The sequence below is a fragment of the Pseudomonas sp. Pseusp49 genome (assembly GCF_059491875.1).
Genome location: NZ_CP168514.1, coordinates 3,912,869 through 3,970,539, shown reverse-complemented (window position 1 = coordinate 3,970,539; position 57,671 = coordinate 3,912,869). Strand labels below are relative to the sequence as shown.

Sequence of the window (57,671 nt, the reverse complement as noted above, 5' to 3'; positions counted from 1 at the left end):
GGAAACGGCGCACCAACACCTGATCGATGCCATCGAAAGCATTTCCGATGCCTTCGTGCTGTTCGACGCCGACCAGCGCATCGTGCTGTTCAACAGTCGCTTCAAGGCGTTCTGGAGCAACAGCCGGGTGCGGATCAACGCCGGCATGCGCCTGACCGAGGTCAAGCGGCTGATGATGAACAACGCCCTGTTCACCGAAGAGCCGCGCGGGCATGCCGACGAAAACCTGCTTTACCGCCTGCAGAACGGGCGCTGGCTGCAAGTCAGCGAGCGGCCGACCCAGGAAGGGGGGCGGGTGATCCTGTTCACCGACATTACCGACGTCAAACTCAGCGAAACCGTACGCCGTGAGCAGGCGGTGGCGCAGAAGTCGCATCTGTTGCAACGGGCGGTCGACAACCTGTCCCAAGGGGTGGCGATGGTCAGCGCCGAGGGCATCCTGGAGTTGTGGAACCGGCGTTTCCTGGAATTGAGCGGCCTGGCGCCGGTGGCGGCCCATCGCCCGTTTGCCGAAGTGATCGCCGACAGCGAACTGAACCTGCTGACCCCGGCCAGTCGCGATGGCAACGGACGACCGGTGCGCGAATGCGAGCAGCGCCTGTACGATGGCCGGGTCCTGGAAATCCGCACCCATCCGTTGCCCACCGGCGGTTTCGTCAACACCTTCACCGACATTACCGAGCGCTACCAGCACGCCGAGGCACTGAGTGAAAGCGAACACTGGATTCGCCTGATCACCGATCACGTCCCGGCATTGATTGCCTACCTCAATGCCGACCTGGTCTACGAGTTCACCAACAAGGTCTACGAAGAGTGGTACTGCTGGCCTCGCGGCGTGATGCTCGGCCAGAGCCTGCGCGAAGTGCACAGCGAACAGCATTACCAGCGGCTGGAGCCCTACGTGGCCAGGGCACTGGCCGGCGAGAGCGTGACGTTCGAGTTCGCCGAAACCAACGTCAACAACCAGGAGCGCTACATGCTGCGCTCCTATGTGCCCAACCGTCTGGCCAGTGGCGAGGTGGTGGGGATTTTCGTGTTGATCCGCGACATCACCGAACGCCGCCGCACCGCCGAGGCGCTGCATCAGGCGTATCAGAACCTGGAACTGCGGGTACGCGAGCGTACGGCGGAATTGACCACCCTCAACGACCAGCTGCTGCGCGAGATCGATGAGCGACGCCTGGTCGAGTCACGCTTGCGCGAGGCCAAGCAGGAAGCCGAGCAGGCCAACCTGTCGAAGACCAAGTTCCTCGCCGCCGTCAGCCATGACCTGCTGCAACCGTTGAACGCCGCGCGCCTGTTTACCAGTGCCTTGCTGGAACGGCGCGAGCCGATGTCCAGCGAGACGCTGGTGCGCAATGTGAGCAATTCCCTGGAAGACGTGGAGAACCTGCTCGGCACCCTGGTGGATATTTCCAAGCTCGATGCGGGGGTGATCAAGGCCGACATTGCGCCGTTCGCCCTCAGTGAACTGCTGGACAACCTGGCCGCCGAATACAACCAGGTGGCGCGCAGTGAAGGCCTGCAATTGCACTTCATCGGCTGTTCGGCGCTGGTGCGCAGTGACATCCAGCTGCTGGCGCGGATCCTGCGCAACCTGTTGAGCAATGCGATTCGCTATACCTATAGTGGTCGCGTGGTGCTCGGTTGCCGGCGGCATCATCAGTGCCTGACGATCGAAGTCTGGGACAGCGGCATGGGCATTGCCGAGCATCGCCTGGAGGAGATTTTCCAGGAGTTCAAGCGCGGCGATGTGCAGCGTCCCGATCAGGATCGCGGCCTGGGGCTGGGCCTGGCGATCGTAGAGAAGATTGCCGGCATCCTCGGGCACCCCATTCATGTGCGTTCATGGCCGGGTCGGGGTTCGATGTTCTCGGTCGAAGTGCCGTTGAGCGCCACCGCGCCAAAGCCGCAGCCCGCGTTGCAGATGAGCGAGCCGATGCTCGAGCGCCTGCGGGGCGCGCGGATATGGGTGCTGGACAACGACGCGACCATTTGCGCCGGCATGCGCACCTTGCTGGAGGGGTGGGGGTGTCGGGTGGTGACGGCGCTGTCGGAGGAGGACCTGGCGCGGCAAGTGGACAATTTCCACGCCGAGGCCGACCTGCTGATTGCCGATTATCACCTGGACAACGATCGCAACGGTGTCGACGCCGTGGCGCGCATCAATGCCCGGCGCGCGTCACCGGTGCCGGCGATGATGATCACGGCCAACTACAGCAATGAACTCAAACAGCAGATCCGCGAACTGGGCCACACCCTGATGCACAAGCCGGTGCGGCCGATGAAGCTGAAGACGGCGATGAGTCATTTGCTTGCAAGGCCATGAGCCTGTCGGTGTTTGTGAGGGCCTCATCGCTGGCAAGCCAGCTCCCACAGTGGATGTGTGCTGTTCACAAAACCCTGTGGGAGCTGGCTTGCCAGCGATGGAAGCGACACGGTCTTGCTGACTCAACGCCGCAGATAAGACCCGAAATCAATATCCCCGGCACTCAGGATCGCCTGCACCCGGTTGTGCACGTTGAGCTTGCGCAGGATCGCCGAGACGTGGGCCTTGACCGTGGTCTCGGCGATTTCCAGGGTGTAGGCGATCTGCTTGTTCGATTCGCCCTTGGTCATGCGTTCCAGCACCTGAAGTTGCTTGCGGGTCAGGGCCTGGAGCAGTTCGGGCGGGAAGCTCGGGGTGTCGTTCATGCGCCGGTGGGTGCTGCTTTTGGCAGTGCGGATGATGTCCGGGGGCAGGTAGACATTGCCATTGAGAATCTGCTGGATGGCATCGGTCATCTGGGCGCGGGGCGAAGACTTGGTGATGAAACCCACCGCGCCGTAGGTGATGGCTTGCAGCACGATCTGTTTGTCCTGTTCGGCGGAGACAATCACCACCGGAATGGTCGGCGCTTCGTTACGCAGGTTGATCAGGCCATTGAGGCCGTGCATGCCGGGCATGTTCAGGTCGAGCAGGATCAGGTCCAGGTCATCGTGTTCCTGGGTCAGGGCCAGGGCGCTGTCCAGGTCGGCGGTTTCCATCACTTCGCTGCCGGCAAATCCGTCGCTGATGACGTTGTGGATGGCTTCGCGAAACAGCGGGTGATCGTCGGCAATCAGGATTTTGTACATGGCCTTTCACCTCATTATTTTGATTATGGTGTGGCAACAACACGCACGCGTAAAGCTCAGGGAAAGGGTTCGGGCCTGGCTGGCGAAACCGGAAGATTGGCCGCTTGCCAGGCGTCCAGGCCATCGCGATACCAATACAGGGTCTTATAGCCCATGGTGGCTGCGCGCTTGACCGCATTCCAGCTCAACCAGCAGTCGGAGCGGCAATAGAAGACCAGCGGTTGCGTCGGGTCGCCGGCGGTCAGCTTTTTCAGGTTGGCGGCGAAATAGTCCTGCCATTGCGGCGTCAGCTCACCGTCACCGGTATTGGCCAGCCAATGGCTGCCGGGCAGGTTTTCATGGGGCTGGTCTTCGATGAACTGCCCTTGCAGCCACTGGCGGCGGTAGACATCGATCAGCAGCGGGCGCGGGGTTTGGCCGAGCAGGGCTTGCAGGGCGGGGGTATCGACGATGGTTGCGCCTTGCAACTGGTCGGGCGTCGGGCTGCGGTACAGGCCGATGCGATAGCCGTCGCTGGAGAACAGTGCGGTGTCGGCCTGCGCGGTGCTCAGCAGCAAGCCCAGCGACAGGGCGGCGAGAGTAGGGCGCAACAGACAACGTCGGGCACGCGGCATGGGTTCAGTCCTTATAGTTATGGACCTATTACATGCCAGTCGGGGGGCGTTGGGAATGCGACGATAGACAGGGAAACCAGTACTAAAGTAGTAATTTCACCCTGCTTAATGAAGAACCCCTGTGGGAGATTCTATGGTTGAGGGAAAGCCCTCAACTGGCTTTTTGGTTGATATTCGCTTTGCCCTTTCAGCAAGGCGAATACCACCCGAGCAAGCTTGCGAGCCAGCATCACCAACGCCTGAGTGGTGCTGAACCCCCGAGTTCTTTGTTCTTCGTAATACCCTTTCCAGGCTTTCGTACGGCTAGCCGACATCGCTGCATTGTGCAGAAGTCGGCGGGCCTCGGGGTCACCGCGCTTGGTCAAACTGCGGCGAGCGTCTTTCTGTCCTGATTTCGCCACCCGTAAATCCATGCCCAGGAAGGCGATAAATGCATCCGCGTTTCTAAAATCCCCTCGCTGAAATGCGGTTATCAAGCGGGCCCCAGTCAAAAAACCAATACCCTCAACTTTCAGGCAGCGCTTCAATTGACCGAGCAAACCGGCTTCTTTGAGCTGATCGTTGATCGTCTTTTCGATCAGCGTCTCAAGCTGCTGCATGGACTTCACTTGCTCGGCAAAAGCCGCCTTGAGCAGCGGCTCATTCGACCAGCTCTGCACCAGGCCGACCCTGGCCTGGACCAAGGCTGCGCGACGGCGGAAAAGGCTCAGGAGCTGGCGGTACAGCGGTGAGGGCGGGGTCCAAGGACGCAACTCCTCGGCTTCGTTCTTCAGGTAACGAGCCAGTAGCTTGGCATCCAGCGCGTCGGTTTTGGCGCGGATTTTCACGCCTTCGCGATAATGTTTGAGTTCATAGCCTCCCACCATGTAAATCGTGCAACCGGCCTCATAGGCCAGATCAGCGAAGTCCAGGTGGTAGATGTTGGTCGCCTCAATGGCAATAGCCACCGTCCCCGACAACGCCTTCAGCCACTGCTTGATGGATGTTTTGGTGTTGGCAATCTCTTCAAGAAAATCACCATCAGACTGATAAATCACCAGTTCATTCTTGGCGACATCCACACCCACGATCGGTTTTGATAGAGAGACCGGCATTGCCACAGGATTTCCTCCGGGATAAGGTTTGAGCACTTGAAGGGCTCACCCAGAGGCGCAGGCTTGTTCCTATCGTCGGTCTAGCCAGATGCATTCTTTATCGGCGCTTGGGTGAAAGGAGGAGGGGCGATATCTCCCACGGTCTGTACTGCGTCAACAGTCAGAATCGAGCCTTGTCCCTCCTCCTCCCTTCAAGTCCTACCATACAAGCGAGCTTGCTCGCGATAGCGTTATGTCAGTCAATTCATTTGTTGAATGTGCCGCCGCTATCGCGAGCAAGCTCGCTCCCACAGGGGATGTATTTACCCGGCTTTACGCAAGGCCGCATGCTGCGGGTTGAAGGTCAGTACGGCGAGCAACGCGAACAGCAGCGTCAGCCCCGTGCACACTGCCAGCGCCAGCGGATTGAAGCGTTCATACAGGGCAAAACGCACCAGCTCCACCGCATGGGTGAACGGATTCACCGCGCACAGCCAGTACAACCATTCGCTGGCCTCGCGCATCTTCCACAGCGGATACAGCGCCGATGACAGGAAAAACAGCGGGAAGATCACGAAATTCATCACCCCGGCAAAGTTCTCCAGCTGGCGGATCGCGTTCGACAGCAACAGGCCCAGTGCGCTGAGCATCAACGCCACCAGCAGCAGCGCCGGCAACGCCAGCAACAGGCCCATGGCCGGTGGTCGCACGCCGTAGAGCCAGGCAATCGCCAGGAACGCATACACCTGCAGCAGCGAAATCAGTGACGTGGCCAGCAGCTTGCTGCACAGCAGGAAGGTACGCGGCAGGGGGCTGGTCAGCAGCACGCGCATGCTACCCATCTCGCGGTCGTAGACCATCGACAGAGACCCCTGCATGCCATTGAACAGCAGGATCATGCAGGCCAGGCCGGGAATGATGTAGACCTCGTACGGAATGTAGGTGTCGTAGGGCTCGATGATCGCGATCCCCAGCGCCGCGCGAAAACCGGCTGCGAACACCAGCAGCCACAGCAGCGGCCGCACCAGGGCGCTGAGAAAACGCGTGCGTTGCAGCACAAAGCGCAGCCACTCGCGCAGCACGATACCGCTGAAACATTGCCAGTAAGCGTTCATTGGGCCACCCCTGATGTCGTAAGGCGAGCGAAGACCGAACCGAGGTCTGCGCCGTGTTCCAGACTCAGGGCATCGGCCTGCCCGCTGGCCACCAGCCGGCCTTGATGCAGGATCAGCAAGTCATCGCTGGGCTGCACTTCGTCGAGCAGGTGGGTGGTCCAGAGTACGCTGATGTGCTCCTCGCGACACAGGCTGCGGATGTGCTGGTTGAGCGCCAGGCGACTCGCCGGGTCGAGGCCGACACTGGCTTCGTCGAGCAGCAAAAGGCGCGGCTCATGCAACAGGGCGCGGGCAATTTCCACCCGGCGACGATGGCCGCCATTGAGTTCGCGCACCCGTTCGCGGCGGCGCTCGGTCAGGGCCTGGCGGGTCAGTTCGGCGTCGACCCGAAGGTCGGTCTGGCGCCGGGACAGGCCATGCAATGCCGCGTGATAACGCAGGTTCTGCTCGACGCTGAGGTCCAGGTCCAGGGTGCTTTGCTGGAACACCACGCCCAATTGCCTGAGTGCCGGGCGTGCCGCGCTGCGCAATGAACAGCCACCAACGAGGATCTCGCCGTGCTGCAGATCATAGAGCCGGGTCAGCAGGGCAATCAGGGTCGACTTGCCGGCGCCGTTGGGGCCCAGCAGCGCGGCGAAACGTCCGGGTTCCAGGCTGAAACTTACCTTGCGCAAGGCCTCACGGGCGCCGTAGGCAAAGCTCAGGTCACTGACTTCGAGGGCGTTCATGGTGTCACCACCACGCCCCAGGGATAGCGCCCGACCTTCACCGATTTGCTGACCTTGAGGCTGTCGACATCGATCACCGAGACATCGCCGCTGACGCCGTTGGTGGCCAGCAACTGCTTCTGATCCGGGGTGAACGCCATCTGCCAGACTCGTCGACCCACCAGCAGGTAATCGAGTATCTCGTAAGTCCTGGCATCGATCACCGCCACATGATTGGCCGGGCCGAGGGCGACAAAACCGTACTTGCCATCGGCGCTGAGCTTGATGCCAACCGGCTGGACCTTGTCCGGGTGCACGCCCTTGATCTGGAAGTTCAGGGTCTTGAGCACGGTGCGGCTGGCTACATCGAGAATGGTCACGGTGCCGCCGATTTCCGCCGAGGCCCAGAGTTTCGTGCCATCGGGGGAGAACTCGACGAAGCGCGGACGCTGGTCCACCAGGGTGCTGTCGGCCAGGGTCTGGGTGCTGGTGTCGATCCAGTGCAACATGTTGGTGGTTTCGCTGGTGTTGACCGCCCACTGTCCGTCAGGGCTGACGGCCATGCCCTCGGGCTCGACGCCGACATCGATCTGGCCGAGCACCTTGGAGGTATCGGTGTCGATCACCGTGACCAGCGCATCGTCTTCGTTGGAGACGTACAACCAGCGATTGTTCGGGTGCAAGGCGAATTGCTCGGGGTCTTTGCCCGAGGGCAGTTCCTTGATGATCTTGCGGGTGGCCACGTCCATCACCTGGACCCGGTCCGAGTCGCTGGCGCAGATGTACAACAGCTTGTTGTCATGGGACAGCAGCAGGCCGCGAGGGCGCTGGCCGACGGGCAGGGTGTCGGTGACTTGCAGGGTCTGCATGTCGATCAGGCTCAGGCTGTTGTCCTTTTCGTTGGAGACCCAGGCAGTGCTGGCAACGGCATGGCCGGCGGCGAGCAGCAAGGTGCACGAGAGCAGGGTGCGGCGCATGGCGGATTCCTTGTTGTTGTGATGTTCGGATCAGGGAAAGCGGCAGCTGACTTCGGGTTTGTCGTAGCCCAGGCTGTCCATCTCGTTGAACGGGTGCAGAAAGCCCTCCTGGGGTGAGGTGCTGACCAGCGCCCGGGGCTGGACGATGGGAATCGGTTGGCGCAACTGGCCGTTCCATGGCCGGTAGCTGAGCTTGCGACCCTTGAAACCGTCGAGGGGCAACTGGTCGCTGATTTCCAGCGTGCGGATCGCCATCGGCTCGGCCTGGCGCAATTTGCTCACGGCGCTGGCGATGCTGCGCACGGCCATCCAGGCGGCGAAATCGCGGTCATTCATCCAGCGCCCGGTCAGGGCTTCAAAGCGTTTTTGCAACTGTGCGGCGCCGTAGGTTTCCACGGTCTTGTGCCAGCCCACCGGGGTCAGGCCTTGGGTGCCGGCGACCGGGCGCGGGTACCAGGTCTGGTAGGGCACGTATTCACCGAAGTCGCCGCGCTCATCGGCCACCAGTACCACGTCGTACTCGGCGGTCTGGGTGAACAGCGGCATATCCGCCTGGGCGCTGCGGCGTTGGTCGTTATCGAAGCTCCAGGGTTTTTCCGCCACCAGTTGCAAGCCAAAGCGCTTGGCCCCGCGGCGCAGGGCGGCGGCATAGGCTTGATCGTCCGGCGTCGGGCCGACAATCAGCAGCGCCCGTTGCCATTTGCGCAACACCAGAAACTGCGCCAGCGCATCGGCGAGCATCGCCCGGCTCGGCAAGGTGTGCAGCACGTTCGGCAGACAAGCGGTGGTGCGCAGGCTGTCATCGGCACTGCCGGCGTTGAACAGCAAACTGTCGGGCAGTGCCGCACTCAATTGGCGCAGGCTGGTCGCGGGGGCATTCACCACAAACAGGCGCAGGCCTTGTTCGTGCTGAGCCTTCGCCGCTTCGAGCAAGGCTTCGGGGCTGTCGACGCTGGCGCTGACCAGGCTGTAGCCGTGGTTGAGAAAGCGCCCGGTGCTGTTGCTGTCGGTGATCGCCAGTTCGGCGCCGCGCAGCCCGGCATCGGTGGATTCGGGGATGACGTTGGACAGCAACGGGCCGGGGTCGGGGCGATAGCCCAGGTAGCCGATCCGCACCTGCAAGGGTGCATCGGCGGCCTGGCTTTGGGTGGCCAGGCCGGCGGCGCAGGCAATCGCCAGCAGGTAGATCAGGGCGTAAGGGGCAAGCTGGCGCATAAGGCTCTCCATGACCGTTAGCGCCAGCATAGGAAGCCTTTGGTGCAGTGAAAATATGCAGAAAGTACCGAAGGGCCAGTACCAAGGTAGTAGCCCGCCACACACGGCGCGGTTCTAGCATGGGTAACCACGGCCAATGATCTGGAAGGGATTGACCATGCGTATCGTCAAAGCACTGCTCCTGCCGTTTCTGCTGATCCTGACCCTGATCGGCGTCGACCGGCTCCAGGGCCCGCGTCCCGCGTCCAACGATCGCCTTACGACCAAGGGAGTAGGTGGCGACCACCAAAGCAGCATGGGGTCTGGGCGCAGGGCTTTCTAAGATGGCTGCCATAGCCTCTGCCAAGAGGTTTTGCGTGCAATCCAGAGGGCATGACAATGACAACAAAATGCAACGCCTTGCTCGTCACCGGGCTATTGGCCAGTTTGATCAGCGCAGGTTCTGTCTGGGCCCACGGCAACGTGGTCCCACAGGCCGTGGCCACCCCGGGGCTGACCCCGATCAAGGAAGCCGGTGTGCAACTCGATGCCGATGGCTGGGCCGCGGTGAACCCGTATCGCACCGCCCCGGAACACGACAAGGCAGTGGAAATCGGTGCCTCGGCCTACACCCAGAACTGCGCGGCCTGCCATGGCCTGGAGGCCAAGTCCGGCGGTATCGCCCCTGATTTGCGCATGCTCGATGTCGGCGAGGCGGGCGATGAATGGTTCGCCGAACGGGTGCGCCATGGTGCGGTGCGCGACGGTCGCGTGTACATGCCGAAGATGGCCGACTACCTGAGCCAGGAAGCCCTGTGGGCGGTGCGCACTTACCTGGACACTGTGCACGTCGAGGAGTGACCCATGCGCCTGTTCGCGGTGTTGATCAGCACTCTGTGGCTGTGCTGCCAGGCGGCGCAGGCGCAGGTTCGCAACTACGACGAAATGATCGCCGCCGGGGAGCTGAAGGTGGCGGTCTACAAGGACTTCGCCCCCTACAGTTTTGAGCGCGCCGGCAAGCCCCGGGGTGTCGATGTCGAGCTGGCCGAAGCCCTGGCCAAGGCGCTCGGCGTGCGCCTGACGCTGATCTGGGCGCCGGCCGGGGAAAAGCTCGACGACGACCTGCGCGATTACATCTGGCGTGCCAGTGCCTTGCACAACCAGCAACTGGCCGACCTGATGATGCGCGTGCCCTACGACCATGACTACGCGCAGAAGCGCAACGAGCTCGGTGAGCTGGTCAACGGCCATGTGGTGATGTTCGGTCCCTACCAGAACGAACAATGGCAGGTGGCCTATGACCGCCGAAGGCTGGACAAGGTCGCCAGCGTCGCGGTGTTCGAGCAGCACCCGATTGGTGTCGAAGTCGACAGCGTGCCGTCGTTCTACCTGACCTCGGTGTTCAACGGCATGCTGGCCGGCAAGACCCATCACTATCCGGGCGTGCCCCAGGCGTTTGCCGCTATGAAGGCCGGTGAGGTCGACGCGGTGATGGCCATGCGCGGCGAAATCGACTGGCAAGTGCACGAAGCGGCCGACCCGCAGCTGGCGCTGGCAGAAAACGCCTACCCGAACATGGGCAAGCAGCTCTGGGAAATCGGCATGGCGGTGCACGAAAGCAACCGGCAACTGGCCTATGCCGTGGAAGAGGCGCTCGAAGGCCTGATCCGCGAGGGCGCGGTGAAGACCATCTACGGCCATTACGGCCTGCAGTACGACGTGCCCGAGATGTATCAATAAGGAGCAGGCGATGAAATGGCGAGGGAGTTGTCTGTTGGCCTGCTGGTTGAGCCTGGCGGCACAGGCTGGCGCGATCGATCCCGGCAAAGACCCGGTGCCATCGGTGATGTGGGCTTTCTATCACCAGCAGTTTCTGGGCAATGCGCCGTTCGTTTTCGATGAGCGGGTCAAGCTGCTGGCGCCGCCGTTTGCCGAAGACGCCCGGCAGGTGCCGCTGGAAATCGACGCCCGGGCGTTCAAGGGCGAAGTGGTAAGTATCCTCGCCTGGGCAGAACTGAATCCGTTGCCGAAAATCGTCGACTTCCAGCCGCTGGATTCGGTTTTGCCCTGGCTGTCGTTGCGCATTCGCATCGAACAGGCCACACCCCTGCGTGCGGCGGTGTTGACCCGCGACGGGCTGTGGCATGTCGGCTCGACCCTGATTGACGCCGCAGGTGGCGGTTGCACCGCGCCGAGTGTGGTGCGCACCCAGCCGGGCTGGGAGGAACACATCGGCGAAGTGCTCGGCGGGCGCTATCCCCGGGACGGGTTCAGCCGTGTGCGTATGCAAGTGGCCCATCCCATGGACAACGGCATGGTCAGCGGCATTCCGGAATTCTTCATCAACCATGCCGAACTGCGCGACCACAACGAGCACGTGCTGGCCCGGCTGGAGCTGTTTCCGGCGGTCAGCGAAAACCCCAACCTGGCCTTTGACATCGAGGGGGCAGGGCAAACGCGTCTGTTTCTACGGGACAACAGCGGCAATGAGTTCGATGCGTCGATCCCCTGACCCCAAGGAGCGTGGCATGCGCTGGATCCTGTTGATGGTGTTAAGCGTCAGTCTGCCGGCCCTGGCCGATCTCGACTACTCACTCCAGCCCCGGCAGATCGCCCGGGACACCTGGCTGCTGGAAGGCAGCACCGATAATTTCGCCAAGGCCAATGGCGGCAACATCGTCAACACCGCGTTTATCGTCACTGAACGCGGTGTGGTGGTGATCGACACCGGGCCGTCCCGGCGTTACGGCGAAGCGATGCGCAAGGCCATTGCCGCCACCACCGACAAGCCGGTGATCGAGGTCTTGCTGACCCATCACCACCCGGACCATGTGCTGGGCAATCAGGCCTTCACCGACGTGCCGATCGGCGCCCTGGCCGGCACCACCGAACTGTTGCACCGGCAAGGCGATGCCATGGCCGAGAATATGTACCGGATGGTCGGCGACTGGATGCGTGGCACCGAAGTGGTGTTGCCGACGCAGACGCTGACACCCGGCGTGAAAAGTTTTGGGAATCACGATCTGCGTCTGCTGAGCCTGGGTGGGCATACGGGCGCGGATCTGGCTATTCTCGACCAGCAAACCGGCGTGCTGTATGCCGGGGACCTGGTGTTTTATCAGCGGGCGCTGACCACGCCCAACAGTCCGGGGCTGCCAGTGTGGCTGGCGGACATCGCGACCCTGCAAGGCTTGCCCTGGACGCAGGTCGTGCCGGGCCATGGGCCGGTGGCCAGCGATCGGCAACCCTTCGAACAGATGCGCGATTACCTGACCTGGCTCGATCAGCTCATGCGCGACGGCGCGGCCAGTGGCAGTGATATGGCCGAGATGATCCGCAGCCCCATCCCCGAACGCTTCGCCGGGATCAACCTGAGCCGTTATGAACTGATCCGCAGCGTCAGTCATCTGTACCCGCGCTATGAGCGCGAGCGGATGATGCGGGTGGATTCTGCCAGCAAATAGGCGACCACAAATCCTCTGTAGGAGCGAGCCTGCTCGCGATGGACGTTAACGATAACGCTGGCAGCCTGACACCCAGCGGTGTCCTTGAGTCCATCGCGAGCAGGCTCGCTCCTACAAAGAGGCCGGTGCCGTTCACAAAGTTTCGTGTCCATCTCCACCCACCCTGTACCAAGGAACTAGCAATCTCCTCATTGCGGGCAATTGTTGCCAGGGCGGCGGCGCCCAAGAATCTGCACCAGACCGGGAAAATTTCCGGACATAACAACAATCCGCAGAGGAAGCCGTCATGACTCAACCCGCACGTCGCCAGCCCTTCGTCCTGAGCCTGCTGCTCAGTGCCATGCTGTTGTCCGGCCAGGCATTGGCCGGGGTTTCCGACCAGGACATTCTCCAGGACCCGAAGAATCCGGAACAGGTCGTGACCAACGGCCTCGGCGTTCAAGGGCAGCGCTACAGCCCGCTGGATATTCTCAACGTCGACAACGTCAAGGAACTGCGCCCGGCCTGGGCGTTTTCCTTCGGCGGTGAAAAACAGCGGGGCCAGCAGGCGCAGCCGATGGTCAAGGACGGCGTGATGTACATGACCGGTTCCTACTCCCGGGTGTTTGCCGTGGATGCGCGCACCGGCAAGAAACTCTGGCAATACGATGCGCGCCTGCCCGATGACATCCGCCCTTGCTGCGACGTGATCAACCGTGGCGTCGCGCTGTATGGCGACCTGGTGATTTTCGGCACCCTCGACGCCAAGCTCGTGGCGCTGAACAAGGACACCGGCAAGGTGGTGTGGAGCAAGAAAGTCGCCGACCACAAGGAAGGCTACTCGATCAGTGCCGCGCCGCTGGTGATCAATGGCAAGCTGATTACCGGCGTGGCCGGTGGCGAGTTCGGGGTGGTGGGCAAGATCGAGGCCTACGACCCGAAAAACGGTGATCTGCTGTGGACCCGTCCGACGGTCGAAGGCCATATGGGCTATGTCTACAAGGACGGCAAAGCCGTGGAGAACGGCATCTCCGGCGGCGAGGCGGGCAAGACCTGGCCGGGCGATCTGTGGAAAACCGGCGGTGCAGCCCCCTGGCTTGGCGGTTATTACGACCCGGAAACCAACCTGCTGCTGTTCGGTACCGGCAACCCGGCGCCGTGGAACTCGCACCTGCGCCCTGGCGACAACCTTTACTCCTCGTCGCGCCTGGCGCTCAACCCGGATGACGGCACCATCAAATGGCACTTCCAGAGCACGCCCCACGACGGTTGGGACTACGACGGGGTGAACGAGCTGGTGTCGTTCAACTACAACGAAGGCGGCAAGGAGATCAAGGCGGCGGCCACGGCTGACCGTAACGGTTTCTTCTACGTGCTGGATCGTACCAACGGCAAATTCATCCGTGGCTTCCCGTTCGTGGACAAGATCACCTGGGCCACCGGCCTGGATAAGGACGGCCGGCCGATCTACAACGAAGCCAGCCGTCCCGGCGCCCCGGGTTCGGAAGTCAAGGGCAGCTCGGTGTTCGTGGCGCCGGCGTTCCTCGGTGCGAAAAACTGGATGCCGATGGCCTATAACCGGGACACCGGGTTGTTCTATGTGCCGTCCAACGAATGGGGTATGGACATCTGGAACGAAGGCATCGCCTACAAGAAAGGCGCGGCGTTCCTCGGCGCCGGCTTCACCATCAAGCCGTTGAACGAAGACTACATCGGCGTGCTGCGGGCCATCGATCCGAAAACCGGCAAGGAAGTCTGGCGTCACAAGAACTACGCGCCGCTGTGGGGCGGTGTGCTGACCACCAAGGGCAACCTGGTGTTCACCGGCACGCCTGAAGGCTTCCTGCAGGCGTTCAACGCCAAGACCGGCGAAAAGGTCTGGGAATTCCAGACCGGCTCCGGCGTGCTCGGCTCGCCCGTGACCTGGGAAATGGACGGCGAACAGTACGTCTCGGTGCTCTCCGGCTGGGGCGGCGCGGTACCGCTGTGGGGCGGCGAAGTGGCCAAGCGGGTGAAGGACTTCAATCAGGGCGGCATGCTCTGGACCTTCAAGCTGCCCAAGGATCTTGTAGCCAAGCATTAAACCTGTAGGAGCGAGCCTGCTCGCGATGGTCGTCAACGATAACGCTGGAAACCTGATACCTCGCGGCGTTCTCGGGCTCATCGCGAGCAGGCTCGCTCCTACAGTGATCCGTGTGAAACCTACGACCAAATAACGAGAGCCCCTCCTGCCAACGACGCATTCGTCTGGCACGCGGGGCTCTCTAGTATCGGCTCATCGCCTGTCAATACGACAGGCATCGACCCAGACAGAGGCCCACCATGATCTACGCACAACCCGGAACCCCCGGCGCCGTCATTACCTTCAAGCCGCGCTACGGCAACTTCATCGGTGGCGAGTTCGTTGCCCCGATCAATGGCGAGTACTTCACCAACACCTCGCCGGTCAACGGTGAAGTGATCGCCGAGTTCCCGCGCTCCAGCGCCGCCGACATCGACAAGGCCCTCGACGCCGCCCATGCCGCTGCCGACGCCTGGGGCAAGACCTCGGCCCAGGACCGCTCCCTGGTGCTGCTGAAAATCGCCGACCGCATCGAGCAGAACCTTGAGGTCCTGGCCGTCACCGAAACCTGGGACAACGGCAAGGCCGTGCGCGAAACCCTGAACGCCGACGTACCGCTGGCGGCCGACCACTTCCGTTACTTCGCCGGCTGCATCCGTGCCCAGGAAGGCGGGGCTGCCGAGATCAACGAGCTGACCACGGCCTATCACTTCCATGAGCCCCTGGGCGTGGTCGGGCAGATCATTCCGTGGAACTTCCCGCTGCTGATGGCCGCCTGGAAACTCGCCCCGGCGCTCGCCGCCGGCAACTGCATCGTGCTCAAGCCTGCCGAGCAAACGCCGCTGTCGATCATGGTGTTCGCCGAGCTGATCGCCGACCTGCTGCCCGCGGGCGTGCTGAACATCGTCCAGGGCTTCGGTCGCGAAGCCGGCGAGGCCCTGGCCACCAGCAAGCGCATCGCCAAGATCGCCTTCACCGGTTCGACCCCGGTGGGCGCGCACATCATGCATTGCGCCGCCGAGAACATCATCCCGAGCACCGTCGAACTGGGCGGCAAGTCGCCGAACATCTTCTTCGAAGACATCATGAACGCGGAACCGGCGTTCATCGAAAAAGCCGCCGAAGGCCTGGTGCTGGCGTTCTTCAACCAGGGCGAAGTCTGCACCTGTCCGTCCCGGGCGCTGGTGCAGGAGTCGATCTACGAGCCGTTCATGGCCGAGGTGATGAAGAAGATCGCCAGGATCAAGCGCGGCAACCCGCTGGACACCGACACCATGGTCGGCGCCCAGGCGTCCGAGCAGCAATACGACAAGATCCTCTCGTACCTGACCATTGCCCAGGAGGAGGGCGCCGAGCTGCTCACCGGCGGCGCGGCCGAACGCCTGGAGGGCGACCTGTCCAGCGGTTACTACATCCAGCCGACCCTGCTCAAGGGCCACAACAAGATGCGCGTGTTCCAGGAAGAAATCTTCGGTCCGGTGGTGGGTGTCACCACCTTCAAGGACGAAGCCGAAGCCCTGGCGATTGCCAACGACAGCGAGTTCGGCCTCGGCGCCGGCCTGTGGACCCGCGACATCAACCGCGCCTATCGCATGGGCCGGGCGATCAAGGCCGGACGGGTGTGGACCAACTGCTACCACCTGTACCCGGCGCATGCGGCGTTCGGCGGGTACAAGAAGTCCGGCGTCGGCCGGGAAAACCACAAGATGATGCTCGATCACTATCAGCAGACGAAAAACCTGCTGGTGAGCTACGACATCAATCCGCTGGGGTTCTTCTAACCCACTGAATGCACACAATCCCTGTAGGAGCTGCCGAAGGCTGCGATCTTTTGATCTTGGAATTCACAATCAAAAGATCGCAGCCTTCGGCAGCTCCTACAGGGGTTTGTGTGTGTTTCATGTATACGGTTACCCCCCCCTACCAAATCACCCCCGAACCTCCTTCGAAAGTAGCATTCGGCCCCCCGACCCACCGTGTATTAATGGTTCTACCGGAATCACCCGGCACAAGAAGAGGAATGACCCATGTGGACTAAACCCGCGTTTACCGATCTGCGCATTGGCTTCGAAGTGACGATGTATTTCGCCAACCGTTGAATGATCACCCGGCCAGCCGATGGGTTGGCCGGACCTGCCTCCTGGAGCATCCGCCATGCACATCCGCGTTCTCGGTTCCGCCGCTGGCGGTGGTTTTCCTCAGTGGAACTGCAACTGCCGCCAGTGCGCCGGTGTGCGCAATGGCAGCCTGCGGGCCCAGCGCCGTACGCAGTCGTCGATTGCCTTGAGTGACGACGGTGTGGAGTGGGTGCTGTGCAACGCGTCACCGGACATTCGCGCGCAACTCGAAAGTTTTGCACCACTGCAACCGGCGCGGCGCCTGCGTGACAGCGCCATCGCCGGTATCGTGCTGCTGGACAGCCAGATCGACCATTGCACCGGTTTGCTCAGCTTGCGCGAAGGCTGCCCCCATGACGTCTGGTGCACCGAGCGTGTGCATCAGGACCTGAGCAGCGGTTTCCCGCTGTTCACCATGCTCGGACACTGGAACGGCGGACTGCACTGGCAACCGGTCGGCCTCGATCGCCAGCCGTTCGGCATCCCGGCCTGCGGGCATTTGCAATTTCGCGCGATTCCCCTGGTGAGCAACGCGCCGCCGTATTCGCCCAATCGCGGCAACCCGCAACCGGGCGACACCATTGGCCTGTTCGTTGAAGACCTGCGCAGCGGCGCGTCGCTGTTCTATGCGCCGGGCCTTGGCCGAATCGACGATGAAGTGCTGGGCTGGATGCAGCGTGCCGATTGCCTGCTGCTGGACGGCACCCTGTGGCGCGACGACGAGATGCGTCGGTGCGAAGTCGGCCAGAGCCTGGGCAGCGAAATGGGGCACCTCCCACAAAGCGGCCCCGGCGGGATGCTGGACGTGCTGGAGGGTTTCAACCGCCAGCGCAAGGTGCTGATCCACATCAACAACACCAATCCCATTCTCGATGAAGACTCGGCCGAGCGGGCTTTGCTGGAGCGGCGGGGGATCGAAGTGGCATACGACGGCATGAGTATTGAGCTGTAGCCGACGGCCTCTTCGCGGGTAAGCCCGCTCCCACAGGGTTTGGCAGTGTCCACAAAACCCGTGGGAGCGGGCTTGCCCGCGAAGAGGCCGGATCAGACACCGAAGATTCCCCGGAGACCCGCAATGACCGACACCCCCCTGTCCCCCAGCGAATTCGAAGCCGCCCTGCGCGCCAAGGGCGCCTACTACCACATCCACCATCCTTTCCATCAAGCCATGTACGCCGGCCGCGCCAGCCGCGAGCAGATCCAGGGCTGGGTCGCCAATCGCTTCTACTATCAGATCAACATTCCCCTGAAGGACGCCGCGATTCTCGCCAACTGCCCGGACCGCGACGTGCGCCGCGAGTGGCTGCAACGGATCCTCGACCACGACGGCGCCCCCGGCAGCGAGGGCGGAATCGAAGCCTGGCTGCGCCTGGGCGAAGCCGTGGGTCTGGATCGCGAGCAGATCCTCTCCCAGGAGCTGGTGCTGCCCGGCGTGCGTTTCGCGGTGGACGCCTACGTCAATTTCGCCCGTCGCGCCTGCTGGCAGGAAGCGGCCAGCAGTTCGCTGACCGAACTCTTTGCCCCACAGATCCACCAGTCGCGACTCGATGCCTGGCCGACCCATTACCCGTGGATAGACGTCGCCGGCTACGACTATTTCCGCACGCGCCTGAGCCAGGCGCGGCGCGATGTCGAGCATGGGTTGCGCATCACCCTGGCGCACTACGTGACGGCCGAGGGGCAACAACGCATGCTGGAGATCCTGCAGTTCAAGCTCGACGTGCTGTGGAGCATGCTCGATGCCATGAGCATGGCCTACGAACTTGCGCGCCCGCCGTATCACACGGTTACCGGCGACAATGTCTGGCACCGGGGGATCGCCCTGTGAGCCTGATCGACCGCCAGCAGTCACCGGCCTTGCGTCGCGGTTTTCGTCTGCAATGGGAGCCCCGTCAGGACTGCCATGTGCTGCTGTACCCCGAAGGCATGATCAAGCTCAACGCCAGTGCCGGGCAGATTCTCGACCTGGTGGATGGCCAGCGCAGTGTGGCGGCGATCATTGAGCGATTGAGCGCGAATTTCCCCGGCGTGCCCGGGATCGACGAAGACGTGCTGGCGTTCCTGGAGGTGGCCCATGCGCAATTCTGGATCGAGTGAGACGCTGCCCGGACCGCCGTTGTGGCTGCTAGCCGAGCTGACTTACCGCTGCCCGTTGCAGTGCCCCTATTGCTCCAATCCGTTGGACTTTGCCCGGCACGGCGAGGAACTGAGCACACAAGAATGGATTCGCGTATTCCGCGAAGCGCGGGACATGGGCGCCGCGCAATTGGGCTTTTCCGGTGGTGAGCCGCTGGTGCGCCAGGACCTCGCCGAACTGATCAAGGCCGCCCGGGACATGGGCTACTACACCAATCTGATCACCTCCGGCATCGGCCTGACCGAGCAGAAGGTGCGCGACTTCAAGGTGGCCGGGCTGGACCATATCCAGATCAGCTTCCAGGCTGCCGACGAAGCGGTGAACAACATGCTCGCCGGTTCGCGCAAGGCCTTTGCCCAGAAACTCGCCATGGCCCGTGCGGTGAAAGCCCAGGGCTATCCGATGGTGCTGAACTTCGTCACCCATCGGCACAACATCGACCGGATCGCGCAGATCATCGAGCTGTGCCTGGAGCTGGAAGCGGACTTTGTCGAATTGGCCACCTGCCAGTTCTACGGCTGGGCTGAACTCAATCGCGTCGGCCTGCTGCCCACTCGCGAGCAATTGCAGCGCGCCGAGCGCATCACTAACCAATACCGCGAACGCCTTGAAGCCCAGGGCCACCCGTGCAAGCTGATCTTCGTCACCCCGGACTACTACGAGGAACGCCCCAAGACCTGCATGAACGGCTGGGCCAACCTGTTTCTCGACATCACCCCCGACGGCACGGCCTTGCCTTGCCACAGCGCCCGGCAGTTGCCGGTAGCGTTTCCCAACGTGCGCGAGCACAGCCTCTCGCACATCTGGAACGACTCGTTCGGCTTCAATCGTTTTCGCGGCGACGACTGGATGAAGGAGCCGTGCCGCTCCTGCGACGAAAAGCACAAGGACCTGGGCGGGTGCCGCTGCCAGGCCTTCATGCTGACCGGCGATGCCGCCAATGCCGACCCGGTGTGCAGCAAGTCGCCGCACCACGGAGTGATCCTCAAGGCCCGCGAGGAAGCCGAGGCGCCGGGGCTGGGGATGGAGCATCTGACATTGCGCAACGCGAAGGCTTCGCAGCTGATCTATCGCGGCTAGTCTGGCGACACAGATCCCTTGTGGGAGCGGGCTTGCTCGCGAAAGCGGTGGGTCAGGCAATATAAATGTTGAATGTTAAGGCCTCTTTGCGAGCAAGCCCGGTCCACAGGGGATCTGCGGTGAATTCGAATGTGAGTACACTCCTGGCAGTGCTACCCATTGGTCTGATTGCATTCACAGCAGGATGGTTTAGTGTGGTTTCTACCTTCCAAAACAATAAAAACAGGCTTTCCAATGAGCCAGAGTCTCAACCAGCTGCGCAAGTTCGTTTCCCCTGAAATCATCTTCGGTGCCGGCAGCCGGCACAGTGTCGGCAATTACGCCAAGACCTTTGGTGCACGCAAGGTCCTGGTGGTCAGTGACCCCGGCGTGATCGCCGCCGGTTGGGTCGCCGATGTCGAGGCCAGCCTGCAGGCGCTGGGCATCGAGTACTGCCTGTACAGCGATGTCTCGCCGAACCCTCGGGTTGAAGAGGTGATGCTCGGTGCCGAGATGTACCGGGAAAACCACTGCGACGTGATCGTCGCCGTGGGTGGCGGCAGCCCGATGGACTGCGGCAAGGGCATCGGCATTGTCGTCGCCCATGGCCGCAGCATTCTCGATTTCGAGGGCGTGGACACCATCCGCGTGCCCAGCCCGCCGCTGATCCTGATTCCGACCACTGCCGGCACCTCGGCCGATGTCTCGCAATTTGTGATCATTTCCAACCAGCAGGAGCGCATGAAGTTCTCCATCGTCAGCAAGGCCGTGGTGCCGGACGTTTCGCTGATCGATCCGGAAACCACCCTGAGCATGGATCCGTTTCTGTCGGCCTGCACCGGCATCGACGCCTTGGTGCATGCCATCGAAGCCTTCGTGTCCACCGGCCACGGGCCGCTGACCGATCCTCATGCGCTGGAGGCGATGCGCCTGATCAATGGCAACCTGGTGCAGATGATCGCCAACCCGAGCGACATTGCCCTGCGCGAGAAGATCATGCTCGGCAGCATGCAGGCCGGGCTGGCGTTCTCCAACGCCATCCTGGGCGCCGTGCATGCCATGTCCCACAGCCTCGGTGGCTTTCTCGACCTGCCCCACGGCCTGTGCAACGCGGTACTCGTCGAGCATGTGGTGGCGTTCAATTACAACTCGGCGCCGGAGCGCTTCAAGGTAATCGCCGAGACGTTCGGCATCGACTGCCGGGGCCTGAATCACCGGCAGATCTGCGGGCGCCTGGTCGAACACCTGATCGCCCTCAAGCACGCCATCGGCTTTCACGAAACCCTCGGTTTGCATGGCGTGCGGACCTCGGACATTCCGTTCCTGTCGCAGCATGCGATGCACGATCCGTGCATCCTGACCAACCCGCGCGAATCCAGCCAGCGCGATGTCGAGGTCGTCTATGGCGAAGCCCTCTGACGAGCAACAACGGGCCCTGACCGGGCTGCTGGGGCTGGGTAGCCATTCGGCGCGCAAGAGTCATTACCCGGAACTGGCCGCGCGCCTGGATGATCTGGAAGCCGAGCGCAACCGCTACAAGTGGCTGTTCGAAAACGCGGTGCACGGGATCTTCCAGGCCAGCCTGCACGATGGCATGCGCGCCGCCAACCCGGCGCTGGCCCACATGCTCGGCTACCAGGACCCGCAGGAGGTGCTGTTCTCCCTGACTGACCTGGGCAGCACCCTGTTCGTCGACGGCGCGCAGGAACTGGAAGCCATCGGCGAAATCCTCAGGCACCAGCGCAGCCTTCACGGCTATGAAACCCGCTTGCGACGCAAGGATGGCAGTCACCTGGATGTGTTGATGAACTTGCTGCTCAAGCCCGGCCAGGAAGGCCTGGTGGAAGGGTTCGTCTCCGATATCACCGAGCGCAAGCTGGCCCAGCGACGCCTGCAGCAACTCAATGACGAACTGGAGCAGCGCGTCGTCGCGCGCACCGATGAATTGCTCGAAGCCAACCGTAACCTTCAGCAGCAGATCACCCAGCGTAAACAGATCGCCAAGGCCTTGCGCGATGCCCGCGATGCTGCCGAGGCCGCCAACCACAGCAAGGACAAATACCTCGCCGCCGCCAGCCACGACCTGCTGCAACCGCTGAACGCCGCGCGGTTGCTGATTTCGACCTTGCGCGAACGCAAGTTGCCGGAAGCTGAACAGGTGCTGGTGGAACGCACTCACCAGGCCCTGGAAGGGGCCGAAGACCTGCTGACGGATCTGCTGGACATTTCCCGGCTCGATCAGGCCGCGGTCAAGCCGGACGTTGCGTCATACCGCCTCGACGAACTGCTGGGGCCTCTGGTGTCGGAGTTCCAGTCCGTCGCCCAGGCGGCCGGCTTGAACCTGCGGGTGCACATGGCCGATTACGCCATCAGCACCGACTTGCGCCTGATGACGCGGATCCTGCGCAACTTCCTCAGCAATGCCTGCCGCTACACCGATGACGGCAGCATCCTGCTGGCGGCAAGGCGTCGGGGCGAGATGTTGCGCCTGGAGGTCTGGGACACCGGGCGCGGCATCGCCGCCGACCGGCTCGATTCGATCTTCCTCGAGTTCAACCAACTGGACGTCGGCCGCGCCGCCGACCGCAAGGGCGTGGGCCTGGGGTTGGCGATTGTCGAGCGCATCGCCAAGATCCTTGGCTACAGGATTGGCGTTCACTCATTACCGGGGCGGGGTTCGATGTTCAGCATCGAGGTGCCGTTATCCGACGAGGTTCCATTGCCCGTGAGCCAGGCGGTGCCACAGCCGGGTACCGGCAACCCGTTGCCGGGACGCCGTTTACTGGTGATCGACAACGAAGTGAGCATTCTCCAGAGCATGGGCGCGTTGCTCGGGCAGTGGGGCTGCGAGGTTCTGGTCGCCACCGATGAAGCGGCTGCGCTGGCGGCGTCAGGCGGGCAGGCGCCGGAACTGATTCTCGCGGACTACCACCTCGATCACGGGGTGGTCGGCTGTGATGTGGTGCGACATTTGCGCGAGCATTTCCACCAGTACATTCCCGCCGTGATCATTACTGCCGACCGCACCGACCATTGTCGGCGTGCGTTGCAGCGGCTCAATGCGCCCTTGCTGAACAAACCGGTGAAGCCCGGCAAGTTGCGAGCGGTGTTGAGTCAACTGTTGGGGGCATCTGCCTGAAACGGCCGATACTGCAGGGTCAAGCCCAGTTCGATGGCTTGACCTTGCTCCAGCAAACGCAACCCCGGCCGACCGGGCAGGTGGTGCGCGTTGACCGGGTGGCTCACCGGTTCGATGCAGAAAAATTCCAGGCCCACGGGGCAGTAGAGCAGGTAGTAATCGCTGCCGGTGGCCTGGCAGTCCAGTTCGTATCCGAGGTCGGGCTGGCGGATCAGGCAGTGGCCGTTCCATTCGCAGAAGCCGTTGTCCACGAGCGATTCGGGCAATGGCTTGAGCTGCTGAAAATCCCACTCGACCGGCAATGCGCTGAGTTGCGTCGGTAGTTTTTTCTCATTGCACAACCATACCTCGCGGGCCACGGCCTGCAGTCGGGTGTGGGCGGTGCGCGGCAGATACGGATGCAGGCCCAGACCATGCCAGGCCGCGTGTTCGGCCAGATGGGTAACGCTCAATTCGATGCTCAGCTTGCCCCCGCTCAAACGGAAACGTTGCCGGGCGCGATAAGCGAAGGGGGTTGTGCTGTCGAGTTGCAGGACCACTTCATTTTCCGACCGGGAAACCACTTCCCACGCCTGCTGCCAGGCGCTGCCGTGAATCGGCAGCGGATCGGTGAGGCTGTTGGGCGCCAATGCCAGCCAGCCATCGGGGCAATCAAAGCCGCCTTCGGCGATGCGGTTGGACCAGGGCACCAAGGGAAAGCAGCCGAGCTTGCCGGGCAGGCCGGTGTTCAGGGCGTGCTCATCGGCGTGGCGCAACAAGGGCTGGCCGCTGCTGCGCACGGTCCAGTTGACGATGCTGGCGCCAATGTCGGGGGCGAGGGTGAGGCGGGTGAGGTCGTCTTCGAGTTCGAGCAGATTCATTGTTTTTCGTTCTGCGTTGGAAGGGGGGGAAAGATCGCAGCCTCGTTGCACTCGACAGCTCCTACAGGTGCAACGAGGCTGCGATCCGTCAGGACTTGAACAAAGGCTCAGGCAATCCCTTCACCCCGGGATCAAGGGCAAACACGCCACCGGCCAGCGACTGAACGTCATGGTCATCGCCGGGGCGAATCGAGGTCACGAAGAGGGTGTCCAGCCGACTGCCACCGAAGGCGCACATGCTGGGTTTTTTCACCGGAACGGCGAGGGAACGGTCGAGGCGTCCATCGGGGGTGAAACGGTGAATCAGGCCGGCATCGTTGGCGCAAATCCAGTAGCAGCCATCGGCGTCGACTGCTGCACCGTCGGGTCGACCTTCGTGCCGGTTCATGTCAACGAACACGCGGCGGTTGGAAGGGGTGCCGGTTTCGATGTCGTAGTCGAAGGCCCAGATCTGCTGGACCTGCGGATGGGAGTCGGACAGGTACATGGTGCGCCCGTCCGGGCTGAAGCCCAGGCCGTTGGGCACGATGAACCCGCTCAGCCGGGAATCGAGCGGCCCGCGTTGCCCGGCGCTGTAGCGGTACAACCTGCCGTCGGCGGCGTTGGCGCCCATGTTCAGCACCATGCTGCCGGCCCAGAAGCGTCCTTGGCGATCGCAGCGGCCGTCGTTCAGGCGCATGTCGGCGCGGGCATGGTCGACGTGGGCCAAGGGTTCACTGTCGAGACTGCCGTCGTTGCGCGGATGCAGGCGGAAGAACCCGCTTTCCATGCCGGCGACCCAGCCGCCGTCGGCATGACGCGCGATGCAAGCGAGCATTTCCGGGGTTTTCCAGGTTTCCACCTGACCGGTGTCGGCACTCCAGCACTGTAAACCGCCGACGGGAATATCGACCCAGTACAGAGCGCTTTCTTCAGGCACCCAGACCGGGCTTTCACCGACTGCGTTACGGGCGTCGACAATCAATTCAGCTTGCATGGCAACTCATTCCCTTGGCTTTTGTTGTGGGGATCAAGCGGGGCGCGAAGGTTCAGTCACCGAACGGGCCGGCTACGCAAAAGGCGCCGCCCTGATACAGCCGCGCCGGGTCATCGGCGGCAGGCATCGGCTGGGCTTCGATTTTTTCGCGGAACTGTTCGGAACTGTCCTGCGCGACAAAACCCAAGGCCGTAGCGTAGCGGTTGTCCCACCAGACGTCCTTGTTGTCGGACACGCCGTAGACCACGGTGTGGCCGACGTTCGGGGTGTACAAGGCGCGTTCGAGCAGTTGCGTCAGGTCGCCGAAACTCAGCCAGGTGCTCATCATCCGCCGGTTGTGCGGCTCGGGGAACGAGGAGCCGATGCGCACGCTGACGGTCTCGATGCCATAGCGGTCGAAGTAGAACGTGGCCATGTCCTCGCCGTAGGACTTGGACAGGCCGTAGTAGCTGTCGGGGCGGCGAGGGGAGTGGGCGTCGATGACTTCGTCCTGCCGGTAGAAGCCGATCACATGGTTGGAACTGGCGAAGATCACTCGCTTGACCCCGTGGCGGCGCGCGGCTTCGTAGATGTGGAATACGCCACAGATGTTGGCGCCGAGGATCTCTTCGAACGAGTGCTCGGTCGACACGCCGCCGAAGTGCAGGATCGCGTCCACGCCTTCGACCAGTTGATGCACCGCTTGCTTGTCGGCGAGGTCGCACGGCATCACTTCTTCGCGATCATCGATGGCGGGCGCGATGTCGGCGATGTCCGACAGGCGAATGACATTGGCGTAAGGGCGCAGGCTTTCGCGCAGGACTTTGCCGAGGCCACCGGCGGCGCCGGTCAGCAGCAGGCGGTTGAAAGGGGGGCGGGCGGTTGCTGTGGTCGTCATGGGAATCCTGGGTGCGCTGTTATTGGTTTGTTGTAGGTTGTCGTATGACTTGAGTGAAGTATCGTTAGGGTCTCCGCTGCTTGTCAACGCGGCATGGGTGGAAATTGACGGAGGGTCGTCCTGTCTTGTCCTGTCCGTCCTGTGGGAGCGAGCTTGCTCGCGATGAACCTGAGAACGCCACGGGGTATCAGGTTTCCAGGGTTATCGTTGACGACCATCGCGAGCAAGCTCGCTCCTACAGGGGGGGGATTTGATCCCGGGAGTTACAACAACGAAATCGGATAGCTGATGAAAATCCGGTTTTCATCGAATTCGTTGGTGCTGAAACTCTTGCGGATACTCGCGTTACGCCATTTCACGTTGAGGTTTTTCAGCGCACCGCTCTGCACCGTGTAGGCCAGTTCGGATTCGCGGCCCCATTCCTTGCCGTCGGTGATCGCGCCTGTGTGCACGTTGTCACCGCTGATGTAGCGGTTCATCAGGGTCAGGCCGGGAATGCCGAGGGCGACGAAGTTGTAGTCGTGGCGCACCTGCCAGGATTTCTCCCGGGCGTTGTCATAGCTGGAGTTGTAGCTGTCGTTGGCCAGGGTGCCGCCGCTGGTGCCATTGACCCGCATCCACACGTCGTCGCCGGTGAGTTTTTGCAGGCCGACATAGAAGGTGCTGCCGCCATATTTGGCCGAGAGCAGAGCAAACGCGGTCTTGTTGTCGAGGTCTCCGGCCTTGGCGCTGCCGTCTTCCTTGCCGATGAAGTAGCCCAGGTTGGCGCCCAGGGTCCAGTCGCCGACGGGCTGGCTGTGGGTCAGGTTGAAGTATTGCTGCTGGTAAATGTCGCTGAGTTCCGAGTACCAGACGCCAACCTGCGTGCGCTTTTCATTGAACGCGTATTCACCGCCGCCGAAGTTGAAACGGTCGGAGGTGAACGCCGTTTTACCGTTCATGAACATGTCTTCCATGCTCGCGTCATTGCGCGGGCTGTTTTGCTGGAATTGACCGCCATACAGCGTCAGGCCGCTGATTTCGGCGGACGTCACCTGGGCGCCCTGGAAGGTCTGCGGCAGCGAACGACCGTCGTCGGAACGCAGGATTGGCAGCACCGGCATCCATTCGCCGACCTTCAATTCGGTTTTCGAAATCTTGCCTTTGAGCGCCACGCCCAGGCGGCCGAAATTGTCGGCGGGGCGGCCGTCGTCGTGGATCGGCAACAGTTGCGTACCGCCAGTGCCCTTGCCGCCATCGAGCTTCTGCGAATACAGGCCCAGTACATCGACACCGAAACCCACGGTGCCCTGGGTGAACCCGGACCTGGCATCGAGGATGAAGTTTTGCGTCCACTCCTCAGCCTTGCCCTGGGGGTAGGCCGGGTTGATGAAATTGCGGTTGAAGTAGGCATTGCGCAGGTTCAGCGTGGCCTTGGCGTCGTCGGTGAAACCTGCGGCTTGGCCGGTGATGGGCAAGACGAGGGCCAGCCCGCTGCAGCCGATCAGGCTCAGGGTATGACGACGAGAAAGGTTTGCACGCGAAGAACGGGCGGACGAATTACGGACGAGCTTGCTCACTGTGACGCTCCCTTGTTTCTTGTTTTTATTGTTGTCATACGTCGTCGTACAACATTGGGGGCGATATTTGCGGGATTTCTCTGGGTTGTCAATCGGAAGTTATACGATGACTTGTGGCGGGTGGATTATATTTTGCGGCAGTGAGCTTCTGTGGCGAGGGGGCTTGCCCCCGTTGGGGCGCGTAGCGGCCCCTTGTGATTTTTCAAGCATACCGAGGAGTTCGCATTTACGACTGCTTCGCAGTCGAGCGGGGGCAAGCCCCCTCGCCACAAAAGGTGGGTCCCACAGGGAATGGATTGTCAGCTGGAAATCATGGGGGGCAGGGTACCCAGCAGCGAGACCGCTGCCACTGCACCAAGCCCCAGCATCCACTCCAGCATCACGCTGGTGCGCAATGCTTGCAGGCGCTGCTCGCAATCATTGATCCGCAAGCGATTGAACAAGGCCAGGCCCAGCATCGTCGCCACCAACGCAGCCTTGATCAACAGGATCAGCGCAAACCCGCTGAACAACGGCGTCGGCCAGAACGCCCCGGTGAGCACCCTTACATTGATCAGCCCGGTGATCAGCAGTCCGGCGACCAGGCCGTAACCGACACCGCTGAAACGCCGCAACATCACCTGGATCGGATGCCCAGCAGGCTGTCGCAGAATCATCACCAGCAACAACAGGCCGCCGAGCCAGGCACCCACGCAGAACAAGTGGATCAGTTGATTGAGGATCAGCAGCTGGCCTGCGCTGCCATCGAGCATGGCGCCGTGGCCGACCGGGGCCAGGGTGGCCAACAGCAGGCCGCTGAGGCTCAGGCGCAGTGCAAGGCCTGCGCGCAAGGGTGTCAGCAGCAACACCACCAACGCGAGGTTAATCAGCAAATGCCAGCGCCAGACCTGGCCGAAAAAGGTATTGCCCAGCACCAGGCCCAGGGTCGACGGATCAAAGGCCGCGTCCCAGGCCCCGGCCATGCTCGCGGTAATCAGCAACAACCAGCAGACCCCGCTGGCCAGCGCCACCACGGCCAGCCAGCGGCAGGTGCGTGCCAGGCGCTGATCCAGTGCGCTTTCGTCACTGGATAGCAAGGGCCTGAACAGCCAGGTCCCGAACAGCATCAGCACCACGATGAAATGCAGGAAGCGACACAGCACCAGCGCACTCGCCATGAGTTACTGGCCAACCTTGAAGGCATAGGCACCTTCGCTTTTGTGGGTGTCGACCGATACCGCGTGCCATTCGACCTTGTAGGCGCCGGGGGCCAACGGCGCGGCGGGGGTGACGATCAGGGTCTTCTTGTCGTTGCCTTCGGTGGTCAAGGCTTTTACCGCCACCGGTGCGCCATCCCGGGTCAGGGTGACTTTGGTGAAACTGGCCTCGACACCCTCGGAGAACTCCAGGCGCAATTGCGTCGGCGCGGTCACCGTGCTGTCGGCGGCCGGTGTCTGGCTTTTCAGGTGGGCGTGGGCCAACACCGAAGACGCGGCGAGCAGTGAGCCGAGCAGGGCCGTGATGGTCAGGGTTTTCTTGAGCAGCATCGTGAGTACCTCAGGCAGTTTCCAAGTGCGCAGAGTTTAGCTTTCCGACAGCGGCTGTACGAAGATTCGTTTTCCCCTGTCGCCGCAGTCCAGAGCGGATGCTAGTCTTGCTCAACGCTGTTGTCGGGGACCCGCATGGGCAATCACAAGATCGAGATTCGTCGCAGTAACGTCGAAAAAATCCTGCTGGGGGCGGAAAAGGTCTTCGCTGAAAAGGGCTTCGGCAGCACGGCCATGGCCGACATCGCCGCTGAAGTGCAACTGCCGCGTTCCAACCTGCATTACTACTTCAGCACCAAGACCGAACTGTACAGCGCGGTGCTGTTCGATTTGCTGGAAGTCTGGAAGCAGGACGCGCTGTGCTTCGAGATGTTCGATGACCCGCGCGTGGTGCTCAGCAGCTACATCCGCGCCAAGATGAACCATTCCCGCAGCCGGCCTCATGGTTCGAAAGTCTGGGCCAACGAAATCATCCACGGCGCGCCGACCCTCGGCGCAGCGCTGGATGCAAGCCTGTACGACTGGGCCAAGATGAAGGAAGCGAAAATCCGCCAGTGGGTGGACGACAAACGTATCCTGCCGGTGGAGCCGTCGAGCCTGCTGTACATGATCTGGGCCTCGACCCAGCACTATGCCGACTTCGATCACCAGGTGACTATTCTCAACGACCACCAGCCGCTGTCGGACATGCAATTTGAAAAAGCAGTTCAGACGGTGACCAGTGTGATTTTGCGCGGGATCGGGTTGGAGCCTTGAGGTTTGTGGTGACTGTGCCGGCCTCTTCGCGAGCAAGCCCGCTCCCACATTGGAATGCATTTCAAATGTGGGAGCGGGCTTGCTCGCGAAGGCGACGGTTCAGTCGCAGCTAATGCTAAGGGCTGACGTGATACGGATTCCTCGGATCATGATTCCAGTCCAGGAACGGCTTGCCAGTCTCCACCGGCACCATCTCGATACAGTCCTGCACCGGGCAGGTGATCTGGCACAGGTTGCAGCCCACGCACTCCTCATCGATCACCTGGTACTTGTGCGTGCCGTCCGCTTGCTTGAGGCTGGCCACGGCCTGGTGCGAGGTGTCCTCACAGGCAATGTGGCAACGACCACAGCCGATGCACGCCTCCTGGTCGATTTTCGCGATCACTTGGTAGTTGATGTCCAGGTACTTCCAGTCCGTGGTGTTGCCCACCGCGCGCCCGGAAAATTCCGCGATGCTGGCGTAGCCCTGACTGTCCATCCAGCGTGACAAGCCGTCCTTCATGTCTTCGACAATCCGGAAGCCATGCAGCATCGCCGCCGTGCACACCTGCACGGCGCCGCTGCCCAACGCGATGAATTCCGCGGCGTCGCGCCAGTTGCCGATGCCGCCGATGCCGCTGATCGGCAGGCCTTGGGTCTGCGGGTCACGGGCGATTTCGGCGACCATGTTCAAGGCAATCGGCTTGACGGCCGAGCCACAGTAACCGCCGTGGGTGCTCTGGCTGCCGACCATGGGGTTGGCCACCATGCGCTCGAGGTTGACGCTGGTGATCGAGTTGATGGTGTTGATCAGCGACACCGCATCGGCGCCGCCACGGTGGGCGGCGCGGGCGGCGACGCGGATGTCGGTGATGTTCGGCGTGAGCTTGACGATCACCGGCAGCGAGCAATAGGTCTTGCACCAGCGGGTGACCTGTTCCACGTATTCCGGCACCTGGCCGACCGCGGCGCCCATGCCGCGTTCCGGCATGCCGTGGGGGCAACCGAAGTTCAGTTCGATGCCGTCGGCGCCAGTGGCTTCGACCAGTGGCAGGATGTGTTTCCAGGACTCTTCGACGCAGGGCACCATCAAGGACACGATCAGCGCACGATCCGGCCAGTCCTTTTTGACCTGGGTGATTTCCCGCAGGTTGATCTCCAGCGAGCGGTCGGTGATCAACTCGATGTTGTTAAAGCCCAGCACCTCCCTGTTCGCCCCGAAGTGCGCCGAGTAGCGCGACGACACGTTGACCGCCGCCGGATCTTCCCCCAGGGTTTTCCAGACCACGCCGCCCCAGCCGGCCTCGAAGGCGCGGACCACGTTATAGGCTTTGTCGGTGGGTGGCGCGGAGGCCAGCCAGAACGGATTGGGTGCCTTGATGCCGGCGAAGACAATCGACAGATCGGCCATTTACGCAGCCTCCACGTTGAGCATCAGTTGAGTGTTGATCGCCTCGGCGGCGCGCTTGCCGTGTTGCACCGCTTGCACGGTGAGATCTTGATCGAGGCTGGTGCAGTCGCCGCCGGCATACACGCCGGGGATGCTGGTGCGCAGCTGTTCATCGACTTCGATGCGCTCGCCCTGACGCTTGAGCTCACGCGCCAGTGGATCGGCGAGGGAGTTGCCATCGAAGGCCTGGCCAATGGCTTTGAAGATCGCGTCGGCGGCCAGCTCGAAGGTTTCACCGGTGGTTTGCAGGCGACCTTCGACCAGGTGGGTGCGGGCGAAACGCATGCCGCGCACCCGGCCGTGGTCATCGAGCAGCACTTCTTCAGGTTGCGCCCAGGTCATCAGCCGCACCTGATTGGCCTTGGCAATCTCCTGTTCGTGATGGGTGGCGCCCATGTCTTCGGCGCCGCGCCGGTACACCAGGTTCACGTCACGGGCGCCGAGACGGGCCATTTGCACGGCCATGTCGATGGCGGTGTTGCCTGCGCCGAGGACAATGCAATGCTCGGCCAGGGGCAATTGGCTCAGGTCATCGGCCTGGCGCAGTTCGCGGATGTAGTCGGTAGCGGCGAGCAGGCCGGGCGCGTCTTCGTGGGCCAGGCCCAGTTGTTTGCTGGCGTTGAGCCCGAGGCCGAGGAACACCGCATCGAACTGTTGATGCAGTTCGCTGAGGGTCAGGTTGTCCCCGAGTTTCTGCCCGTGGCGGATTTCGATTCCGCCGATTTCCAGCAGGAACTCAAGCTCCCGTTGCGCGTAGTCATCCACCAGTTTGTATTTGGCGATCCCGTACTCGTTGAGTCCGCCAGCCTTTTCCCGCGCCTCGAAAATCACCACGTCATGCCCGTGCATGGCGCTGCGGTGGGCGCAGGACAACCCGGCCGGACCGGCGCCCACCACGGCGATGCGTTTGCCGGTGGCGGCCGCACGCTGGAATGGGTGAGTACTGAAATGGGCGTTGTCCACTGCGTAGCGCTGCAACAGGCCGATCATGACCGGTGCGCATTCGTGGGCGTTGTTGCGCACGCAGGCTTGCTGGCAAAGGATTTCCGTCGGGCACACCCGGGCGCAACTGCCGCCGAGGATGTTGGCCGAGAGGATCTTCTGCGCGGCGCCTTGCACGTTGTCCTGCTGGATATTGCGGATGAATGAGGGAATGTCGATTTCGCTCGGGCAGGCATTCACGCAGGGCGCGTCGTAGCAATACAGGCAGCGCGAAGCTTCGAGCTGAGCCTGGCGCTCATTGAGTGGCGGTGCCAGATCGGTGAAATGGCCGGCGAGGGCGGCCGCATTCTCGACGGGATGCGGTAGGTGGTCCAGGGTCTTGATCACGGTGTTGGCCTCACGGTTATTTGAGGTGCTGCCTCTGAATGGGCAGTGATTCAACTCGATCTCCTGTAGGAGCTGCCGAAGGCTGCGATCTTTTGACTTTGTTTTTTAGATCAAGATCAAAAGATCGCAGCCTTCGGCAGCTCCTACAGGGATCGCATTCCAAATGTGGGAGCGCAGGCCGCTCTCAGCGCTTCACCGCAACCGGCTGATTCAGCTCGGCCCGCTTGCTCAGCAAGTCAAACACTGCCGGGTACGCCGGCCGTTCGATGTAGCGCCCGGCGCCACGCTCGGCCCGCAGGTCGCCGTCGGCCCAGACCACGCGGCCCTGGCTGATGGTGTGGCTGGGCACGCCGCGCACGGTCTTGCCTTCGAAGATGTTGAAGTCCACCTGCTGATGGTGGGTCTTGGCGGAAATGGTCCGCGTGCCTTGCGGGTCCCACAGCACCAGGTCGGCATCGGCCCCCACGCGAATCGCGCCTTTGCGTGGGTAGAGGTTGAAGATCTTCGCGGTGTTGGTGGACGTCAGCGCGACGAATTGCTGCATCGAAAAGCGTCCGCTGTTCACCCCTTCATCCCACAACACTGCCATGCGGTCTTCGATGCCAGCGGTGCCGTTGGGGATCTTGCTGAAGTCGTCGCGGCCGGCGGCTTTTTGCTCGGCGCAGAAGCAGCAGTGGTCGGTGGCGGTGGTGTGCAGGTTGCCCGATTGCAGGCCATGCCAGAGCGCCTCTTGATGGCCGCGAGGACGGAACGGCGGACTCATCACGTAACCGGCGGCGGTCTGCCAGTCCGGATCACGGTAGACGCTGTCGTCCAACAGCAGGTGCCCGGCCAGCACTTCGCCGTACACTGGCTGGCCCTTGCCCCGGGCGTAGGTGATTTCGTCGAGGGCCTCCTTGGTCGAGACGTGTACCAGATACAGCGGCGTACCCAGGGTTTCGGCGATGCGGATCGCCCGGCTCGCGGCCTCGCCTTCTACCTGAGACGGCCGCGACAGCGGATGCGCTTCCGGCCCGGTGATGCCCTGGGCCATCAGCTTGCGTTGCAGGTGATAGACCAGTTCGCCGTTTTCCGCATGCACGGTCGGCACCGCACCCAGTTCCAGGCAGCGTTCGAAGCTCGCCACCAGGGTGTCATCGGCGGCCATGATCGCGTTCTTGTAGGCCATGAAGTGCTTGAAACTGTTGACGCCATGCTGGCTGACCAGTTCTGCCATTTCCTCGCGGACCTGGTCGCTCCACCAGGTGATGGCGACGTGAAAGCCGTAGTCCGACGCCGACTTCTCGGCCCAGCCGCGCCACTGGTGGAAGGCTTCGAGCAAGGATTGCTGCGGGTTGGGAATCACGAAGTCGATGATCGAGGTGGTGCCGCCGGCCAGTCCCGCCGCCGTGCCGCTGTAGAAGTCTTCGCTGGCCACGGTGCCCATGAAGGGCAGTTGCATGTGGGTGTGCGGGTCGATGCCGCCGGGCATCAGGTACTGGCCGCTGCCGTCGAGCACTTCGGCGCCTGCGGGGATTTCGAGGTTTTCGCCGATGGCCTTGATCACGCCGTCTGCGCAATACACATCGGCGCGATAACTTTCATCATGGGTAACAACGGTGGCGCCACGGATCAACAGAGACATTCCGAGTTCCTCGCAGGCAATGACCGGCTTGTGCCGGTTCTAGATGTTTTATATGACGCCAGCGTCAACAGGTGTATTCCTGTCAGTGCTGTCAGGATTAAACGCTAGCTGCAGTTATTCGAATCGGCAAGAATATTTTTTATAAGCTTATGCAGTTATTAACTAATTGATATTTAACGATTAAATACAGTAATCACCAAAATGGTGAGCGACTTCACCATTTTGACGCACTTGACAGGATCGAAAAATAGTCAAGATTTCTTATGTGAAATCAGCCGTTTGAGTATGGTCTATGGTTGATGCGCAGCCATTGAAAAAAGATCAACGCACCAGTTTGAGTCCTGACTGTCCGGACAACTTGCCTGGCATTCGGCCTGAGTGGCCTGACAAATAGTCGAGTCAGCGAATAAAACCGATAAACATCAGTGGGTTGCAATGTGTTTATGGAACTGCCCGATGCGTAATCGGGGGACCCGGCACGTTTATTGATGCCGCCAGCCCCCGATGAGCAAAAAAATAATTCAAAGAACAGTGGAGCGGCCATGCAACAGATCAGATCGCAAGTGACCGAGCGCGACGGCTTGTTTGAGCTGGAAGCCGGCAGCGATGTACTCGACAGTCCCCGTTACAACCACGACATTGCACCGACCAAAGTGCGCGAACGCACCTGGAACAAATGGCACATCACCGCGCTGTGGGTGGGCATGGCGATCTGCGTGCCGACCTACACCCTCGGTGGCGTGCTGACCGCGTACTTCGGCCTGACCGTCGGTGAAGCGCTGCTGGCGATTCTGTTTGCCAACATCATCGTGCTGATTCCCCTGACCCTGAACGCCTTTCCCGGCACCAAGTACGGCATTCCCTTTCCGGTGTTGCTGCGCTCGTCCTTCGGCGTGCTCGGTTCCAACATTCCGTGCCTGATCCGCGCGCTGGTGGCGTGCGGCTGGTTCGGCATCCAGACCATGTTCGGCGGGTTGGCGATTCACCTGTTCCTCGGCTCGGTGTTCGAGGGCTGGAAGTCCCTGGGTGGCACCGGCGAGGTCATCGGCTTCATGGTGTTCTGGGCGCTGAACCTGTGGGTGGTGATACGCGGCGCCGAGTCGATCAAATGGCTGGAAACCCTGTCTGCACCGCTGCTGGTACTGGTGGGCGCAGGGCTGCTGGTCTGGGCCATGCCGAACGTGTCGATGACCGAGTTGCTGGCGATTCCGGCCAAGCGTCCCGAAGGCGCCGGGGTGGCCAGTTACTTCGCCGCCGGGCTGACCGCGATGGTCGGCTTCTGGGCCACGCTGTCACTGAACATTCCGGACTTCAGCCGCTATGCTAAAAGCCAGAAGGATCAGATTGTCGGGCAGATCATCGGCCTGCCGCTGACCATGTTCCTGTTTGCTTCCCTGGGTGTGGTGATGACCGCGGCCTCGGTGAAGCTGGTGGGCGTGACGGTTTCCGATCCGGTGACCCTGATCGGCCATATCCAGAGCCCGGTGTGGGTGGCGCTGGCCATGGCGCTGATCATCATCGCCACGCTGTCGACCAATACCGCGGCCAATATCGTGTCGCCGACCAATGACTTCCAGAACATCGCCCCCAAGGTGATCAACCGCACCAACGCCGTGCTGCTGACCGGCTTCGTCGGCTTGGCGTTGATGGCTCATGAGCTGCTGAAAAAGCTCGGTCTGATTGTCTCGGATCTCAGCCTGGAAACCGTTTATTCCAACTGGTTGCTCGGCTATTCCAGCCTGCTCGGGCCGATCGCCGGGATCATGGTGGTGGACTATTTCCTGATCAAGAAACAGCAACTGGACCTTGCCGGCCTGTACCGCGATGACGTGTATCCGGCGTGGAACTGGAGTGGTTTCATGGCCTTCGGCGTGCCGGTGGCGTTGACGCTGCTGTCGCTTGGCAGCGATGCCTTCAGCTGGTTCTACAGCTACGGCTGGTTCACCGGTTCGATCCTGGGCGGGGTGATTTATTACGGGTTGAGTGTGATGCGGCCCAGCCCATCTGTTGCGAAATCTGCGGTGTAGCGGCTGGCCTCTTCGCGAGCAAGCCCGCTCCCACATTTGGAATGCATTCCCCCTGTGGGAGCGGGCTTGCTCGCGAAGGCGGCCGCACAATCACCAAAGCACTGCCTGAAGAAACACACAAGAACAGCCAGAGGAGATCATCATGAACGCGGCCGTCGACGTTCTGCAGTCCAGCCATCAACACATCAACCGCGACCGCCTGTGGCAGTCGCTCATGGACCTGGCCAAACTCGGCGCCACGGTCAAGGGTGGGGTGTGTCGCCTGGCCCTGACCGATCTCGATCGCCAGGCCCGGGACATCTTCGTCAAATGGTGTGTCGATGCCGGCTGCACCGTCAGCATCGACGCGGTCGGCAACATCTTCGCCCGTCGCCCCGGGCGCAATCCCGACCTGCCACCGGTGATGACCGGCAGCCATATCGACACTCAGCCCACCGGTGGCAAGTTCGATGGCTGCTTCGGTGTATTGGCGGGCGTCGAGGTGCTGCGCACCCTCAATGACCTGAACATCGAAACCGAAGCACCGCTGGAGGTGGTGGTCTGGACCAACGAGGAAGGCTCGCGCTTTGCCCCGTGCATGATGGGCTCCGGCGTGTTCGCGGAAAAATTCACCCTCGAAGAAACCCTGGCCAAGGTCGATGCCGATGGCGTGACCGTGGGTGAGGCGTTGAATGCCATTGGCTATGCCGGCCCGCGTAAAGTCAGTGGCCACAAGGTCGGCGCCTATTTCGAAGCCCACATCGAGCAAGGCCCGATCCTGGAGGACGAACGCAAGACCATCGGCGTGGTCATGGGCGCTCTCGGGCAGAAATGGTTCGACCTGAAACTGCGTGGCGTCGAAGCCCACGCCGGCCCGACCCCGATGCACCTGCGCAAGGACGCCCTGGTCGGTGCCGCGGTGATCGTCGGTGCGCTCAACCGCGCCGCCCTCAGCCATCAACCCCATGCCTGTGGCACCGTCGGTTGTCTGCAAGCCTATCCCGGCTCGCGCAACGTCATTCCCGGCGAAGTGCGCATGACCCTGGACTTCCGTCACCTGGAGCCGGCGCGGCTGGACTCGATGATCGCCGAAGTGCGCGAAGTCATCGAAACCACCTGCGACGAACATGGCCTGACCTTCGAACTCACCCCGACCGCGGACTTCCCGCCGCTGTACTTCGACAAGGGCTGCGTCGAGGCTGTGCGCGGTGCCGCCCAAGGTTTGGGCCTGTCGCACATGGACATCGTCAGCGGAGCAGGGCACGACGCGATCTTCCTCGCCGAGCTCGGCCCGGCCGGGATGATCTTTGTGCCGTGCGAAGGCGGTATCAGCCACAACGAAATCGAAAACGCCGCGCCGGATGACCTGGCGGCCGGGTGCGCGGTGTTGTTGCGGGCGATGCTGGCGGCTTCTGAGGCCATCGCGAAGGGGAAACTGGCGGCTTGAAGATCAAAAGATCGCAGCCTGCGGCAGCTCCTACAGGGGAATGCGTTCTCATGTAGGAGCTGCCGCAGGCTGCGATCTTTGCTTTTACATGTCACAAAGCAAAATGCTCAATCGTCATCCTGTTGAATCCCTCAATCAATGGAGCAATACGATGTCGTCCAACACCCAACCGGTCAATCTGCTGCAATCGATCCCGCAGGTTTTCGAAAGCCTGACCCAGGTTCATGTCGCCCTCGACAATCATGATCTCGATCCCACCCTCAAGCATTTGATCCACCTGCGCGCCTCGCAGATCAACCAATGCGGTTTCTGCGTGAAGATGCACACCCGCGAGGCTCGTGAGGCCAACGAGACCAACGAGCGCCTGGATCGCCTGATCGTCTGGCGTCATGTCAGTGATTTCAATCCTTCGGAGCGTGCCGCGCTGGCGTGGACCGAAGCCTTGACGGTACTGGATGAAAAAACCGATTACGCCAGTTTGCGCGGTGCGCTCAGAGCGCATTTCAGCGACGAACAGATCGGCGCCTTGACGGCCGAGATCGGCATGATCAACCTGTGGAACCGCTTGCAGGTGTCGAGGCACTGATTGATGAACTGCGCTGAAAACGCCGCCACTGTGTTCGAGCAGCGCCGGCCCTTTTTGCTCGGTCTGGCCTACCGCATCCTCGGCTCGCGCGCCGAAGCCGAGGATGCGGTGCAGGAACTGTTCATCAAATGGCTGGAGGCCGATCGGGCCTCCATCGCCACGCCGGCCGCCTGGCTGACCACGGCCTGCACCCGGCACTGCATCGATGTGCTGCGCTCGGCCCACGCCTCCCGGGTCGACTACATCGGCACCTGGTTGCCGGAGCCGATTCACACCACCCATCAGGACTCACCCGAGCACCGGCTCGAACTGGCCTCGTCCTTGTCCACCGCCTTCATGTTGCTGCTCGAGCGCCTGTCACCCAAGGAGCGCGCCGCGTACCTGCTGCACGAAATCTTCGACATGGATTACCCGCTGGTCGCCGATGCGGTCGGCGTACAGGAGGCCGCTTGCCGCAAACTGGTGTCCCGGGCCAAGGCGAGTCTTGGCAACGGACACGCCCGTTACCAGCCGCCACCCATGCGTCAAAGCCAATTGCTCAGCGCGTTTCACAGCGCTATCGCCAGCGGCTCGACCGTTTCCCTGAGCGCCATGCTGACCGAGGACGTTGAACTTTGCGCCGACAGCGGCGGCAAGGCCCCGGCCATCCGCGAAACCCTGGCGGGTATCGCTCGCGTACTGGATTTCATCGGTCAGTCGCTGCACACCTATTGGCAGGCGTGCCAATGGCTGCCCATCGAGATCAATGGTGCCCAAGGCGTGATCATCAAGGCCGACGGCGTCATCACCGCGTCGATGACCTTTGGCTTTGATGAAGCGGGGCGGGTGAGCCGGATCTTCATCATGCGAAACCCGGAGAAGTTGGCGCGGCTGGAGGCGTCGTTGGACGTGCACTAGTCAAGCGACCACGAGTTCAGGAAAGTATCGAGATCCGTGTGGGAGCGGGCTTGCCCGCGAAGAGGCCGGCACATTCAAAAGAGACGTTGGCTGACCCACCGCTTTCGCGGGCAAGCCCGCTCCCACAGGTTCTTCGCACGATCAGACTCTCCTGCGGTCGTAGTCTTCACAGGGGAAGAATACTAGTGGAGACGTTATGAGCCAGGACGTCCTGAGCACTGAAACCAATCGCCGCCAGTTGCAGCAGATCATCGCCGGTCTGTCCGACGGGGTGATTCTGCTCGATCCCGACCAGAGCATCCTGTGGGCCAACGAGGCAGCGCTGGCCATGCACGGTGTTGCGCAAGTCAGCGACCTGGGCGCCAACGCCGGGGCGTATGCCAAACGCTTCGCCTTGCGCTATCGCAACAATCACGGGGTGGCAATCGACAGCTACCCGATCAACCGGGTCGCGCGGGGCGAGACGTTCAGCGATGTGTTGGTGCAAGTGACGCCGGCGGCGGACGAAACGCGTACCTGGGTCCATCGCGTGCGCAGCCTGGTATTGGCTGACAGTCGTGGCGACCCGGAATCGCTGGTACTGATCATGGACGATGTCACCGAGTGGGCCAGCGCCGAGCAACGCTTCGAGAAAACCTTCGCCGCCAACCCGGCGCCGGCAGTGATCTGCCGCCTCAGTGACTTGCGCTACATCAAGGTCAATCCCGGTTTCCTCGAAATGACCGGCTATGCCCGTGACCAGGTGATCGGCACTTCGACCTATGAACTGGACGTGCTGGACCAGGCCGAGCACAAGGAACTGGCCAGGCAGCGCCTGTGCGAAGGGGCGACCATTCCCCAGATGCAGGCCGAGTTGCGCCTGGCCGACGGTGGCAGCAAGCAAGTGATCGTGGCCGGCCAACCGCTGGAGCTCAACGACGAAGCCTGCATGCTGTTTTCCTTTGTCGACATGGAGCCCCGGCATAAGGCTGAAATCGCCCTGCGCCAGAGCGAAGAACGTTTCGCCAAGGCCTTTCGCCTGTCGCCGGTGCCGATACTGGTGTGCGGCGCGGCGGATCAGATGGTGCTGGATGTCAACGAAGCGTTCCTGGATACCCTGGGTTATCCCGTTGAAGAGGTGCGTGGGATCGGCATAACGCAGATCGACTTCTTCGAAGACCGGCACGCACGCGTCCAGCTGTTCGCCGCGCTGGAGAAAACCGGCAGCCTGGACCGCATCGATGTGCGTGTGCGTAGAAAAGACGCCGGGCTGATCGATTGCACGGTGTCGGCGGACACCGTGAACATTCAGGACACACCCTGTTATCTGCTGGTGTTGATGGACATCACCGAGCGCAAGCGCACCGAGCTGGAGCTGGTGGCGGCCATCGAGGAGGTGATGAAGGATGCCTCCTGGTTCAGCCGCACGCTGATCGAAAAACTGGCCAACGTAAAAAGCGTGAATTCGCCGAAGCTGCCCAGCGCGTCCTTCACCGAGCTGACCGCTCGTGAGCGCGATGTGCTGGGCCTGATCTGCGAAGGCCTGGCCGACAAGGAAATCGCCGCGCGCCTGAAACTGGCGCCGAACACGGTGCGCAACCATGTGGCTGCGGTGTATTCCAAGCTCGGCATACACAGCCGCAGCGAGGCGATTGTCTGGGCGAGGGAGCGGGGACTGTTCTCCAGCGAGTGGCGGCCCAAGGGGCAGCGCTAAGGTGCAATTGCACTAAGGCGCAGGGTGCAAATTCATGTGTCGACCCGCTGCGGTGGCTCTTAGGCTGGTGATGCAGCAGGCGACTTGAAGTCACCTGCGCGCCCCTTGCGTAAACCGCCAACAGGAAAAGCCCCATGAATCCGATACACCCTGCATCAATCCGCCAGGGCCCGTCGCAATGATTACGCTGGCGCAGTTGAGGCTGCTGATCGAAGGCAGTTTTTCACCCTTGGCCTGTGAATGCAGTATCACCGGCGAACACTGGCTGACCGTGAAGCTCTATCACCCGGTGTCGGGCCAGGTGGACCTGGTGGTCAGTGGCCTGAACATGAGCACGCTGCAAACAGCAGAGTCGGTCGCCGCGCTGATCGAAGAATTGCGTTATGAACTGCAGTGCAATTCCCTGCAACGCCCTGACCCGGTGATGTAAGAACTGCCAGCTTTTACTGGCATTGGCCACTGGCTGGGCTATAAGTGATTCGCAGATATTTATTTTTGTGACAGGTGTATGGATTTTGCGCGCCGGTTTTGTTGTCACAAAAATGTGTCTATCACTTATCGCGGGTCAACCTATGAAAACTCTTGGGAAACGCGTTATCTCATCCTTGTCGCTGGCATTGTGCGTAGCGATTCTCGGCGGCTGCTCCAGCCCGCCACCCCCTCCAGCGGTCACGCCACCCCCTCCTGTACGCACCTGCCAGGCCATGGATAAAACCGATGTACTGGGCGATGTGCGGGCTGAAAACGGCGAGGTGACCCGAACCACCACCACGACTCGCTGCGTTACGCAATAAACCCGGGCGCTGCCTTCGTTGAAGCTCCCGTGTCGAGTGCACCGTACTGATCGCCGACCTTGCCGGTACGGCGGTATTCGCCATTGAAGGCGCGATCAGCGCGATGCGCAGTCTCTACTTGCCTGGAGTGATCTGGGGCTTGCAGACCGTCGTCAGCTAAAAGTCTTCAATAACTTGTAAGCCATCAGCGGTTTTTATCGCAATTTGTTCTACTTGATCTGTCATTTATGACAGTTCCCAGTGTGTCGATTTTTCCTGATAGTTGAAGGACTGTTTCTAGGTCCTTCGCTGAATAGGAAACGTCGTCATGACCGCCAAACTGAAAGCCGCAACCGTTATACCAAGCTCGTGGGATCAAGCCACGTTGTTGATCAACGGCAACAAAGTGGAAAGGGGAGCGAAAGTCGTTTTGCGACGTGGGCAGGATAACATTGTGACGGTGGAGGCCTCTCCCGCGATCGCCAAAAAGCTCAACCTTGGGTTGGTGAATGTTGACCATTTGAACATCGTTGCATTTCCGAAAGTTGGCGACTGGGTGGATCCCGACTCAGGCAAGTTCAAATGGACGATTACGCCGGACGTGCTCAAGAGCGGCCGTGTCACCCTGGTGTTTATCAGTCGAGAAGTGGATGTGCCGTGGGTACATCAAAGTGTGGTGGTTTCAAGCAATCTCGCCGCAGAAGCCACGGTTTATTTCGACGGTATTGAAATGCCGGAAAGCGGTGTGAATCTTTTCGGTGGCGAAACAAAAAAAATCACGTTGGTTGACAAGAACGGGAATCTTCTGGACGGTATTCCCCTGGCTCTCGATTGGGTTCCTGGCCAAGGGCTTGAATATAAGGATCTTGTTAGTGAACCACCTCTTCGAGAGTTTTCCACGGGGCACGAGTGGGCTATCACCGGTGCTGAGAAGGAGGGAACATTCAGGCTGAAAATTTTCAATGAAGGCGAACAGACGGCACTGCAGACGCCGACTAATCGATTGGTGTCTGCTTACAGGCTAAGGTACCTGGCGTGGGTGGGGGAAGACTATGCAGAGCTACCTCAACCACCGGTTGAGGTGGGCGTAGTCATAGGTGCCTACGTCATGCTTGTTCGGGTAAGAAGGCCTGATAATTCTCCGGTAGTGGGTGCACCTGTGACATTCAATGTCCAGGGCTTCGCCTCTCAAACGGGTACTACCAATCCTAATGGGATCGCGTCACGGTCATTTGCTTTGTTCACGGCGGGCAAACGAGATTGTTCTGCGGTAATGACAAGCGATGGCCGGGAGTATGTGACGAGGTTACTTTTGGATGTTCTACCGCCGAGTTAAAAACGGATCAAACATTAATCGTCTCGCCATTTTTATCATTGGAATGAAGAAAGGCAGTCAATCGACTGCCTTTCTTCATTCCGTACATGACGTTGAAACGCAAATCTAGAGCTTTTATCGAATTTTGCTCCAGATAATCTATCACTTATGACGGTTTTCAACTTGTCGATTTGTCCTGATAGTTAACGGACTGTTTTTATGTCTATTACTGAGAAGGAACGTCTCGTCATGATGACCGAACTAAAAGTTGCAGCCGCTGCATCAAGCCCCTGGAAACAAGCCACGTTGTCGATCAACGGCAAGAAAGTGCAATGGGGAGCGAAACTCGTCTTGCTCCTTGGGCAGGAGAATGTTGTGACACTGGAAGCCCCACCCGCGATCGCCAGGGCGCTGAACCTGGGTTTGGTGAATGGTGGCGATTTGAATATCGTTGCATCGCCTAAAGTTGGCGATTGGGTGTCTCCCGTCCTTGGCAAGTTCGAATGGAAGATTACGTCGGACGCAAGCAAGAGCGGCCGTGTCACCCTGGTGTTTTTCAGTAGGGAAGTGGAGGTGCCTTGGGTGCATCAAAGTGCGGTGATTTCGAGCGATCTGGCGGAGGAGGTCACGGTTTTGCTCAATGGCAATGCGATGCCGTCCCGCGGGGCAAACTTCATTGCCGGGCAGCCCAACCGACTGACGCTGGATTACAAGAATGGAGATCTGCTGGCGGGTGCACCGTTGGCGATTGACGTGGAGTCTCTATCAGGGGTTGTACCCAGTGACTTCACTTGTGTGCCAGAGCTTCAGGAGCTATCCACGAAGCATGAATGGACGTTAACCGGCAAACAGCTGCAATCCGGAATCTTCAAGTTGAAGTTATATAGCGAAGGTGAAGGGGCGTCACTTTCAACGCCGGCGAATCGGTTGAGTCGAGAGGTTTTCCGATTTCTTGATCTGCTCAATTTCGACCTGCCGTTGCCTCCTGGACAAGTCGTGTTGCCGCGTAACCTTTGGCTTGTTTTCAGGGTGCGGCTCATGAATTCAGATGGCTCTCCTGCAGTGGGAGTGGATGTGACGCTTACAGCCCCTGAACACGAGCCATACCAGACTAAAACTGACGCCAACGGGATAGCCCTTTCGGCCGCTGTGCGCTTCAGTACTCCTGGCGAGCGTGTAATCAAAGCGGTAGCAGCGCTTGCAGCGGGGCCAACACCGCTCGACCTGCTGGTGAGGATTACAGGAGGCGAGAGCTAAGCAATAGAAAGGCAGCCCTATCGGCTCCACGGGCTGCCTTTTCATTCCACATTCAACGAAGCCCGAGTCATTGATGTAGTTTTAATCAAAGTTGATATCAAAGGCTTGCTGTTTATCGCCGAACGATCTTTCGCTCTGTCATTTCTGACAGTAGGCGCCAGCCGACATTTTTCAGATAGTGAAAACACATGGTCTTTCACGCTGTGCCAATGATCGGGAGATGTCGCTATGGCGGGTAATCGTAATTTTGGGGTGATGGCTATTGAACGGCTGTTTATCTGCCATGGTGCTGAACATGACCTGAAGTTAGCAGCAGTCGTGGGCAGTCCCTGGATCAACCAGGGCGCCAGCCTCAACCTGACTCCCGGAGGAACATCCCCCATCAGTAGCGAACCTGAAATCGGTCAATATCAGCCACTTCTGGCGGACGGCGCCGAGTGGAAGCTCATATGCCCGGCTGAAGGTACCGACATCGATTTCAATCTTCAGGTGCAGAGTGAATTTACCGCCGTGCCTTACCCACTTTCTTTCAAACTGGGGGATTACCGGCGAAAAATTCTGAGTGAGCGGGATCCTATCAGTGCGCCGGTGGTGGGCGATGAAGTAACAGCCGAGATTCAGGTCGGTTCGTTTTATACCGATAAGGTCCTGGAAGGTGTGGATGTCGACTGGTACTTCGACGGGACACTCGTGCGTACCGAACAAACAACAGATCTGGGGTGGAGCAAGTTCGACCATGCAGTTACCGAAGTGGGGGAGCATACGATTACGGCCAAGGTCTACAGTCCTTATGACGACACCACGTCGGAGCATACCTTTACGCTCAACGCCTATCTGGAAAGCCCTTGGGAGCAGGCCACACTGCTGATCAACGGTGAACCTGTTGCCTGGAACTCACCGGGCGTCTTTTTGTTTCGTGGACAGCCCATTGATGTGAAAGTCGAAGCGCCATTCCTGAAGGGGAAGGAAGTCGCTCTTGATTTGATTAATCCGGACGATTTGGATATTGAAGCCTCTCCGGATTTTGAAGCGTGGGTGCCGACACCCGATGCCAAGGCAAGCTGGGCACTTGCGGCGAATGGTACAAAAAGTGGTCGTATCAAGCTGAAGTTGCTCAGTAACGATGTTGTCCAGGCTTGGGAAATCCCTTGTGCTGTGTTGTCAGCCAATTTGGCGGAAGAGGCTTATGTCGAGATTGAAAGTGCTCCTGTTCCCAACGAGGGCAATTGGTTTATCCGGGATAAGCCGCAAACCGTTACGCTCAAACTAAAACCAGGCAGTCCACTCGCCGGTCTGCCTGTAACCTTGAGTCGGAAAGTTATAAGCGGTCTTGATCTTGAAAACGTGAGGAGTGCACCGGATTTTGACGGTGAGGAAACAAATTATAGTTGGGCAGTGAAGGGGAATACCAAAAGCGGCAAATTCCAGTTATCGCTGGAAGGTAAGGGTATGACTACGCCGATTACTGTGGCGATCAGCAAGTTGATATCGAACAATCTGGCCGAAGAAGTAACGGTCAAGATCGGAGGGCAAGACGTTCCTTCCGGTGGTAACGTGTTCTTCAGGGGGCAGTCCAAGGACGTTGTGGTGACCCCCAAGCCTGGCAGCCCAATCGCTGGTTATCCGATAGCACTGGCATGCACGGTCACCGAGCCTCTTCAACTGACGGATTTGAGCAGTACACCGCCATTCAATGTTCCTAAGCCAACCTATGAATGGCGTGTCACTGGAGCGAACAACAGCGGCTTCTTTCAATTGCAGATAGTTGCCAAGGACATGACCCCGATTAACGTAACAGTCAGCAAGTTGCTGTCGACCGACCTGAACGATGAAGGAGAGGTCTGGATCGGATGGGAAAACGTTTCTTCTCGCGGCAGCGTGTTCTTCAGGGGGCAGCCTAGAGACGTGGAGTTGAAGCCCAGACCCGGCAGCCCGATCGAGGGTCACCCGATCTCGCTGACACGCAAGGTCAGCAGTCCTCTTGAACACAATGACTTGAGCAGTTCACCGCGATTCGATCCATTTGTACCAACCCTTAAATGGACTGTTACCGGAGCGAACAGAAGCGGCTTCTTTCAATTGGAGCTGACTGCTGAGGGTATGGCTACGCCGATTACCGTAACTGGTAACAAGTTGTTGTCGACCAGACTGGCCGATGAGGTAGACGTCAAGATTGGAGAGAAAGAATTTACTTTCGGTGGTGGCGTGTTCTTCAAGGGGCGGGCCAAGGTCGTTAAGTTGCTCCCTAAAACCGGGAGCCCGATCGAGGGTCACCCAATAGCGCTGACGCGCACTACCGAGATCCCTCTTTCTATGGGCGATTTGAGTAGTATTCCACTATTCAGTCGTTTTTTACCGACCTTAGAGTGGGAGGTCACCGGGGCAAATAAAAGCGGCATCTTTCATTTGCACGTGAGGGGTGAGGGTATGGCCACACGGATTGACATAACTCCCAACAAATTGCTATCCACCAACCTGACCGAGGAAGCTACACCTTTGTTCAATGGGAGAGCTATTCCTGACGGCGAAGTATTTGGTGGGGGAGTGACTAAAGTGTTGACTCTTGACTATAAAGGCAGTGCCTTGCCCGGTGTCCCTTTGCGCTTGAATTGGGTACCGAAAGGCGGCCTTGTAATGAATGATGTGTCTTCCACGCCTCTACGTAATTCTGAAACGACAACTCACAGTTGGGACATCGTTTGTGCTGAAAACAAGACGGGTACATTTGATCTGGAACTGAGTGCCGGTGATAGCAACGAGGCCAAACTTGTAATTCCAGGTAATAGACTATTTCCTAAGGCCGTCAATTTCAGGTTCTTAAATACCAATGGTGAATATCATCCCCTGCCTCCAGAGAAAGTTATCGCGAATAGAGGTTGGACATACGCTGTGGTTGTGCGACTTCTTACGATGGACGGTGAGCCGTTGTCGGGTAAAAGGGTAACGTTTCGAAATCCTTGGCAAGCACCGACTGAAGGTAGAACTAGTGAAGCTGGATATGCTTCGCCGCCGCTTCCGGTGACTTTTAAGGAGCTAGGAGTCTTTGAGCTTGATGCAGAATTCAACATTGAAGGGAGGGTGGAGTCTGTGAAAATGCTGGTGGAAGTTAAAAATATATCGCTCTTGGAGTGAAATATCACAGTCCTGTTAGTCCGCATCCACCACAGTTGCTGCGGTTATTGCCAACGTTTCGCGATGCGCATAGGGGGGAAGCAATATCTTCCCCCCTATGCGTTTTCAGGGATTGATCAGTCAGCTGCCTTATTCCGTTCAAATCCCCCCATCAAGACAAAAACCCACCATCCACATTCAACGAAACCCCAGTCGTATAACTCGAAGCATCACTCGCCAAGTACAGCACCGCCCCCGCCATCTCACTCGGGTCCGCCACGCGCTTGAGCGGAATCTGTTGCAGCGCAGTGTTCAGGATCGCCTCATTCTTCACCAGTGCCGAAGCAAACTTGGTGTCGGTCAGCCCCGGCAGCAGGGCATTGCAACGAATCCCGAACTGCGCGCATTCCTTGGCGAATACTTTGGTCATGTTGATCACCGCCGCCTTGGTCACCGAGTAGATGCCCTGGAAGATCCCCGGTGAAACGCCGTTGATCGAGGCGACGTTGATGATGCTGCCACCACCGTTTTCGCGCATCAGCTTGCCGGCTTCGACCGACATGAAGAAGTAGCCGCGGATGTTCACGTCGACGGTTTTCTGGAAGGCGCCGAGGTCGGTGTCCAGGACGTTGCAGAACTGCGGGTTGGTCGCGGCGTTGTTGACCAGGATGTCGAGGCGGCCGAACTGCTCCTTGATGCCGGCGAAGACCTGGCTGATCTGTTCCATTTCGCCGATGTGGCAGGCGATGGCGGTGGCTTTGCCGCCGGCGGCGATGATCGCGTCGGCGACGTGTTGGCAGCCCTCAAGCTTGCGGCTGGAGACGATCACGTGGGCGCCTTGCTGGGCCAGCAGTTTGGCGATGGCTTCACCGATGCCACGGCTGGCGCCGGAGACGAAAGCGATCTTGCCGTCGAGGTCGAACAACTGAGTCTTGGACATGGGATTCCCTTATGAAAAGTCTTGTTATCGAGTCAAATGCCGTGTGTGGCCAATGCTGTTCAGTCGAGGCCAGTCAGTGCGCGTTATCGTTCACGATCATCGCGAGCAGGCTCGCTCCTACAGGGATCGCGGACGGTCACAGGCTGGATTTCTGGATGACCTGAAGGCTCATCTGCTCCAGCAGCTTGTTCATGTGAATGAACTGCGCGAAGCGTTTGTCCTGGGTCTGGCCGTGGTAGAAGCGGTAGTAGATCTGCTGCACGATGCCGGCCAGGCGGAACAGGCCGTAGGTGTAGTAGAAGTCGAAATTGTCGATCTGGATGCCCGAGCGTTGGGCGTAGTAATCGACGAACTCGCGGCGGGTCAACATGCCCGGCGCGTGGCTTGGCTGGCGGCGCATCATCTGCACCGGTGCCGGATCATCGGCTTCGATCCAGTAGGCGAGGGTGTTGCCCAGGTCCATCAGCGGATCGCCCAGGGTGGTCAGTTCCCAGTCAAGCACGCCGATGATCTGCATCGGGTTGGCCGGGTCGAGGATGACGTTGTCGAAGCGGTAGTCGTTATGGACGATGCTGGAGGTCGGGTGGTCGGCCGGCATCTTGTCGTTGAGCCAGGCTTTCACCGTTTGCCATTGTGGCGCGTCCGGGGTCAGGGCCTTCTCGTAGCGATCGCTCCAGCCTTTGATCTGGCGCGCCACGTAGCCTTCCGGCTTGCCGAGGTCACCCAGGCCGTAGGCGTTGTAGTCGACCTGGTGCAGTTCGACGAACTTGTCGATGAAGCTCTTGCACAGGGCCTCGGTTTTCGCCGAGTCCAGCCCCAGTTCCGGCGGCAGGTCGGAGCGCAGGATGATGCCGTTGACCCGTTCCATCACGTAGAACTCGGCACCGATCACCGATTCGTCGGTGCAGTGCACGTAGGCTTTGGGGCAGTACGGAAATCCGTCGCGCAGTTGATTGAGGATGCGGAATTCACGGCCCATGTCGTGAGCTGACTTGGCCTTGTGGCCGAAGGGCGGGCGACGCAGGACGAACTCTTGTTCGGGGTATTCCAGCAAGTAGGTGAGGTTTGAAGCGCCGCCCGGGAACTGGCTGATCTTCGGCAAACCGCTGAGCCCCGGTATATGGGCCTTGAGGTATGGATCGATCAGGCTGGCATCGAGCTCTTCGCCGGTGCGGATACGGGTGGACTGGTCAGTAAGCGCCATGCTTATCCCTTCTGCTTATTCTGGAGGCCTGAAACTATTGGCTAATCTAATGCGCACACCCCGCAGCCACAACCGCGATCGGCTCTTATAGGTGAGCGTGTTGCCGACCAATCATTGTTTTTGATACAGCTGTTTGAATTGCCGTCAATGAACGACCCGGCTCCTGGCCGGCGGCAATTCGATCGGCGTCAGCACCGGTTGGCTGGAGAAAAACGCCACGAGGTTCTTGCCCACCAGTTCGACGGTGCCCTGGGTGGCCTCCGGGGACAGTCCGGCGACATGGGGCGTGAGGATCACGTTGCTCAGGGTCTTGAGCGTATCCGGCACCTTCGGTTCGGCGTCGAACACATCCAGCGCGGCGCCGGCGATCCGGCGTTGCTCCAGGGCGGTGATCAGGTCGGCGGTGGCAATCACACTGGCTCGGGCGATGTTGACGATGAAACCCTGGGGGCCCAAGGCGTCGAGCACCTGGCGATTGATCAGGTGCTTGGTGCCCAGGCCGCCGGGCGTGGCGACGATCAGGAAGTCCGAGGCGCGCGCCAGCTCGGTCGGGGTGGAGCAGAACGTGTAGGGCACATCGCTGCGACGTTGACGGTTGTGATAGCCGATGCTCATGTCGAAGCCGGCGCCGGCACGTTTGGCGATGGCCATGCCGACCGCGCCGAGGCCGAGGATGCCCAGGCGCTTGCCGGCGAGGGAAGGGCGCATGATCTTCGGCCACTCGCCGCGCCGAACGGCGGCATCACAGCGGGGCACATCGCGTACCAGCGACAGCAGCAGCGCCATGGCATGGTCGGCGACGGACGAGGCGTTGACCCCGGCACCATTGGTGACGGTGATGCCCCGGTCGGCGGCGGCCTGCAGGTCGACGTGTTCATAGCCGGCGCCGATCACGCAGATGATCTTTAGTTTGGGCAGCGCGGCGATTTCATCGGCATACAGCCCCAATGGACCCCGGGTCAGGACGGCGTCGATCTGCCCGGCGTGGCGGGCGATGGCTTCGGCACGCTCGGCGGGCGTCGGGGCCAGTATCAGGTGGAAGCCCTGATGTTCGAGGATAGGCAGGTAATCATTGATGGTTTCAACCAGTACCAGAACGGTTACAGGCATGCTTGGCTCCCTGTGGGCATCGGAAAATCGGCTCGAACGTCGCTTGAGATTGCTGATTTCAGGATAGCTTGGCAACCGCCGGCGATCGCGGTCTGCGCCATTTCATATGGAACTGCGTGTGTGGGAGCTGGCTTGTCGGGTCGCCGCATCGCAGCGATGGTCGTTAACGATAACGCGTGTGAGCTGGATGAACGCGGCGCGCTTGAGTCCATCGCCAGCAGGCTGGCTCCTACAGTTTTAGCGTGGGCGCGGTCCTTTGTGGGAGCTGGCTTGCCAGCGATGGTCGTCAACGATTACGCGTGTGAGCTGGATGAACGCGGCGCAATGGAGTCCATCGCCAGCAAGCTGGCTCCTACAGTTGCAGAGTGGGCATGGCCCCTGTGGGAGCTGGCTTGCCAGCGATGGTCGTCAACGATTACGCGGGCGAACTGGATGATCGCGGCGCACTGGAGTCCATCGCCAGCAGGCTGGCTCCTACGGTTTCCCGGGAATGCTGAAAGACGACGCCGAGAGTGCTGCCCGTGCCGCCTCGAGAATTTCATCCGACAGTGGATCGCCGCGGGTTGCCCGGGACAACATCAGCGCGCCGAACATCAGTGAATACTGCACCAGCGCCTGCTGCCGTTTGTCGGCTTCGTCCTCGGTGTCGAGCAGTGAGCCCAGGGAATCGAGCAGGTTGTTCAGGCCCTGCAGATAGGTTTGACGCAAACCGCTCTCGGCGGCCTCATGGCACATGTCCCCGGCAAAGGCCACTACCGGGCAGCTGTCACCCGGATTGTCCCGGCTTTCGTTGGACAGGTACGTTCCGACCACAGCGCGGCGGGCGGTGTCCTTGCTCTCTTGAGCTGCAACCCGCGCTTGCCAGCGTTGCGCGGCCTGCTCGAAGGCCCGGCCACTGGCCTCTTGCGCCAGGGCTTCGCGGGATTCGAAGTGCCCGTAGAAGCCGCCGTGGGTCAGGCCCGCGGCGGCCATCACATCGACCACACTGATTCCATGCAAACCGCGTTCGCGGAACAGCCGCGTGGCGGCATCGACGATGGTCTCGCGGTTGAGGTCGGCTTGTTTGCGGGAAACGCGGGGCATGGGGCTTTCTCGGATGCTGGTTGAATATCAGAGGGCGTATTGGGCAATTCCGTTGCCGAACGACCAGTTCTCTTTTTTGACTTCCACCAGATTGATGAAAACGTCCTCCAGACGCACGCCCAGCTCTGTGTGAAGGCTTTCGGCGATGGTTTTGTAGAGGCGTTTTTTCTGCTCGACGGTGCGCCCCTCGCTCATGGTGATCTGGATCACTACTAACTGGTCCGTGCGGTCGATACCCAGGTAACCGGGATCAAAGATGAAATGCTGCTCATCGTGTTCGGCGAGTATCTGGAAATTATCGTTCTCCGGCACGCCGATGGTGCTGTGCATGGCGGCGTAGATCAGTTGGCCGATGCGTTTGGCGTGGGTGGGGTCCTGATGTTTTTTGATGTCGACGCGAACCAGTGGCATGGGAAGACTCCAGGAGGAATGCAGGTTGTTTAAAAATACATGATGGTAGACCTTTATCAAGTGGCAAACGCCATCTTGCGATCAAGCGCGGGATCTGAAAACCGCCAAGTCCCTGTGGGAGCGGGCTTGCTCGCGAAGACGGCGGCACATTCAGCATTGATGTGTCTGACACACCGCTTTCGCGAGCAAGCCCGCTCCCACAGGGGGACTCTCGTCAATCTGGTACCACCGTTCCTCACCTAAGTCTTTGCTTCTGTTCACTAATCCTCCAGAATCGCGCCCCTGTTTCGGCCAGGGCGCTGCCTGTCGGGTATTCCGACGCGTTCTGACCGGGTGGCAAGTGACCGGAATGTGGAGATCCCACCGGATGAATGATCAGGCCAATAGCGTCAACAAACGCTATGTAGCAGCAACACCCGCAACGCTTTCGAGCTGGAATCGCCAGGACACCACGTGGATGCTGGGCCTGTTTGGCACGGCGATTGGTGCGGGCACCCTGTTTTTGCCGATCAATGCGGGCCTCGGCGGTTTCTGGCCGCTGCTGATCCTGGCGTTGCTGGCGTTCCCGATGACCTTCTACGCGCACCGCGGGCTGACCCGTTTTGTGTTGTCCGGTCGCGAAGGCGCCGACATCACTGAAGTGGTGGAAGAGCATTTCGGCATCAAGGCCGGCGCGCTGATCACCTTGCTGTACTTCTTCGCCATTTTCCCGATCCTGCTGATCTACAGCGTGGCCCTGACCAACACCGTGGGCAGCTTCCTCGAGCATCAACTGCATATCACGCCGCCACCGCGCGCCGTGCTGTCGCTGGTGCTGATCCTCGGCCTGCTGGCGGTGGTGCGTTGCGGTGAGCAACTGATCGTCAAGGCCATGAGCCTGATGGTCTATCCGTTCATCGTCGCCTTGCTGTTCCTGGCGGTGTACCTGGTTCCGCACTGGAACGGCGGCATCCTGACCACCGCCAGCAGCGTGCCGGCTCCGTCGGCGCTGTTGCACACCCTGTGGCTGGCGATTCCGGTGATGGTGTTCTCGTTCAACCATTCGCCGATCATCTCGGCCTTCGCCGTGGACCAGAAGCGTCGCTACGGCGATCACGCCGAGGAGCGCAGTTCGCAGATCCTGTCCCGGGCGCACCTGTTGATGGTGGTGATGGTGCTGTTCTTCGTCTTCAGTTGCGTGCTGACCCTGTCGCCAGCGCAACTGGCTGAAGCCAAGGCGCAGAACCTGTCGATCCTGTCGTACCTGGCCAACCACTTCAGCAACCCGACCATCGCCTTCGCGGCACCGTTGATTGCCTTCGTGGCCATCTCCAAGTCGTTCCTGGGGCACTACATCGGTGCCAGCGAAGGTCTCAAGGGGCTGATCGTCAAGAGCGGCCAGCGTCCGTCCGCCAAGGCCCTGGACCGTATGACCGCCGCGTTCATGCTGGTGGTGTGCTGGATTGTCGCCACGCTGAACCCGAGCATCCTGGGCATGATCGAAACCCTCGGTGGCCCGGTGATCGCGGCGATCCTGTTCCTGATGCCGATGTACGCCATTCGCAAGGTGCCGGCGATGGCACGCTATCGCGGTCAGGCGTCCAACGTCTTCGTGACGGCGGTGGGCCTGGTGGCGATTACCGCGTTGATTTATTCGTTGAGCGCGTAAGATCAAGAGATCGCAGCCTTCGGCAGCTCCTACGGTAGGCCGCGTTCCCCTGTAGGAGCTGCCGCAGGCTGCGATCTTTTGATTTTCAGCTACAGTGGCCGCTGCACGTGATACGTGCAGCGGCTTTTTTTTCGCCTGGAGACATTCGATTGTCGAGCGCCCCCAACGCAACCCCCACCGAGCAACCCAACCGCTGGCAGGACCTGTTGGCCGGGTTGTCGATAGCCGGCCTGTTGTTGCCCGAAGCCGTCGCCTATTCAAGCATCGCCGCAGTGGCGCCTCAGGCCGGAGTGATCGCCTTGTTCGCCGGGTTGTTGTGCTATGGCTTGTTCGGTACCAGCCGTTTTGCCATTGTCTCGGCCACTTCATCCTCCGCCGCCGTGCTGGCCGCCGCGACCGCCACCCTGGCCAATGGCGACCCTGAGCTTCGCTCGACCCTGGCCATCGGCCTGGTGCTGGTGACCGGGGCGTTTTTCCTGTTGGCCGGGCTGTTCAAACTCGGCAGCGTGACCTCGTTCATCGCCAAGCCGGTGCTGCGTGGTTTTGCCTTTGGCCTGGCGTTGACCATCATTCTCAAGCAGGTCGCCAGCGTGGTTGGCGTGCATCTGACCGAAGCCAACCTGGTGGGTTTTCTGCCGCAATTGCTGGAACAACTGCCGCAATGGAACTGGGCCGCAGCCGCTGTCGGCGCCGTGGCGTTGGCCTTGTTATGGCTGTTCGCGCGGTTCCGGCACCTGCCGGGTGGTTTGCTGGTGGTGGTGATCGGCATCGCAGCGGGGCAGTGGCTGGACCTACCGGCCTACGGCGTGAAGCTGATCGGCTTGATCGACCTGAGCCTGGAGGTGCCAAAGCTGCCGGTACTGCCGTTTGCCGACTGGTTGCGTCTGGGTGAGTTGGCGTTCGCCATGGTGATGATTCTGTATGCCGAGTCGTATGGCTCGATCAGCGCCTATGCGCTCAAGCACGGTGATCGCGTCACCTCGAATCGCGACCTGCTGGCGCTGGGTGCTTCCAACCTGCTGTCCGGTCTGTTCCACGGCATGCCGGCGGGCGCGGGGTATTCGGCGACGTCGGCCAATGAGGCCGCTGGTGCCACTTCGCGCCTGGCCGGTATCGTGGCGGCGCTGGTGGTGCTGCTCATCGTCCTGACGGTGCTGCCGTATATCGCCCTGACACCGGAACCGATTCTCGCCGCCATCGTTATCCATGCGTTGGGGCGTGGCTTGAGCCTGCAACCGCTGGGACGCTATTTCATCTGGCGCCGTGACCGCGTGCTGGTGATCTGCGCCGTGGGTGCGGTATTGGTGCTGGGTGTGCTGGACGGCTTGCTGGTGGCGGTGGCGATCAGTGTGTTGCTGATGCTCAAGCAACTGTCGGCGGCGGATATCCAGATTCTCGGGCGCATCGATGGCGGTCACGACTTTGTCGACCTGCAACGCCATCCAACGGCCCAGGCCGTGCCTGGCGTGTTGATTGTGCGGCCGGTTGAAGCGTTGTTCTTTGCCAATGTCGAGCGGATTCTCGGCGCTGCCTTGCACTTGATCCGGCATTCGCAAACGCCGATTCATACGGTGATTCTCAGCCTGGAGGAGTCGCCGGATCTGGATGGCACCAGCATTGAGGCGTTGCAGGGATTTTTCGTGCATGTGCATCAGGAAGGCCAGAGCCTGATCCTGGCTCGCCTCAAGGACGATGCACAAACGGCGTTGGCGGCGTTACCGCAGGTGACCGCTAACGGGGTGGTGCTGAGTGGGTTGAGTGTGGATGGTGCGGTGCAGCAGGCCCTTGAGCTGAACAAATGACTCTGCTGAATGTGCTGGCCTCATCGCGGGCAAGCCCGCTCCCACAGGTTTTGTGAACGACATTAATCACTGTGGGAGCGGGCTTGCCCGCGATGAGGCCGGAACAGGCGGTGACTTTTCATCGGCATAAAAAAACGCCGCTCATCTCACGATGGGCGGCGTTTTTCATTGCGTTGCAGCGTTAGGCTTGAACGACCGGAATGTTGGCGTTCGCAGCAGCTTCACGGAACTCGGCGATCTGGTCGAAGGACAGGTAGCGGTAGACATCGGCCGCCATGCTGTCGATCTTGCCAGCGTATTCCATGTACTCCTCGACGGTCGGCAGGCGACCCAGGATGGAAGCCACGGACGCCAGCTCAGCCGAAGCCAGGTAGACGTTCGCGCCGTCACCCAGACGGTTCGGGAAGTTACGGGTCGAAGTCGACACGACAGTCGAGTTCGGCTCTACGCGTGCCTGGTTACCCATGCACAGCGAGCAGCCCGGCATTTCCATGCGCGCACCGGCCTTGCCGTAGATGCCGTAGTAGCCTTCTTCGGTCAGCTGGTGAGCGTCCATCTTGGTCGGCGGCGACAGCCACAGACGGGTTGGCAGCTGACCCTTGACCTGTTCCAGCAACTTGCCGGCAGCGCGGAAGTGACCGATGTTGGTCATGCACGAACCGATGAACACTTCGTCGATCTTCTCGCCAGCAACGCTGGAGAGCAGGCGGGCGTCGTCCGGATCGTTCGGCGCGCAGAGCACAGGCTCCTTGATGTCGGCCAGGTCGATCTCGATGATTTCGGCGTACTCGGCGTCCTTGTCCGCTTCCATCAGCTCAGGGTTGGCCAGCCAGGCTTCCATCGCCTGGGCACGACGCTCCAGGGTACGGGCATCGCCGTAGCCTTCGCCGATCATCCAGCGCAGCAGGGTGATGTTGGACTGCAGGTATTCGGCAATCGACTCTTTGGACAACTGGATGGTGCAACCGGCAGCCGAACGTTCAGCCGAGGCGTCGGACAGTTCGAACGCTTGCTCGACGGTCAGCTTAGGCAGGCCTTCGATCTCCAGGATGCGACCGGAGAAGGCGTTCTTCTTGCCTTTCTTCTCTACGGTCAGCAGGCCAGCCTGGATCGCGTAGTAAGGAATGGCGTGAACCAGGTCACGCAGGGTGACGCCTGGCTGCAGTTCGCCCTTGAAGCGAACCAGGACCGACTCAGGCATGTCCAGCGGCATGACGCCGGTGGCTGCGGCGAACGCAACCAGGCCGGAACCGGCCGGGAACGAGATGCCGATCGGGAAACGGGTGTGGGAGTCACCACCGGTACCGACGGTGTCCGGCAGCAGCATGCGGTTCAGCCACGAGTGGATGATGCCGTCGCCCGGACGCAGGGAAACACCGCCGCGGGTCATGATGAAGTCAGGCAGGGTGTGGTGGGTGGTCACGTCGATCGGCTTTGGATAAGCCGCGGTGTGGCAGAAGGACTGCATCACCAGATCGGTCGAGAAGCCCAGGCACGCCAGGTCTTTCAGTTCGTCACGGGTCATTGGACCGGTGGTGTCCTGGGAACCCACGGTGGTCATCTTAGGTTCGCAGTAGGTGCCCGGACGAACGCCGGTCACGCCGCAAGCCTTGCCGACCATTTTCTGCGCCAGGGTGAAACCCTTGGTGCTTTCAGCCGGAGCTTCAGGCTTCTTGAACAGGGTCGAAGGTGGCAGGCCCAGCTCAGTGCGAGCCTTCTCGGTCAGGCCACGGCCGATGATCAGCGGAATACGGCCGCCGGCACGAACTTCGTCCAGCAGGACCGGGGTCTTCATTTCGAAGGTGGTCAGGACTTCGTCGGTGCCGTGCTTGCAGACTTTGCCTGCATGCGGGTACAGGTCGATCACGTCGCCCATGTGCATGTTGGATACGTCGAATTCGATTGGCAGTGCGCCGGCATCTTCCATGGTGTTGTAGAAGATCGGAGCGATCTTGCTGCCGAAGCAGAAACCGCCGGCACGCTTGTTCGGCACGTAAGGAACGTCGTCGCCGAAGAACCACAGTACGGAGTTGGTCGCCGATTTACGCGAAGAACCGGTACCGACCACGTCGCCGACGTAGGCGATCGGGAAGCCGGCATTGCGCATTTCTTCGATCTGCTTCATCGGGCCGGTGACGCCTTGTGCGTCAGGCACGATGCCGTCGCGAGCCATTTTCAGCATGGCCAGGGCGTGCAGCGGGATGTCCGGACGGGACCAGGCATCAGGCGCAGGGGAGAGGTCGTCGGTGTTGGTTTCGCCGGTGACCTTGAATACGCGCAGGCTGATCTTGTCGGCCAGGGTCGGGCGCTTCACGAACCACTCGCCGTCAGCCCAGGATTGCAGCACGCCTTTGGCGTGAACGTTACCGTTCTTGGCTTTTTCAGCGACGTCGTGGAAGGCATCGAACATCAGCAGGGTGTGCTTGAGTTCTTCGGCAGCTACTGGCGCCAGTTCGGCGTCGTCCAGCAGGTTCACCAGGGTCACGATATTGTAGCCGCCCTGCATGGTGCCGAGCAGTTCAACAGCGCGCTTCTTGTCGATCAGGGGGGAGTTGGCTTCGCCTTTGGCGATGGCGGACAGGAAGCCGGCCTTGACATAGGCTGCTTCGTCCACTCCAGGCGGAACGCGATTGGTGATCAGGTCAACGAGGAATGCTTCTTCGCCAGCCGGGGGATTTTTCAGCAGCTCGACCAGGCC

At 60.7% G+C, this 57,671-nt stretch carries 49 protein-coding genes (2 of these 49 running past the window's edge); 27 read left to right on the top strand and 22 right to left on the bottom strand.

Annotated features, from left to right (window positions below; translation table 11 throughout):
* On the top strand, positions 1–2,329 hold the 3' portion of the coding sequence (gene nahK / locus ACEN83_RS17685; protein ID WP_495577896.1) for a hybrid sensor histidine kinase/response regulator NahK/ErcS'. The gene continues 305 nt to the left of window position 1, outside the view; 2,329 of the gene's 2,634 nt are visible here — the last part of the coding sequence; the start codon falls outside the window, past its left edge; the stop codon is at positions 2,327–2,329.
* A 122-nt stretch (positions 2,330–2,451) separates the two neighbouring features.
* Here the strand turns inward: nahK and ACEN83_RS17680 are convergent, their stop codons facing one another.
* From ACEN83_RS17680 to ACEN83_RS17650, 7 genes are all read right to left on the bottom strand, one after another.
* Positions 2,452–3,117 carry a response regulator transcription factor gene (locus ACEN83_RS17680; RefSeq protein ID WP_007976602.1) on the bottom strand — a complete coding sequence of 222 codons (666 nt, stop codon included), beginning with the start codon at positions 3,115–3,117 and terminating at the stop codon, positions 2,452–2,454.
* Between the two features lie 56 nt (positions 3,118–3,173).
* Complete coding sequence (locus ACEN83_RS17675) at positions 3,174–3,731, bottom strand: PQQ-dependent catabolism-associated CXXCW motif protein (protein WP_495577895.1); 558 nt, start codon at positions 3,729–3,731, stop codon at positions 3,174–3,176.
* Between the two features lie 131 nt (positions 3,732–3,862).
* Entirely contained in the window at positions 3,863–4,825 is a 963-nt protein-coding gene (locus ACEN83_RS17670) for an IS110 family RNA-guided transposase (RefSeq protein WP_495580838.1), read from the bottom strand.
* Between the two features lie 302 nt (positions 4,826–5,127).
* The gene (locus tag ACEN83_RS17665) at positions 5,128–5,919 is read right to left on the bottom strand and encodes an ABC transporter permease (protein ID WP_495577894.1); all 792 of its coding nucleotides are present in this window, start codon (positions 5,917–5,919) and stop codon (positions 5,128–5,130) included.
* The gene (locus ACEN83_RS17660; protein ID WP_495577893.1) at positions 5,916–6,647 is read right to left on the bottom strand and encodes an ATP-binding cassette domain-containing protein; all 732 of its coding nucleotides are present in this window, start codon (positions 6,645–6,647) and stop codon (positions 5,916–5,918) included. Before ACEN83_RS17660 ends, ACEN83_RS17665 begins: the two co-directional genes overlap by 4 nt.
* Positions 6,644–7,603, bottom strand: coding sequence for a YVTN family beta-propeller repeat protein (locus tag ACEN83_RS17655; protein WP_495577892.1), 960 nt, complete (start codon positions 7,601–7,603; stop codon positions 6,644–6,646). The genes ACEN83_RS17660 and ACEN83_RS17655 overlap by 4 nt, the downstream gene beginning before the upstream one ends.
* 30 nt (positions 7,604–7,633) lie before the next feature.
* Complete coding sequence (locus ACEN83_RS17650) at positions 7,634–8,818, bottom strand: ABC transporter substrate-binding protein (RefSeq protein ID WP_495577891.1); 1,185 nt, start codon at positions 8,816–8,818, stop codon at positions 7,634–7,636.
* 157 nt (positions 8,819–8,975) lie between these two features.
* On the opposite strand from ACEN83_RS17650, the gene ACEN83_RS17645 reads away from it, so the two are divergent.
* The 14 genes from ACEN83_RS17645 (at position 8,976) to ACEN83_RS17580 (ending at position 22,754) form a co-directional block, all read left to right on the top strand.
* Complete coding sequence (locus ACEN83_RS17645; protein ID WP_165824819.1) at positions 8,976–9,140, top strand: hypothetical protein; 165 nt, start codon at positions 8,976–8,978, stop codon at positions 9,138–9,140.
* Between the two features lie 56 nt (positions 9,141–9,196).
* Positions 9,197–9,658: a cytochrome c-550 PedF gene (gene pedF / locus ACEN83_RS17640; RefSeq protein ID WP_104447415.1), complete on the top strand. Its 462-nt coding sequence runs from the start codon at positions 9,197–9,199 to the stop codon at positions 9,656–9,658.
* 3 nt (positions 9,659–9,661) lie between these two features.
* Positions 9,662–10,537 carry a substrate-binding periplasmic protein gene (locus tag ACEN83_RS17635; RefSeq protein WP_495577890.1) on the top strand — a complete coding sequence of 292 codons (876 nt, stop codon included), beginning with the start codon at positions 9,662–9,664 and terminating at the stop codon, positions 10,535–10,537.
* 10 nt (positions 10,538–10,547) lie between these two features.
* On the top strand, positions 10,548–11,309 hold the full coding sequence (locus tag ACEN83_RS17630) for a quinoprotein dehydrogenase-associated SoxYZ-like carrier (RefSeq protein WP_495577889.1): 762 nt from the start codon (positions 10,548–10,550) through the stop codon (positions 11,307–11,309).
* A gap of 16 nt (positions 11,310–11,325) precedes the next feature.
* On the top strand, positions 11,326–12,261 hold the full coding sequence (locus ACEN83_RS17625) for a quinoprotein relay system zinc metallohydrolase 1 (protein ID WP_495577888.1): 936 nt from the start codon (positions 11,326–11,328) through the stop codon (positions 12,259–12,261).
* Positions 12,262–12,547: 286 nt separating this feature from the next.
* On the top strand, positions 12,548–14,323 hold the full coding sequence (locus ACEN83_RS17620) for a PQQ-dependent methanol/ethanol family dehydrogenase (RefSeq protein WP_102701835.1): 1,776 nt from the start codon (positions 12,548–12,550) through the stop codon (positions 14,321–14,323).
* 239 nt (positions 14,324–14,562) lie between these two features.
* The gene (gene exaC / locus ACEN83_RS17615) at positions 14,563–16,083 is read left to right on the top strand and encodes an acetaldehyde dehydrogenase ExaC (RefSeq protein ID WP_102701836.1); all 1,521 of its coding nucleotides are present in this window, start codon (positions 14,563–14,565) and stop codon (positions 16,081–16,083) included.
* A 246-nt stretch (positions 16,084–16,329) separates the two neighbouring features.
* Positions 16,330–16,401, top strand: coding sequence for a pyrroloquinoline quinone precursor peptide PqqA (pqqA, locus tag ACEN83_RS17610; protein WP_003253598.1), 72 nt, complete (start codon positions 16,330–16,332; stop codon positions 16,399–16,401).
* Between the two features lie 55 nt (positions 16,402–16,456).
* Positions 16,457–17,371 (top strand): pyrroloquinoline quinone biosynthesis protein PqqB, encoded by a 915-nt coding sequence (gene pqqB / locus ACEN83_RS17605; RefSeq protein WP_495577887.1) that lies wholly within the window; start codon positions 16,457–16,459, stop codon positions 17,369–17,371.
* Positions 17,372–17,494: 123 nt separating this feature from the next.
* Positions 17,495–18,247 (top strand): pyrroloquinoline-quinone synthase PqqC, encoded by a 753-nt coding sequence (pqqC, locus tag ACEN83_RS17600; RefSeq protein ID WP_495577886.1) that lies wholly within the window; start codon positions 17,495–17,497, stop codon positions 18,245–18,247.
* Positions 18,244–18,516 carry a pyrroloquinoline quinone biosynthesis peptide chaperone PqqD gene (pqqD, locus tag ACEN83_RS17595; RefSeq protein WP_007972043.1) on the top strand — a complete coding sequence of 91 codons (273 nt, stop codon included), beginning with the start codon at positions 18,244–18,246 and terminating at the stop codon, positions 18,514–18,516. The genes pqqC and pqqD overlap by 4 nt, the downstream gene beginning before the upstream one ends.
* Positions 18,494–19,636 (top strand): pyrroloquinoline quinone biosynthesis protein PqqE, encoded by a 1,143-nt coding sequence (gene pqqE, locus ACEN83_RS17590; protein WP_495577885.1) that lies wholly within the window; start codon positions 18,494–18,496, stop codon positions 19,634–19,636. The genes pqqD and pqqE overlap by 23 nt, the downstream gene beginning before the upstream one ends.
* 234 nt (positions 19,637–19,870) lie before the next feature.
* Positions 19,871–21,034, top strand: coding sequence for an alcohol dehydrogenase-like regulatory protein ErcA (gene ercA, locus ACEN83_RS17585; protein WP_007972176.1), 1,164 nt, complete (start codon positions 19,871–19,873; stop codon positions 21,032–21,034).
* A complete protein-coding gene (locus ACEN83_RS17580) occupies positions 21,018–22,754 on the top strand; it encodes a PAS domain-containing hybrid sensor histidine kinase/response regulator (protein ID WP_495577884.1) in 1,737 nt (578 codons plus the stop codon). The genes ercA and ACEN83_RS17580 overlap by 17 nt, the downstream gene beginning before the upstream one ends.
* Here the strand turns inward: ACEN83_RS17580 and ACEN83_RS17575 are convergent.
* From ACEN83_RS17575 to copC, 6 genes are all read right to left on the bottom strand, one after another.
* Complete coding sequence (locus ACEN83_RS17575) at positions 22,730–23,614, bottom strand: aldose 1-epimerase (protein WP_495577883.1); 885 nt, start codon at positions 23,612–23,614, stop codon at positions 22,730–22,732. The two genes, ACEN83_RS17580 and ACEN83_RS17575, sit on opposite strands and share 25 nt — an antisense overlap.
* 88 nt (positions 23,615–23,702) lie before the next feature.
* Positions 23,703–24,590 (bottom strand): SMP-30/gluconolactonase/LRE family protein, encoded by an 888-nt coding sequence (locus tag ACEN83_RS17570; RefSeq protein WP_495577882.1) that lies wholly within the window; start codon positions 24,588–24,590, stop codon positions 23,703–23,705.
* Positions 24,591–24,642: 52 nt separating this feature from the next.
* Positions 24,643–25,467 carry an NAD-dependent epimerase/dehydratase family protein gene (locus tag ACEN83_RS17565; protein WP_007972168.1) on the bottom strand — a complete coding sequence of 275 codons (825 nt, stop codon included), beginning with the start codon at positions 25,465–25,467 and terminating at the stop codon, positions 24,643–24,645.
* Positions 25,468–25,730: 263 nt separating this feature from the next.
* A complete protein-coding gene (locus tag ACEN83_RS17560; protein ID WP_495577881.1) occupies positions 25,731–27,026 on the bottom strand; it encodes an OprD family porin in 1,296 nt (431 codons plus the stop codon).
* A 299-nt stretch (positions 27,027–27,325) separates the two neighbouring features.
* Positions 27,326–28,183, bottom strand: a complete 858-nt coding sequence (gene copD, locus ACEN83_RS17555) for a copper homeostasis membrane protein CopD (RefSeq protein WP_495577880.1) — start codon at positions 28,181–28,183, stop codon at positions 27,326–27,328.
* Positions 28,184–28,186: 3 nt separating this feature from the next.
* Complete coding sequence (gene copC, locus ACEN83_RS17550) at positions 28,187–28,552, bottom strand: copper homeostasis periplasmic binding protein CopC (protein ID WP_116582824.1); 366 nt, start codon at positions 28,550–28,552, stop codon at positions 28,187–28,189.
* Between the two features lie 135 nt (positions 28,553–28,687).
* Between copC and ACEN83_RS17545 the strand changes: the two genes are divergently transcribed.
* Positions 28,688–29,308, top strand: a complete 621-nt coding sequence (locus ACEN83_RS17545; RefSeq protein ID WP_495577879.1) for a TetR/AcrR family transcriptional regulator — start codon at positions 28,688–28,690, stop codon at positions 29,306–29,308.
* A gap of 115 nt (positions 29,309–29,423) precedes the next feature.
* Here the strand turns inward: ACEN83_RS17545 and preA are convergent, their stop codons facing one another.
* The 3 genes from preA to hydA all read right to left on the bottom strand — a co-directional run bounded on the left by preA (position 29,424) and on the right by hydA (position 33,690).
* Positions 29,424–30,698 carry an NAD-dependent dihydropyrimidine dehydrogenase subunit PreA gene (gene preA, locus ACEN83_RS17540; RefSeq protein ID WP_116582825.1) on the bottom strand — a complete coding sequence of 425 codons (1,275 nt, stop codon included), beginning with the start codon at positions 30,696–30,698 and terminating at the stop codon, positions 29,424–29,426.
* Positions 30,699–32,066, bottom strand: coding sequence for an NAD(P)-dependent oxidoreductase (locus ACEN83_RS17535; protein ID WP_495580887.1), 1,368 nt, complete (start codon positions 32,064–32,066; stop codon positions 30,699–30,701).
* Between the two features lie 184 nt (positions 32,067–32,250).
* Complete coding sequence (gene hydA / locus ACEN83_RS17530) at positions 32,251–33,690, bottom strand: dihydropyrimidinase (RefSeq protein WP_495577878.1); 1,440 nt, start codon at positions 33,688–33,690, stop codon at positions 32,251–32,253.
* 542 nt (positions 33,691–34,232) lie between these two features.
* Here hydA and ACEN83_RS17525 point away from each other — a divergent pair.
* The 9 genes from ACEN83_RS17525 to ACEN83_RS17485 all read left to right on the top strand — a co-directional run bounded on the left by ACEN83_RS17525 (position 34,233) and on the right by ACEN83_RS17485 (position 46,796).
* The gene (locus tag ACEN83_RS17525; protein WP_007972151.1) at positions 34,233–35,717 is read left to right on the top strand and encodes an NCS1 family nucleobase:cation symporter-1; all 1,485 of its coding nucleotides are present in this window, start codon (positions 34,233–34,235) and stop codon (positions 35,715–35,717) included.
* 142 nt (positions 35,718–35,859) lie between these two features.
* Positions 35,860–37,143 (top strand): Zn-dependent hydrolase, encoded by a 1,284-nt coding sequence (locus ACEN83_RS17520; RefSeq protein WP_495577877.1) that lies wholly within the window; start codon positions 35,860–35,862, stop codon positions 37,141–37,143.
* A 151-nt stretch (positions 37,144–37,294) separates the two neighbouring features.
* Positions 37,295–37,729 carry a carboxymuconolactone decarboxylase family protein gene (locus ACEN83_RS17515; protein ID WP_495577876.1) on the top strand — a complete coding sequence of 145 codons (435 nt, stop codon included), beginning with the start codon at positions 37,295–37,297 and terminating at the stop codon, positions 37,727–37,729.
* A gap of 3 nt (positions 37,730–37,732) precedes the next feature.
* Positions 37,733–38,626: an RNA polymerase sigma factor SigJ gene (gene sigJ / locus ACEN83_RS17510; protein WP_495577875.1), complete on the top strand. Its 894-nt coding sequence runs from the start codon at positions 37,733–37,735 to the stop codon at positions 38,624–38,626.
* 196 nt (positions 38,627–38,822) lie between these two features.
* Complete coding sequence (locus ACEN83_RS17505; RefSeq protein WP_495577874.1) at positions 38,823–40,319, top strand: helix-turn-helix transcriptional regulator; 1,497 nt, start codon at positions 38,823–38,825, stop codon at positions 40,317–40,319.
* 178 nt (positions 40,320–40,497) lie between these two features.
* On the top strand, positions 40,498–40,749 hold the full coding sequence (locus ACEN83_RS17500) for a DUF1652 domain-containing protein (RefSeq protein WP_116582831.1): 252 nt from the start codon (positions 40,498–40,500) through the stop codon (positions 40,747–40,749).
* Between the two features lie 671 nt (positions 40,750–41,420).
* Positions 41,421–42,428 carry an Ig-like domain-containing protein gene (locus ACEN83_RS17495; protein ID WP_495577873.1) on the top strand — a complete coding sequence of 336 codons (1,008 nt, stop codon included), beginning with the start codon at positions 41,421–41,423 and terminating at the stop codon, positions 42,426–42,428.
* Positions 42,429–42,656: 228 nt separating this feature from the next.
* Positions 42,657–43,664, top strand: a complete 1,008-nt coding sequence (locus ACEN83_RS17490; protein WP_495577872.1) for a hypothetical protein — start codon at positions 42,657–42,659, stop codon at positions 43,662–43,664.
* A 228-nt stretch (positions 43,665–43,892) separates the two neighbouring features.
* Positions 43,893–46,796 (top strand): hypothetical protein, encoded by a 2,904-nt coding sequence (locus ACEN83_RS17485; RefSeq protein WP_495577871.1) that lies wholly within the window; start codon positions 43,893–43,895, stop codon positions 46,794–46,796.
* Between the two features lie 151 nt (positions 46,797–46,947).
* Here ACEN83_RS17485 and ACEN83_RS17480 read toward each other — a convergent pair whose 3' ends face one another.
* The 5 genes from ACEN83_RS17480 to ACEN83_RS17460 form a co-directional block, all read right to left on the bottom strand.
* The gene (locus ACEN83_RS17480; protein ID WP_154860142.1) at positions 46,948–47,715 is read right to left on the bottom strand and encodes an SDR family oxidoreductase; all 768 of its coding nucleotides are present in this window, start codon (positions 47,713–47,715) and stop codon (positions 46,948–46,950) included.
* A gap of 136 nt (positions 47,716–47,851) precedes the next feature.
* Positions 47,852–48,919 carry a phosphotransferase family protein gene (locus tag ACEN83_RS17475; protein ID WP_116579200.1) on the bottom strand — a complete coding sequence of 356 codons (1,068 nt, stop codon included), beginning with the start codon at positions 48,917–48,919 and terminating at the stop codon, positions 47,852–47,854.
* A gap of 144 nt (positions 48,920–49,063) precedes the next feature.
* Entirely contained in the window at positions 49,064–50,029 is a 966-nt protein-coding gene (locus tag ACEN83_RS17470) for a 2-hydroxyacid dehydrogenase (protein ID WP_495577870.1), read from the bottom strand.
* A 474-nt stretch (positions 50,030–50,503) separates the two neighbouring features.
* Positions 50,504–51,112: a TetR/AcrR family transcriptional regulator gene (locus ACEN83_RS17465; RefSeq protein ID WP_495577869.1), complete on the bottom strand. Its 609-nt coding sequence runs from the start codon at positions 51,110–51,112 to the stop codon at positions 50,504–50,506.
* Between the two features lie 27 nt (positions 51,113–51,139).
* Positions 51,140–51,523: a tautomerase family protein gene (locus ACEN83_RS17460; protein WP_015095408.1), complete on the bottom strand. Its 384-nt coding sequence runs from the start codon at positions 51,521–51,523 to the stop codon at positions 51,140–51,142.
* A 367-nt stretch (positions 51,524–51,890) separates the two neighbouring features.
* Here ACEN83_RS17460 and ACEN83_RS17455 point away from each other — a divergent pair, with 367 nt between their 5' ends.
* A complete protein-coding gene (locus tag ACEN83_RS17455; protein ID WP_015095407.1) occupies positions 51,891–53,171 on the top strand; it encodes a serine/threonine transporter in 1,281 nt (426 codons plus the stop codon).
* Positions 53,172–53,320: 149 nt separating this feature from the next.
* The gene (locus ACEN83_RS17450) at positions 53,321–54,973 is read left to right on the top strand and encodes a SulP family inorganic anion transporter (RefSeq protein ID WP_495577868.1); all 1,653 of its coding nucleotides are present in this window, start codon (positions 53,321–53,323) and stop codon (positions 54,971–54,973) included.
* A 181-nt stretch (positions 54,974–55,154) separates the two neighbouring features.
* On the opposite strand, the gene acnB is transcribed toward ACEN83_RS17450, so the two are convergent.
* Positions 55,155–57,671: the 3' portion of a bifunctional aconitate hydratase 2/2-methylisocitrate dehydratase gene (gene acnB, locus ACEN83_RS17445; protein WP_033048038.1), read on the bottom strand. It continues 84 nt past the right edge of the window; 2,517 of the gene's 2,601 nt are visible here — the last part of the coding sequence; its start codon lies beyond the right edge, outside the window; its stop codon occupies positions 55,155–55,157.

What these genes read in the sequence shown, in the direction of transcription:
- ACEN83_RS17680 (WP_007976602.1), bottom strand. Translation starts at nt 3,117, where the DNA reads ATGTACAAAATCCTGATTGCCGACGATCACCCGCTGTTTCGCGAAGCC.
- ACEN83_RS17675 (WP_495577895.1), bottom strand. Translation starts at nt 3,731, where the DNA reads ATGCCGCGTGCCCGACGTTGTCTGTTGCGCCCTACTCTCGCCGCCCTG.
- ACEN83_RS17670 (WP_495580838.1), bottom strand. Translation starts at nt 4,825, where the DNA reads ATGCCGGTCTCTCTATCAAAACCGATCGTGGGTGTGGATGTCGCCAAG.
- ACEN83_RS17665 (WP_495577894.1), bottom strand. Translation starts at nt 5,919, where the DNA reads ATGAACGCTTACTGGCAATGTTTCAGCGGTATCGTGCTGCGCGAGTGG.
- ACEN83_RS17660 (WP_495577893.1), bottom strand. Translation starts at nt 6,647, where the DNA reads ATGAACGCCCTCGAAGTCAGTGACCTGAGCTTTGCCTACGGCGCCCGT.
- ACEN83_RS17655 (WP_495577892.1), bottom strand. Translation starts at nt 7,603, where the DNA reads ATGCGCCGCACCCTGCTCTCGTGCACCTTGCTGCTCGCCGCCGGCCAT.
- ACEN83_RS17650 (WP_495577891.1), bottom strand. Translation starts at nt 8,818, where the DNA reads ATGCGCCAGCTTGCCCCTTACGCCCTGATCTACCTGCTGGCGATTGCC.
- ACEN83_RS17645 (WP_165824819.1), top strand. Translation starts at nt 8,976, where the DNA reads ATGCGTATCGTCAAAGCACTGCTCCTGCCGTTTCTGCTGATCCTGACC.
- pedF (WP_104447415.1), top strand. Translation starts at nt 9,197, where the DNA reads ATGACAACAAAATGCAACGCCTTGCTCGTCACCGGGCTATTGGCCAGT.
- ACEN83_RS17635 (WP_495577890.1), top strand. Translation starts at nt 9,662, where the DNA reads ATGCGCCTGTTCGCGGTGTTGATCAGCACTCTGTGGCTGTGCTGCCAG.
- ACEN83_RS17630 (WP_495577889.1), top strand. Translation starts at nt 10,548, where the DNA reads ATGAAATGGCGAGGGAGTTGTCTGTTGGCCTGCTGGTTGAGCCTGGCG.
- ACEN83_RS17625 (WP_495577888.1), top strand. Translation starts at nt 11,326, where the DNA reads ATGCGCTGGATCCTGTTGATGGTGTTAAGCGTCAGTCTGCCGGCCCTG.
- ACEN83_RS17620 (WP_102701835.1), top strand. Translation starts at nt 12,548, where the DNA reads ATGACTCAACCCGCACGTCGCCAGCCCTTCGTCCTGAGCCTGCTGCTC.
- exaC (WP_102701836.1), top strand. Translation starts at nt 14,563, where the DNA reads ATGATCTACGCACAACCCGGAACCCCCGGCGCCGTCATTACCTTCAAG.
- pqqB (WP_495577887.1), top strand. Translation starts at nt 16,457, where the DNA reads ATGCACATCCGCGTTCTCGGTTCCGCCGCTGGCGGTGGTTTTCCTCAG.
- pqqC (WP_495577886.1), top strand. Translation starts at nt 17,495, where the DNA reads ATGACCGACACCCCCCTGTCCCCCAGCGAATTCGAAGCCGCCCTGCGC.
- pqqE (WP_495577885.1), top strand. Translation starts at nt 18,494, where the DNA reads ATGCGCAATTCTGGATCGAGTGAGACGCTGCCCGGACCGCCGTTGTGG.
- ercA (WP_007972176.1), top strand. Translation starts at nt 19,871, where the DNA reads ATGAGCCAGAGTCTCAACCAGCTGCGCAAGTTCGTTTCCCCTGAAATC.
- ACEN83_RS17580 (WP_495577884.1), top strand. Translation starts at nt 21,018, where the DNA reads ATGGCGAAGCCCTCTGACGAGCAACAACGGGCCCTGACCGGGCTGCTG.
- ACEN83_RS17575 (WP_495577883.1), bottom strand. Translation starts at nt 23,614, where the DNA reads ATGAATCTGCTCGAACTCGAAGACGACCTCACCCGCCTCACCCTCGCC.
- ACEN83_RS17570 (WP_495577882.1), bottom strand. Translation starts at nt 24,590, where the DNA reads ATGCAAGCTGAATTGATTGTCGACGCCCGTAACGCAGTCGGTGAAAGC.
- ACEN83_RS17565 (WP_007972168.1), bottom strand. Translation starts at nt 25,467, where the DNA reads ATGACGACCACAGCAACCGCCCGCCCCCCTTTCAACCGCCTGCTGCTG.
- copD (WP_495577880.1), bottom strand. Translation starts at nt 28,183, where the DNA reads ATGGCGAGTGCGCTGGTGCTGTGTCGCTTCCTGCATTTCATCGTGGTG.
- copC (WP_116582824.1), bottom strand. Translation starts at nt 28,552, where the DNA reads ATGCTGCTCAAGAAAACCCTGACCATCACGGCCCTGCTCGGCTCACTG.
- ACEN83_RS17545 (WP_495577879.1), top strand. Translation starts at nt 28,688, where the DNA reads ATGGGCAATCACAAGATCGAGATTCGTCGCAGTAACGTCGAAAAAATC.
- preA (WP_116582825.1), bottom strand. Translation starts at nt 30,698, where the DNA reads ATGGCCGATCTGTCGATTGTCTTCGCCGGCATCAAGGCACCCAATCCG.
- hydA (WP_495577878.1), bottom strand. Translation starts at nt 33,690, where the DNA reads ATGTCTCTGTTGATCCGTGGCGCCACCGTTGTTACCCATGATGAAAGT.
- ACEN83_RS17525 (WP_007972151.1), top strand. Translation starts at nt 34,233, where the DNA reads ATGCAACAGATCAGATCGCAAGTGACCGAGCGCGACGGCTTGTTTGAG.
- ACEN83_RS17520 (WP_495577877.1), top strand. Translation starts at nt 35,860, where the DNA reads ATGAACGCGGCCGTCGACGTTCTGCAGTCCAGCCATCAACACATCAAC.
- ACEN83_RS17515 (WP_495577876.1), top strand. Translation starts at nt 37,295, where the DNA reads ATGTCGTCCAACACCCAACCGGTCAATCTGCTGCAATCGATCCCGCAG.
- sigJ (WP_495577875.1), top strand. Translation starts at nt 37,733, where the DNA reads ATGAACTGCGCTGAAAACGCCGCCACTGTGTTCGAGCAGCGCCGGCCC.
- ACEN83_RS17505 (WP_495577874.1), top strand. Translation starts at nt 38,823, where the DNA reads ATGAGCCAGGACGTCCTGAGCACTGAAACCAATCGCCGCCAGTTGCAG.
- ACEN83_RS17500 (WP_116582831.1), top strand. Translation starts at nt 40,498, where the DNA reads ATGATTACGCTGGCGCAGTTGAGGCTGCTGATCGAAGGCAGTTTTTCA.
- ACEN83_RS17495 (WP_495577873.1), top strand. Translation starts at nt 41,421, where the DNA reads ATGACCGCCAAACTGAAAGCCGCAACCGTTATACCAAGCTCGTGGGAT.
- ACEN83_RS17490 (WP_495577872.1), top strand. Translation starts at nt 42,657, where the DNA reads ATGATGACCGAACTAAAAGTTGCAGCCGCTGCATCAAGCCCCTGGAAA.
- ACEN83_RS17485 (WP_495577871.1), top strand. Translation starts at nt 43,893, where the DNA reads ATGGCGGGTAATCGTAATTTTGGGGTGATGGCTATTGAACGGCTGTTT.
- ACEN83_RS17480 (WP_154860142.1), bottom strand. Translation starts at nt 47,715, where the DNA reads ATGTCCAAGACTCAGTTGTTCGACCTCGACGGCAAGATCGCTTTCGTC.
- ACEN83_RS17475 (WP_116579200.1), bottom strand. Translation starts at nt 48,919, where the DNA reads ATGGCGCTTACTGACCAGTCCACCCGTATCCGCACCGGCGAAGAGCTC.
- ACEN83_RS17470 (WP_495577870.1), bottom strand. Translation starts at nt 50,029, where the DNA reads ATGCCTGTAACCGTTCTGGTACTGGTTGAAACCATCAATGATTACCTG.
- ACEN83_RS17465 (WP_495577869.1), bottom strand. Translation starts at nt 51,112, where the DNA reads ATGCCCCGCGTTTCCCGCAAACAAGCCGACCTCAACCGCGAGACCATC.
- ACEN83_RS17460 (WP_015095408.1), bottom strand. Translation starts at nt 51,523, where the DNA reads ATGCCACTGGTTCGCGTCGACATCAAAAAACATCAGGACCCCACCCAC.
- ACEN83_RS17455 (WP_015095407.1), top strand. Translation starts at nt 51,891, where the DNA reads ATGAATGATCAGGCCAATAGCGTCAACAAACGCTATGTAGCAGCAACA.